The organism is Simplicispira piscis (assembly GCF_054783455.1).
Map to the genome: position 1 here is coordinate 20,439 of NZ_BAAGQN010000013.1, position 42,571 is coordinate 63,009.

A 42,571-nucleotide genomic window follows, 5' to 3' on the forward strand; every position below is an offset into this window, starting at 1 on the left:
AATGCCTACCTGTGGCTGTTGCAAAACACCTCGGCCGCCGTGGCGGGCAGCTATTCGTTCGTGAACCCGGCCGTGGCGCTGCTGGTGGGCGTGGCCTTGGGCGGCGAGCGCCTCACGGGCTGGGTGTTCGCGGCGCTGCCGCTGATCGGCGCGGCGCTGGCCTTCATCCTGTATGGCGGCGCCCTTGGCCAGTGGCTGCTGCGCACGCGGGCGGGTCTGTCGGTCGACAAGGCCCATTCCTGAGGGCTTTCGTCCCTGCCTTGCCGGAGTTGCGGGGCCGACCCATGGCACCACCTGCGCGGCTGGGTCCGGGCACGCTGGGCGTAACCCCGGTGCCAGGGCTCCCCGCCGTGTTGACGGGGGTGGCCAGCGGGACAAGAATGGCAGACCATGCCACATCTGCTGCACAACCTCGAAGAGCGGCTGCACCGTCTGCCAGTCCGCCTGGCGCTCGAACTGCCGGGCGGGCAGCGGCTGGGCAGCCAGGACGCCGATGTCCGCCTGCGCTTCGCGGACCGGCTGACGCTCGCCGCCCTGGCGGGCGGGCAGGTGGGCGATGTGGGCGCGGCCATCGTGGAAGGCCGCGTGGAGATGGAGGGCAGCATGCGCGCACTGATGGCCGCAGCCGCCGGGCTGGTGGTGCACGACCCCGCACACGACCACACCGGCTGGTGGACGCGCGCCATGGCCCGGGCCCGGTCCCTGGTGGTGCACACGGTCGTGCGCGATACGCGCTATGTGCGGTTCCACTACGACCTGTCGGACGATTTCTTCGCGCTCTGGCTTGATCCGCTGCGTGTGTACTCGTGCGCCTACTACCGCACGCCGGACCTCACGCTCGCGCAGGCGCAGGAGGCCAAGCTCGACCACATCTGCCGCAAGCTGCGGCTGCGCCCCGGGGACCGCCTGCTCGACGTGGGTGCGGGCTGGGGTGGGCTGCTGCTGTGGGCGGCCGAGCATTACGGTGCCGATGCCACCGGCATCACGCTGTCGCGCAATCAGCACGCCCATGCGCAGCGCCGCATCGCCGAGTGCGGCCTGCAATCGCGTGTGCGCATGCAGCTGTGCGACTTCCGCCAGATGGAGGACCTCGAACCGTTCGACCGGATTGCGTCCGTCGGTATGTTCGAGCATGTCGGGCGGGCGCAGATGCCGCGCTACTTCGGTACCCTGCACGGTCTGCTGCGGCCCGGCGGGCTGCTGCTGAACCATGGCATCACCGCCGCAGGAGTGGACAACACGGAGCTGGGCGCTGGCATGGGCGATTTCATCGAGGAGTACATCTTCCCGGGCGGTGAGTTGCTGCACGTGAGCACGGTGCTGCACGACCTGGCCCGCTCGGGCCTGGAGATGGTGGACACTGAAAACCTGCGTCCCCACTACGCGCGCACGCTCTGGGCCTGGTCGGATGCGCTCGAGGCAGTGCTGCCTCGAGCGCAGCAGGTGCTGGAGGCGCAAGCCGGCCCCGTGGAGGCCGCCAAGGCGCTGCGCGCCTACCGCCTGTACCTGGCGGGCAGTGCGCTGGGCTTCGAGCGCGGCTGGATCTCCCTGCACCAGATCCTCGCGGCGCGGCCCGACGGCGGAGCGCGGGCGGGCGCCTTGCCCGGTGCACAATCGGCGTACCCGTTCACCCGCGACTACATGTATTCCAAGGAAGTGCCATGCTCTACAAATTCAAATCCCGCGCCACGGCCGATCTGATCCTGCTGGAGCCGCACGGGCGGCGCTTGCTGCAGGCCATGGGCAGGGAGCCAGCACGCCAGGGCATCGTGACGGCCGCGCAGATTCCTTCGGCTATAGCGGCGCTGGAGGCCGCCGTGGCAGCCGATGAACGCCGCAGGGCCGAAGCGGCCCAGGCCGACGAGGCCAAGGAGACAGAATCCGGTGACGCGGAGCAGGATACGGTCACGCTGCGCCAGCGGGCCGCGCCCTTTATCGACATGCTGCGCCGCAGCGCTGCCGAGGGGCAGGACGTGGTTTGGGGAGCGTAGCCCGGAAAATCCGTATCAGCGGTAGCTGCGCGCGTCCTCGATCACCTTGCCGTCGTTGGGCAGGGTGCCCGGGGCGACCAGTTCCACCTCGCCCCGCAGCTTGGTCACTTCTCGGATGGCATCCTGCAGCCGGGGTGCGAGGCCCCCAGTGGTTTCGGTGGTTTCCACCTGCAGCACCATCTGGTCGTTCGCCATTTCGCCGCGCACCACCAGGCGTGCACGCAACACCTGCGGGAAGCGGCTGGTGATCAGGGCGACCTGGCCCGGATGCACGAACAGGCCGCGTACTTTGGTGGTCTGGTCGGCACGGCCCATCCAGCCCTTGATGCGCGTGTTGGTGCGACCAGTGGGGCAGGTGCCGGGCAAGATGGCCGAGAGGTCGCCTGTGCCAAAGCGGATCAGTGGGTAGTCGGTGTTCAGTGTGGTGATGACGAGTTCGCCCACCTCGCCCTCGGGCACCGGGTCGCCGGTGCCGGGACGCACGATCTCAACGATCACGTTTTCGTCCATTACCAGGCCTTCACGCGCGGCTGTTTCGTAGGCAATCAGACCCAGGTCTGCGGTGCCGTAGCACTGGTAGCCGGTGATGCCGCGCTCGGCAAACCAGTCGCGCAGCGACGGTGGGAAGGCCTCGGCCGAGAGCAATGCCTTGGTGATGCTGGGCAGCGGCACCTGCATGTCCAGTGCCTTCTCGACAATGAGCTTGAGGAAGCTGGGCGTGCCGATATAACCGGCAGGACGCAAATCGGCCATGGCTTGCACCTGCTGCTCGGTCTGGCCCGTGCCGCCGGGGAAAACGGTGCAGCCCAGGGCATGGGCGCCACTTTCCATCATTGAACCCGCGGGAACGAAGTGGTAAGAAAAGCAGTTGTGGATGAGTTCGCCCGCCTTAAAACCGGCCGCATTCAAGGCCCGCGCCATGCGCCAGTAATCGCGGCGGGTTCCCTCGGGCTCATAAATGGGGCCGGGGCTCGCGAAGACGCGCGGCATGGCAGCACCAAAGCCGACCGTGGCAAACCCCCCAAACACATTGTGCGAGCGCTCTGCCTGTTGGCGCTCGAGCAGCTCATGCTTGCGGGTGACCGGCAGGCGGGCCAGAGCGGCACGGCTGGTCACCAAGGCAGGATCCACATCGGCCAGGATCGCGGCGAAGGCCGGCGAGTGCGCGCGCGCATGGGCTACCTGCACAGGCAGCGCCGCCATGTGGGCTGCTTCGCGTTCGGCTGGTGTGCGCGTTTCCAGCGCGTCGTAGAAAGAGGTCATGGAAGTTCCAGTGCGGTGCAAATTCGTGCGGGAGCTGCGGACACGGCGATCCGATCGATGCCGGGCCGCCCTTTGGTGGTTGAAGAGCCCATGGGCCCCTATGGCTTTAGGCCAGCCAGCGCTTGCGGCGCTTGTAGCTCTTGACGTCCTTGAAACTCTTGCGCTCGCCGCCGCCGACGCCCAGGTAGAACTCCTTGACGTCTTCGTTGTTGGCCAGGTCGGAAGAGACGCCGTCCATCACGATGCGGCCCGATTCCATGATGTATCCATAGTCGGAATACTTCAGGGCCATGTTGGTGTTCTGCTCGGCCAGCAGGAAGGTGACCTTTTCCTTGGTGTTCAGATCCTTGACGATGTTGAACACCTCTTCGACGATCTGCGGCGCAAGGCCCATGGAGGGCTCATCCAGCAGCACCATGCTGGGGTTGGTCATCAGGGCGCGGCCAATGGCGCACATCTGCTGCTCGCCCCCCGAGGTGTAGGCCGCCTGAGAGGTGCGGCGTGTCTTGAGGCGCGGGAAGTAGTTGTAGACCTTCTCCAGGTTGGCAGCGATCTCCGCCTTGCTCGAGCGCGTGTAGGAGCCGGTCAGAAGGTTTTCCTCGATGGTGAGGTGGGCAAAGCAGTGGCGCCCTTCCATCACCTGCACCACGCCGCGCTTGACCAGATCGGCCGGCGAGAGGTTCTCGATGCGTTCGCCGCGCAGATCGATGTTGCCCTTGGTGACTTCTCCCCGTTCACCCTTGAGCAGGTTCGAGATGGCGCGCAGCGTGGTGGTCTTGCCGGCACCATTGCCGCCCAGGATGGCCACGATGCTGCCCTCGGGCACCTGCAGCGAGACACCCTTGAGCACAAGGATCACGTGGTTGTAGATGACCTCGATGCCGTTGACGTTCAGAACGATGTTTTTGGAGTCCATTGTGTTGCCTTCGCTTTGCCAATCGAAAGGGTTGAGTTGGCAACCCTTTCGATTGGCGGCTGTAAACACAGCCGATAAAAACTGGCGCGGCCCAGGCCAGGAACGCCGCGCAAGGGCCGCCCCGTAGCGCTGGCGTTGTCCCCCTTCCGCAGCGCGCAGTGCTGCAAGAGAAGGGGGAAGGCGCGCAGCGCCTCAGGGGGATGTCCTTAGCTCTGGCAGTCAGCCACGTCGCGGCGTGTCAGCTTCTTGTCGGACATGTACTTTTCAGAACCTGCCTTGACCATGGGCTTAAGAATCTGCTCATCGGCCTGGTACCAGTCGGCGCCGATGTCCCACTTCTTGCCGTCCCAGGTCTGCACACGGGCCCAGGTCGAGCCCATGTGGTCGGCACAGCTCGTGGACAGCGGACGCATCACACCGTTAAAGCCCATGGCATCGAGCTTTTTCTGGTCGAGGGCCAGGTTCTCCAGGCCCCAGCGCACTTGCTCACCGGTCATGACCTTGCCCTTGCCAAAGCGTTCCTGTGCACGGCGCACACCTTCCACACCCAGCATCTGGATGATCACGCCCCGGGTGTACAGCACCGAACCCACCTCATCCTTGGGCCCTGTGCCCTGTCCCTTGTCGTGCACGTTTTTGAGAATGTCCTGGATCACCTTGGGCTGCGTGCCCGAACCGTTCAGCGCCAGGGCGTGGTAGCCCTTGGCGCCTTCGCCCACGTCGCGCACGTCAGGCTCGGCACCGGCCCACCACACGCCGTACATTTTTTCGCGCGGGAAACCGGTGGCTTGCGCTTCCTTCAGGGCGGTCGAATTCATCACCCCCCAGCCCCAGAGCAGCACATAGTCGGGTCGGCTCTGGCGCACCTGCAGCCAGGTGGCCTTTTGCTCCACACCGGGGGCCGTCACGGGCAGCATCTGCAGCTCAAAACCGTGCATCTTGGAGCGCTCCTGCAGCAGCGGGATGGGCTCCTTGCCGAACGGGCTGTCGTGGTACACCAGCGCAATCTTCTTGCCCTTGAGCTTGTCCATGCCGCCCAGGCCCTTGCCGATGTGCTGGATCAGAATGTCGGCGCCGGTCCAGTAGCTGCCCATCAACGGGAAGTTCCACTTGAAGGCCATACCGTCCTGCGCCACCGACAGGCCATATCCCAGCGTCATCAGCGGAATCTTGTCCACAGGGGCCTTTTCGGTCAATGCAAAGGTGATACCGGTGGCTTGCGGGTCGAACAGGGCCACGCCGGGCTTGCTCTTGAGGCGCTCGTAGCATTCCACGCCGCGGTCCGTGGCATAGCCGGTTTCGCACTCTTCAAATGTGAGCTTGACACCGTTGATGCCGCCGTCGCGGGCATTGATCATCTTGAGGTAGTCCTGCTTGCCGTTGGCCCAGGGTGTGCCGTTGGGTGCGTAGGGACCGGTACGGTAAGACAGCAGCGGGAAGAACTGCTCCTTGGCCTGCGCCAGCGCGCTGGTGGACAGCGACGCTGCACCTGCGGCCACGACAGTAGCAGCAATCACGATTTTCGAAAGCTTCATGGATGTCTCCTTTGAATGAAAGTGTTGAAGCACGGGGGAAATACCAGTTGCGTAGTGGACGCCCCTATCAGGGCTGTCGGTATCAGGAATAGCGTGTAAGTGGTTTCCTGCAGCAGCCCTCAATGCGGGAACGGCCAGAGGCGGAGTTTTTGCTTGCCGATAGACCACAGCTTGGCCAGGCCATGGGGTTCGACGATCAGGAACCAGACGATCAGGGCGCCAAAGATCATCAGTTCGGCGTGCGAAACGGCCGCCGTGGAAATCTCGAACCCGAACAGGCCCGCCAGTGCCGGGAGAAACTGGTTGAGGAAGATGGGCAGCACCACGATGAAGGTTGCGCCAAAGAATGCGCCCATGATGGAGCCCATGCCGCCGATGATCACCATGAACAGCAGGCGGAACGAAATTTCCACCGAGAAGGCTGCTGGTTCCCACGCGCTCAGGTGCACAAAGGCCCACAGCGCGCCGGCCATGCCGATGATGAAGGAGCTCACGGCAAAGGCGCTGAGCTTTGCGTACATCGGGCGGATGCCGATCACGGCGGCGGCTACGTCCATGTCGCGGATAGCCATCCACTCGCGGCCAATGGCGCCGCGCACCAGGTTCTTGGCCAGCAGGGCCACGATGACCAGCAGTGTCAGGCAGAAGAGGTACTTGCTCACAGCGCTGTCGATGGGCATGCCCAGAACCTGCAGGTTATTCACTGACACCGAGCCCGAGTCCGAGTTGTTGGTGAACCACTTGATGCGCAGGAACATCCAGTCACTGAAAAACTGCGCGGCCAGCGTGGCCACGGCCAGGTACAGGCCTTTGACGCGCAGGCTGGGCAGCCCGAACAGAATGCCGAAGAAGGTGGCGCACAGGCCGCCCATGATCAGCGCTGGAATCAAGGGCATGCCGGGGAAACGCACGAAGAAGTTGAAGGCCCCGTAAGCGCCCACGGCCATGAAGGCGCCCGAACCCAGCGAGATCTGGCCACAGTAGCCCACAAGGATGTTCACGCCCAGCGCCGCCATCGACATGATGACCAGCGGAATCAGGATGGCGCGGTAGAAATAATCGCTGGCCAGCATGGGCACCACCAGGAAGGCCACGGCCAGCAGCAGGGCGAGGGCAATGCGGTCCTGGGCGATCGGGAAAATCTGCTGGTCGGCCCGGTAGCTGGTCTTGAACTGGCCGTTTTCGCGGTAGAACATTATTTACTCCTAAACTTTCAACCAAGGGTGATGATCTTTTGGCTGCGGGCACTGCGTGCCCTTCGCCGAAAAATCATTCTTCGCTGCGCGAAGCGCCCTTCGGGCGAATCGTGTGTTTCACACACGATCGATGATTTTTTCGCCGAACAGACCTTGCGGACGGAACAGCAGGAACACGAGCGCCAGCACATAGGCAAACCAGATTTCGATGCCGCCGCCCACGAAGGGGCCCAGGTACACCTCGGAGAGTTTTTCGCCCACGCCGATGATCAGGCCACCGATGATGGCGCCGGGCACCGAGGTCAGGCCGCCCAGGATCACCACTGGCAGGGCGCGCAACGCCACGGTGGTGAGCGAGAACTGCACGCCCAGCTTGGAGCCCCAGATCATCCCGGCCACCAGGGCCACGACGCCCGCTACGCACCAGACGATGACCCAGATGTGGTTGAGCGGGATGCCGATGGACTGGGCCGCCTGGTGGTCGTCGGCCACGGCGCGCAGGGCGCGGCCGGTTTTCGTCTTCTGGAAGAAGATGCTCAGCAGCAGCACCAGCGCGGCGGCGATGGCGGCGGCTATCACATCTTCCTTGTTCACCAGTACACCGCCCGGGAACATGGATTCGAACAGGAACACCGGATCCTTGGGCATGCCAATGTCGATCTTGTAGATGTCGCTGCCAAAAAACGTCTGGCCCAGGCCTTCAAGAAAATAGGTGATGCCCAACGTGGCCATCAGCAGGGTGGCGCCTTCCTGATTGACCAGGTGGCGCAGCACCAGGCGCTCGATGAGCCAGGCCACCGCGAACATAAAGACGCCCGCGATCACGAAGGCCAGAAGATTGGCCACGATCAGGTTGTCGATGCCAGTCCATTTTGGAATCCACTCGGCAAAACGGGCCATGGCCAGCGCTGCGAACAGCACCATGGCGCCTTGGGCGAAGTTAAAGACGCCCGAGGCCTTGTAGATCAGCACGAAGCCGAGAGCCACCAGCGAATAGAGCATGCCGGCCATCAGGCCGCCAATCAGTGTTTCAAGAAAGAATGCCATTTGCTTTTTCCGTTCAGAGTCGGTCGGCGCCGGGCCGCCCCAAGGCGACCGAGGCCCCCTTGGGGGGCAGCGCAATACACGAAGTGACAAGCGTGGGGGTCATGTTTTTAGTGGCTGGTGCCCAGATAGGCGCGAATCACGTCTTCGTTGTTGCGCACCTCTTCGGGCTCGCCATCGCCGATCTTTTTGCCGTAGTCCAGCACCACGACACGGTCGGAGATGTCCATCACTACGCCCATGTCATGCTCGATCAGCACGATGGTGGTGCCGAACTCGTCGTTCACATCGAGGATGAAGCGGCACATGTCCTGCTTCTCTTCCACGTTCATGCCGGCCATGGGCTCATCGAGCAGCAGCACCTGCGGCTCCATGGCCAGTGCACGGCCCAGGTCGACGCGCTTTTGCAGGCCGTAGGGCAATTGACCCACGGGGGTCTTGCGGAAGGCCTGGATTTCGAGGAAGTCGATGATGTGCTCGACCTTCTCGCGGTGCGCGATTTCCTCGCGCTCGGCCGGGCCGATGCGCAGCGCCTGCAGCAGGAGGTTGCTTTTGATCTTGAGGTTGCGGCCGGTCATGATGTTGTCGATCACGCTCATGCCTTTGAAAAGCGCCAGGTTCTGAAACGTGCGTGCCACGCCCATCTCGGCCACCTGGCGGCTGTTCATGTGGCCGAAGGTCTTGCCACGGAAGGTGATCGAACCCTCCGAGGGCGTGTAGACACCGTTGATGCAGTTGAGCATGGAGCTCTTGCCGGCGCCGTTGGGTCCGATGATGGAGCGGATTTCGTGCTCCTTCACGTTGAAGGAAATGTCCGTCAGGGCCTTCACGCCGCCAAAGCGCAGGCTGATGTTCTTGACGTCCAGGATGACGTCGCCAATCTTTTTCTGGGTCATGGGCTGCTTTCCGGTGTCTCAGGCAGTGGCCTTGGCAGGCGCATGGATCTTGGCGTCGAGGATTTGCAGCGTGGCGCTCACGCTGCCGGTGCGGCCGTCCTCGAACTTGACCTGGGTTTCAATGAACTGCGCGGTGCGGCCGTCATAGAGTGCATCGACCAGCACACCGTACTTCTGTGCGATGAAGTTGCGGCGTACCTTGCGGGTGCGGGTCAGCTCGTCGTCATCGGGGTCCAGCTCTTTGTGCAGCACCAGGAAGCGCGCTACCTGCGTGTCGGACATGCCAGGCTCGCTCGCCAGGTCGGCGTTGACCTGGCCGATGCATTCGGCGATGAGCTGCAGCACCTGGGGCTTGGAGGCCAGGTCCACATAGCCGCCATAGGGCAGGCCCTGGCGCTCGGCCCAGTTGCCCACGGCCTCGTAGTCGATGTTGATGAAGGCGCAGACCTGGTTTTTGTCGTGGCCGAAGCACACGGCTTCCTTGACCTGCGGGAAGAACTTGAGCTTGTTCTCGATGTAGTTGGGCGCGAACATGGCGCCGCCGGTGAGCTTGCCCACGTCCTTGGCGCGGTCGATGATGCGCAGGTGGCCGTCCTGGTCGAGCACGCCGGCATCGCCCGTGTGGAAGTAGCCATTGGCATCGATGACCTCGGCCGTGGCGTCGGGGCGCTTGTAGTACTCCTTGAGCACCGAGACGCCCTTGACCAGCACCTCGCCGTTGTCGGCGATCTTCAGCTCGATGCCGGGCGCGGCCTGGCCCACTGTGTTGAGCTTGACCTGGCCGTTCTTCTGGATGCACACATAGGCGCAGGTCTCGGTCTGGCCGTAGAGTTGCTTGAGGTTGATGCCGATGGAGCGGAAAAAGCGGAACAGGTCCGGGCCGATGGCAGCGCCCGCGGTGTAGGCCACGCGAATGCGCGACAGGCCCATGACGTTGCGCAGCGGGCCGTAGATGGTGATGTCGCCCAGGGTGTACATCAGGCGGTCCATGAAACCCACGCTCTTGCCGTCGAGGATGTCCGAGCCCACGCGCCGGGCCAGGTCCATCGCCTTGGCATACATCCAGCGCTTGAAGGGGGCGGCGTCTTCCATGCGGATGGAGACAGAGGTCAGCATGCCTTCAAACACGCGCGGAGGAGCGAAGTAATAGGTCGGGCCGATCTCGCGCAGGTCAATCGAGACGGTGGCGGCCGATTCGGGGCAGTTGATGGTGAAACCCGCCACCAGCCACTGCGCCAGCGAGAACAGGTGATCACCCACCCAGGCCGGGGGCAGGTAGGAGATCACGTTGTCTTTGGGGTTCAGGCCATCGACCTCGACGCCGCCCTGGGCGGAGCCGATGAAGCTCGCGTGGGTTTGGCACACGCCCTTGGGCTTGCCGGTGGTGCCCGAAGTGTAGAGGATCACCGACACATCGTCGGGCCTGTTCTGTGCCACCTGGGCATCCCAGGCGCCTGCGTGGGTGCGGTCCCATTCGGCACCCAGTTCCTTGAGTTTTTCGGTGCTGATCAGACCGGGCTGGTCGTATTTGCGCAGACCGCGCGGGTCGTCGTAAATGATGTGCGCCATGCCGGGCACGGTTTCGCGCACTTCCAGCAGCTTGTCGACCTGTTCCTGGTTTTCAGCAAACAGGAACTGGACTTCGGCATCCTCCATCACGAAGGCCATTTCAGAGGCCACGGCATCCTGGTAGAGCGGAATGGGTACGCCGCCAATGCTCTGTACGGCCACCATGCTCATGTAGAGGTGGGGACGGTTGTCGCCCACCAGGGCCAGATTCTGGCCACGCTGGAAGCCCAGTGCGAGCAAGCCACAAGCCAGATGCCGCACGGTTTCAGCCGTGTCTTTCCAGGTCCATGTCTGCCAGATGCCGTATTCTTTTTCGCGCAGCGCCGCGTCGGTGGGGCGCTCGGCTGCGTGTTTGAGCAGCAGTTGCGGGAACGTGGTCTTCATTCCGGTTCCTATCATGTGCAAGATGTCTGTGGGTCCGGTAGTTCCGGTGGTGGAGCCTATGCCACACCTCTGGGGCTATCGTAGGACTGACTTTGACGCTATCTTGTCTTTGTGACGACAATTTAAGGGAAACTCCTGATCGGGTATGTACCCCATCAGCGCATGAACCGACCGTCACGCGTCACCAGCGTGAGCTCCACAAAACGAGAGGCATTGCGCTCGGGTGTGCTGGCGTTCACTTCGAAACCTCCCAGATCCATTTTTTTGAGATTCCAGGTCGCATCAATAAACGCGGCACGCGTCGGGTTGCGCCCGGCACGCTGCAGCGCTTCGATGAAGACGCGGGCATTGATGTAGCCCTCCAGCGCCAAGTGTGAGGAGTCGGCCGGTGTGCCCAGGGCCTTGAGGGCTTGCTGGAATTCGCGCACGACAGGAACCACCACGTTCGATGGCAGAGGCATAACCTGTGAAATGGCCATGCCGGTGGCGTGGGGCCCCAGCGCTTTGACATTGGCCGAGGTGCCCAGCACCGAGAGCGCATAGAGCGTGACGCCCTGGCGCATGGGGCGAAAAGCCTTCACAAACTCCAGGGCGGGCTTGCCCGCAAGACCGATCAACACCGCCTCGGGATTGCCAGCGGCCAGCTTGGCTGCGGCGCTGGCCGCATCGGAAGAGTCGTTCTCTACCGTGGCCGTGAGGGCCGGGGAGAGCTTGGCTTCGGCAATGGCCTTTTGCGCGCTGTCAAACACCTCCTTGCCGAAGGCGTTGTTCTGGTACACGACCGCAATGCGGCGGATGCCGATGGTGGCCAGGTGCTGCACAGCCTTCTCAGCCTCCTCGGCGTAGCTGGCGCGGATGTTGAAGACATTGCGGGCGCCCGGAATGCGGCTGAGCTGCCCCCCCGTGAACGGGGCAAAGAACGGCACGCCCGACTCCAGCACCTTGGGCATCATTGCGCCCACCATGGGGGTGCCCATGCAGTTGAAGAGAGCGAAGCAATCGGGGTCTGCCAGAAACTTGTCGACGTTGGCCAGGGCACGCGGAATTTCATACCCATCGTCCAGGGTCGCAAGCTCAATTTTTCGCCCATGTACGCCGCCGCGTGCATTGGCGCCAGCGAAGGCAGCCTTGGCGCCCTGGTGCATGGCAGAGCCCAGATCACCCAGCGGGCCTGTCAGTGCGGTCGATTGAAAGATCTTCACCACGCCGTCTTGCGCATGTGCACGCGAGGCCCAACCCAGCACGGGCAGGGCAAGAGCGGCGGCGAGCACGCTGCGACGCCTGGGGAAATAGGGCTGTGCAGACGATGAAGCCGTGGGGGAAGGGGGAAAATGCATGGGACGTTGCTCCTCTGTGTTCTGAGCGGTGAAGCCTTGACACACCTATCATTGAGCGCAAATTGGAAATATTTTGTCTTTCCGACGACAATTTGTGTCGTGGTATTCCCGTACAAATTTTCTTGAAAAGAAAGGGCATGCTCAGGAACCAATGCGCAAGGCGCGCTGGTTTCCCAGGCGTTCCGCCCAGCAATCACCGTATGTACCAGGACTTGTCACTGCACCACCGCCGACGCCAGCCCACCACGGAAGAGTTGGGCGGGATTCCTTGGCTGTCCCTCCTGCAGGCTGCCGAGCGTGAGCGCGCAGTGGCAGCGCTGCTCGTGGGCGATGCCCTGGCCGGCGACTACGTTTGCCGAATCGGACGCCCTGTCACCTACTGGTTCGGCGTAGTCGAAGGGCTGTTGAAAATGAGCAACGACAACGCCGATGGCGGCACCATGACCTTTGCCGGTCTGCCACCTGGAGGCTGGTTTGGAGAGGGCACGGCGGTCAAGCGCGAACCCTACCGCTACAACGTCCAGGCGCTGCGCAAGAGTGTGGTCGCCGGGCTGCCCATTGATACTTTTCACTGGCTGCTAGACCACTCCATCGGGTTCAACCGGTTTGTAATGCACCAGCTCAACGAGCGCCTGGGGCAATTCATCGCGGCGCGCGAAATCGATCGATTGAACAACCCGGATGTGCGGGTCGCCCGCAGCTTGGCCGCGCTGTTCAACTCGGTGCTTTACCCCGGTGTGGGGGAAGTGCTGCGCATTACCCAGCAAGAACTGGCCTATTTGGTGGGGCTGTCGCGCCAGCGCGTCAACGAGTCCCTGGCCACGCTGGAAGCGCAAGGGGCCATTCGTGTCGAATACGGCGGTCTCAGGGTGCTGAATCTGGAAGCCATGCGTGCAGGTTGGCTCCGCGAGGGCAAATGACGTGTGCACGAGACTGTCAGAAATTTTGTGCACTTTGGCATGCGCTATAAACAAGGGACAAAGGAGCCCGCCGCGATGAAATCACTGCTATTGCCGGTAGGTTCCTGGTTGCGGGCGGTCGGGTTGGCGCTGTTGCCCCTGGCGTCGGCCTGGGCGGGCAGTGTGCAGGTGGAGGTTCGTGACGCCGCTGCAGACAAGCCCCTGGATCAGGCGGTGGTTTATCTGGAGTCCGCCGAGGCGCGCCGCCAGGTGAGGCCTATGCATGGCGTGGCCATGGCACAGCAACAAAAGCAATTTGTGCCTGCCGTGCTGGTGACCACCGTGGGCACCGAGGTGCAGTTTCCGAACATGGACGCGGTGCGCCACCATGTCTATTCTTTCTCGCCCACCAAGAAATTTGAACTCAAGCTCTACAAGGGCAAGGATGCCCAGCCGGTGCTGTTTGATCAGCCGGGAGTGGTCTTGCTGGGCTGCAATATCCACGACAACATGGTGGGTTGGATTGTTGTGCTGGATACACCCTACTACGCACAGACGGGCCTGGGTGGCTCTGTGGCAGGCCGCGTGCGCCTCGACAACGTGCCCACAGGCAGCTACCAGTTGCGCGTCTGGCACCCACGCCAGCCGGTGGGTACGCCCGCTCTGCAACAAACCCTGACGGTGCCGGCTGCGGGCGAAGCCGTGGTCACGGTGCAGATGGTGGGGTTGCAGCCTTGACGTTTCGGGCCTTGCCGCGCAGTCTCATTGCTCGCCTCGTGGGCATTTCGCTGCTGCTCTTGCTGGTCGTGCAAGCGGCAGGTTTCGCCGTCGTGCGCGCCAGCATCGACCGCAACGCAAGGAGCCAGATTGCGCGAGAGCTCGATACCGACGAACGGGTGTGGCACCGGCTACTGGAACAAAACGCTGAGCGTCTGCGCCAGGGGTCGGTCCTGCTGGCCGCCGATTTTGGTTTCCGTTCGGCAGTCAATTCGGGCGACCGGGACACCATCCAGTCGGCGCTGGAGAACCACGGCGCACGCATTGGTGCGGTTGTCACCGCCTTGTTGGACACCCAATTCGCTCTGCGCGCCACCAGTCTGGCCGAAGGGATGCCTCCCCTGCCGGAATCTCTGTCGCCAGTCATCCAGGCTCTGGCCGCACAACCCCAGTCGAGCCAGGTCGCTGTGCTGGGTGGGCAGGCCTACATGTTTGTCATGGTGCCGCTCAAGGCGCCTGTGGTGATTGGCTGGGTGTTGATGGGTTTCCCGATTGGCCAGCCCTTGGCCGAAGAAATGCGCCAGTTGCTGGCTGTGGACGTGGCAGTGCGGGTACAGCCGGAAGGCGGGGCCGTGTCGCTGCCTGTGAGCACGCTGACGGGTTCTGCGCTGGCCGCGCTGCGTGACAGTGGCGGCGCGGTGAACGAACTGGAGACCGATGCCGGAACCCTGCTGGTGCGGTCCAGCAGCATGGACGCCCTGGGGGGGCAGGTGCATGCATTGCTGCTGCGTTCCGTTGATCCGCTGGTGGCGCCGTACCGGCAGCTGCAGTTTCTGCTGGCCAGCATCACGGTGGGCGGTCTTGTGCTTTTTGCACTGGGCAGCGGGGCCATGGCGCGGCGCGTGACGACGCCGCTGCGTTCACTGCTGACTGCCACAGGGCGGCTCTCGGAGGGAGATTACAGCGTGCCCATGGAGCACATGGAGCGTGCCGATGAGATCGGGGATCTGGCCCGTTCTTTCGACCACATGCGCCTCGATATTGCCCGCCAGCAATCCAAGGTGCGCGACCTGGCCTACCGGGACCGCTTGACGGGCCTGCCCAATCGTGAGCGTTTTCGCAGTGCCTTGATGCAGTCCATCAAGGCGCAGGGTGACGAACCGCGCCCATTGGCCGTGCTGTTGCTCGATCTGGACCGCTTCAAGCATGTGAATGATGTGCTGGGCTACGCCTTTGGCGATCGGTTGTTGCAGGCCGTGGCCGGACGGCTGCGGCCCCATGTCCACATGCCCGAAGACATGGTGGCGCGCGTGGGTGGCAATGAATTTGCGCTGCTGTTGCACGATACCGATGGCATCCAGGCGCTGGAGGTGGCACGGGGAATTGCACGTTCTTTCGAAGCGCCACTGGAGTTCGATGACCAGACGGTGGATTTGAGTGCAGGTATTGGCATTGCCTGCTGGCCGGGCGATGCCGCAGATGCCGACACCTTGCTCAACCGTTCTGAAATCGCCATGTACGCGGCCAAGCGCAAACTGAGTGCCGCACTGCTGTATGACCCGGCGCTCGATTCGTCGAGTGCACAGACTTTGACGCTGTTGGGCGACCTGCGGCGCGCCGTTGACCAAAGCGAGCTGCGCCTTTTCCTGCAGCCCAAGGTGGCGCTGCACAGCGCCGAAGGCTGCGCTGCCGAGGCTTTGGTGCGCTGGCAGCACCCGCACCGCGGTCTGGTGCCGCCCATGGAGTTCATCCCCTTTGCCGAGCAGACCGGTTTCGTGCGCCAACTCACGTTGTGGGTTTTTGACGCTGTGGTGCGCCTCCTGGCCGATGAGCGTTCCCGGGCGCTGCAATTGCGTGTGTCGGTCAACCTGTCCACCCGCGATCTGCTCGACCCCGAGCTGAGCACCCGACTGGCGGCTATCTTGTCGCGCCATGGCGTACAGGCTTCAAGCCTGTGCCTTGAAATCACCGAGAGCGCCATCATGGACGACCCGCTGCGCGCCGAGGCCATGCTCAACCGCCTGTCACAGCAGGGTTTCAAGCTCTCGATCGATGACTTTGGCACGGGCTACTCGTCGCTGGCCTACCTGCGACGCCTGCCGGTGCAAGAGCTGAAGATCGACAAGTCCTTTGTGATGGGTATGCAGGAAGGCGAAGGCGACGAGCAGATCGTGCGCTCCACCATTGACCTGGCGCACAATCTGGGCCTGAGTGTGGTTGCCGAAGGCGTGGAAAATGCGGACATCCTGGAACGTCTGCGCACCCTGAACTGCGATGAAGCGCAGGGCTATCACATCAGCCGGCCATTGCCGGCGAAGGATTTTCTGGCTTGGCAAGAGCAGCAGGCCTGAAGTTCTGAATCCGTTATCGCGCGAGGCTGCCCATGGCGTCCTGCGCACCCCTTGCACCGCTTTCTGACCATGCCCTCCAGCCCTCGCCCGCCTGCAGTCCCCCCTGAGCAGCCCACCGCCTCCCGGCGCCTGAGCCTGCGCCGTCCTGCAGCGCCCGCCCAACCGCCCGATCGCCCAGTCCCGCCACCGCCCGCCGCCAGCCCCGGGCCCGGGCCCGGGCCCGGGTCCCGCAGGGATGCCGCGCCGCTACCCCGTGGGCAGCGGGTGGCGCACCCTGTGGCGGCGTCAGCATCCGCCGGCACGCGCTTGAACAAGCGCCTGGCCGAGCTGGGCTTGTGCTCGCGCCGCGAGGCCGATGACTGGATCGCCCATGGCTGGGTCTACGTGAACGGCAAGGTGGCGGAAATGGGCGTCAAGGTCACGCCGCAGGACAAGGTCACCGTCGAGCGCGCAGCGCAGCGCCAGCAAGCCAGCCAGGTCACCATCGTGCTGCACAAGCCCATGGGCTATGTGTCGGGACAGGCCGAAGACGGGCACACACCGGCAGTGGCCCTCATCAACCCGCGTACGCATTGGCGTGAAGACCCCAGCGGCCTGCGTTTTACGCCGCCGCATCTGCGTGGCTTGGCGCCTGCGGGTCGGCTCGACATCGATTCGGTGGGTCTCCTCGTGCTGACGCAGGATGGTCGCGTGGCACGCCAGCTCATCGGGGAAGACTCTCTGATCGACAAGGAATATCTGGTGCGCGTGGTGTATGAAGGGCCCGATGCCCGGCGATCGGGTGAGCGTGCTGCGCCCTTGCAGGAAATGGATGAGCGTGACCCGGTGCGCACCAACGTCCAGGCGGTGTTTCCTCCCGCGCTGTTGGAGCGCTTGCGCCACGGCCTGAGTCTGGACGGCCAGCCGCTCAAGCCTGCCAAGGTGGATTGGCAGAACCCTGAGCAGTTGCGTTTTGTGCTGACCGAGGGCAAAAAACGCCAGATCCGGCGCATGTGCGAGCAGGTCGGGCTCAAGGTGGTGGGCCTCAAACGCATCCGCATTGGCCGTGTCACGTTGGGAAACCTGCCCGTGGGGCAGTGGCGTTATCTGGGAGCGCATGAGCGCTTCTGACCGCCTTTCGATTCATTCCTTTCATTTTCTGGAGCATCCATGGCCTCTACGAGCAAACCCTCGCCGGACAATGCTGCGCGGGCCGCCATGGCGGCTTTGCGGCACTTGCGTCCTGCCGACCTGCGCGGCGTGGCTCGCCTGGCCACCCAGGCCACCACCGGTGTCACCGGCATTGCCGAAGGCGTGCACCAGTCGGTTTTAGGCACGATGGGCCTGCCCGGCGGCTCGGAGGCGGGTCGTGCACGCGGGCTCACGGGCCTGGTGTACCAGGGCATACGGGGTGTCACGCGCCTGGTCGATGCCAGCCTGCAGGCGGCACTGCTGCGGCTCGAACCGTTCCTGGAGCGTCGAGGTGTCGGCACCGCACCGTCACCCGAGCGCGAAGCCGTGCTCGCGGCCCTGAACGGCGTCATGGGCGACCGACTGGCCGAGGATGGCAACCCGCTGGCGTTGTCGATGGAACTGCGCCAGCAAGGCCGGGAAATCGATCTCGTGGCCCTGCGCGCCTCAGGCCAAGCCAGCGGCAAGGTGCTGCTGTTGTTGCATGGCCTGTGCATGAATGATTTGCAGTGGTTGCGCGCAGGCCATGACCATGGCGCGCACCTGGCGCAGGCACTGGGCTACACGCCAGTCTATGTGCGCTACAACACGGGGCTGCACACCTCCATGAACGGCCAGGAGCTGGCCGGCCGCATCGAAGCCCTGCTGGCCGACTGGCCTGTGCCGGTGCAAGAGCTGAGCGTGCTGGTCCACAGCATGGGCGGTCTGGTCGCGCGCAGCGCCTTCCAGCAGGCAGTGCAGGCCGGACTGCAGTGGCCAGGCCAGCTGCGCAAATGGGTCTTTCTGGGCACGCCGCACCACGGGGCGCCGCTGGAGCGCGCAGGCAATTGGGTCGACGTCATCCTGGGCAGCACACCCTGGAGCCGACCCTTTGCCCGGCTGGGGCATTTGCGCAGCGCTGGTATCACCGATTTGCGCTACGGCCATGTGCAGGAAGCCGATTGGCAGGGGCGCGACCGTTTTCGCAAGAGCCCGGACGCGCGTCACCACCTGCCGCTGCCCGCAGGCGTTGCGTGCTACACCGTGGCCGCTACGTTGGCGCGCCAGCGCAGCCCGCTGGCAGAGCGGCTGGTGGGCGATGGCCTGGTGCCATTGCGCAGTGCGCTGGGCCAGCACGATCAGGCCGAGCGCACGCTGGAGTTTCCCAAAACCCACCAGCACGTGGTGTATGGCGTAGGCCATATGGCGCTGTTAGAGGATGCCCAGGTAGCGCAGCAGCTGGTGCGCTGGTTCAGTTGATGCGCCGTGCGGCAGCGTTACCATGTGTGTCTGTCGAATGTGCAACAAGGAGATAGCGTGGGTAACAATAAATACCGTCTGGTGACGCGCAGCGACTTTGATGGCCTGGTGTGCGCCGTGTTGTTGAACGAACTGGACCTGATCGACGAGATCACCTTCGTGCACCCGAAGGACATGCAGGACGGCAAGATCGCCATCACCGAGCGCGACATCACCACCAACCTGCCCTACGTGCCGGGCGCGCACCTGGTGTTTGACCACCACGAATCCGAGACGGTGCGCAACGCGGGGCGCCGCGATGTGAACCACATCATTGAAGCGCATGCGCCGTCGGCGGCGCGCGTGGTCTACAACCACTACGGCGGCAAGGCGGCTTTTCCGCGCATCACTGACGAAATGATGGCGGCTGTCGACCAGGCTGATTCGGCCCAGTATTCGCGGGACGACATCCTCGACCCGCAGGGCTGGGTGCTGCTGAACTACCTGATGGATTCGCGCACCGGCCTGGGGCGTTTTAGGGAGTTCCGCATCAGCAACTACGCGCTGATGATGGACCTGATCCAATACTGCCGCGACCACACGATTGCGCAAATTTTGCAGCTACCCGACGTGCAGGAGCGCGTAGCGCTGTACCGCGACCATGCGGCCCGGGCCAAGGAGCAAATCCTGCAATGCGCCACGCAGATTGGCAACCTGGTAGTGCTGGACTTGCGGCCCGAGGAGACCATTTGGGCGACCAACCGCTTCATGATCTACGCGCTGTTCCCCACGGCCAACATCTCCATCCACGTGATGTGGGGCCTGCAAAAGCAAAATACGGTACTGGCCGTAGGCAAATCCATTCTGGACCGCAGCAGCAAGACGCACGTCGGTAACCTGATGCTCGAGTTTGGCGGCGGAGGCCATGCTGCGGCAGGCACCTGCCAGTTGGCCAACGACAGGGCCGATGGCATGCTGCAAATGCTGGTCCGGCGCATCAACATGGATGGTTAAGAATAGTAGGAAAATTGGGCGCTAACGCTTATCCAGAAAGCGCAAGCAGCTATCAAATTTGTTTTTCTATTGCGTGGTGCCCAGCGCACAGCCACCGCTTGAAACCCGGCCTGCCCGCCCATAAATACAGGCCTGCAGGCACATCTCCTTTGCGGGCGCTGTGCCTTCGTCCTCTTTTTCATCGTCGTTTCGTCAACAAATCCGTATGAGCAAACAAACCCTGTCCTTCCAGGCCGAAGTGGCCCAACTGCTGCACCTGGTCACGCATTCGTTGTATTCGAACCCCGAAATCTTCGTGCGCGAGTTGATCTCCAATGCGTCCGATGCCTGCGACAAGTTGCGCTTTGAGGCACTGGACAAGCCCGCGCTGTACGAAGACGCGCCCAATCTGGAAGTGCGCGTGTCTTTCGACAAAGATGCCAAGACACTCACCATCCAGGACAACGGCATTGGCATGAGCGCGCAGGAGGCCATTGACCACCTGGGCACTATTGCCAAGAGCGGCACCAAGGATTTCATGGGCAAGCTCACCGGCGACCAAAAAGCAGACGCGCAGCTCATCGGCCAGTTCGGCGTGGGTTTCTATTCGGGCTTCATCGTCGCCGACAAGATCACCGTGGAGTCACGCCGTGCCGGTTTGCCTGCCAATGAAGGCGTGCGCTGGGTCAGCGGCGGCAGCGGCGATTTCGAGGTCGAGTCAATGGACCGGCCCGCACGCGGCACCAGCGTCATCCTGCATTTGCGGGACGACGCCGAGGAATACCTCAACGCCTGGAAGCTCAAGAGCGTCATCGCCAAGTATTCCGACCACATCAGCCTGCCCATCCTGATGGAAAAGGAAGAGTGGAAAGACGGTGAGCTCCTCATCCCCGGTGACGAAAACGGCGGCCGCCAGCCCGGCGCCATGGTCAAGACCGGCGAGTGGGAGGCCGTCAACAAGGCCAGCGCGTTGTGGACGCGGCCCAAGAAGGACATCACGGACGAGCAGTACCAGGACTTCTACAAGGCCATCTCGCACGACTTCGAGAACCCGCTGACCTGGGCGCACAACCGCGTCGAGGGCAACACCGAATACACGCAACTGCTCTACATCCCGGCCAAGGCGCCGTTCGACCTGTGGAACCGCGACAAGAAGGCCGGTATCAAGCTCTATGTCAAGCGCGTCTTCATCATGGACGACGCCGAGGCGCTGATGCCCAGCTACCTGCGCTTCGTCAAGGGCGTGATCGATTCGAGCGACCTGCCGCTCAACGTCAGCCGCGAGCTGCTGCAGGAAAGCCGCGACGTGCGCGCCATCCGCGAAGGCAGCACCAAGCGCGTGCTCTCCATGCTGGAAGACCTGGCCAAGCACGACAAGCACGAAGCCGCAACGGGTGACGATGTCGTCACCGACGTGGTGGACGCCGACGACAAGGCCAAGGAAGGCAAGTACACGGCGTTCTACGCCGAGTTCGGCGCCGTGCTCAAGGAAGGCCTGGGCGAAGACTTCGGCAACCGCGAGCGCCTGGCCAAGCTGCTGCGCTTTGCCAGCACCACCAGCGACACCGCCACGGTGGGCTTTGCCGACTACAAGGCGCGCATGAAGGAAGGCCAGGAGGCCATCTACTACATCACCGCCGACAGCCTGGCTGCCGCCAAGAACAGCCCGCAGCTCGAAGTCTTCAAGAAGAAGGGCATCGAAGTGCTTCTGATGACCGACCGCGTGGACGAGTGGGCGCTGAACTACCTGCAGGACTTCGACGGCACACCGCTGCAAAGCGTGGCCAAGGGCGCTGTTCAACTCGGCAAGCTGCAGGACGAGGCCGAGAAGAAGGCTGCCGAAGAGGCCGCCGAAGCCTTCAAGCCGGTGCTCGCCAAGCTCAAGGAAGCCCTGAAAGACAAGGCTGAAGACGTGCGCGTGACCACCCGCCTCGTCGACTCGCCCGCCTGCCTGGTGGTGCAGGACGACGGCATGAGTACGCAGCTCGCCCGCATGCTCAAGCAGGCCGGCCAGAAGGCCCCCGAAACCAAACCGGTGCTGGAGGTGAATGCCGAGCACCCGCTGGTGAAGAAGCTCGATGGCAGTGTGCACTTCCACGACCTGGCCCACATCCTGTTCGACCAGGCCCTGCTGGCCGAAGGTGGCTTGCCGGAAGACCCCGCCGCCTACGTCAAGCGGGTGAATGCGCTGCTGGTGTGATGGTGGCGAAAATAGCTTGAAGCGATCATCAGACAAGCGCTAAGCGCTATTGAATAAATAGCAAAAAAATCCCGGTAGAGCCTTGGCTTTGCCGGGATTTTTGTTGCGGCGGTGACGCCGCTGCATCCGGGGCGACCCGTTGAGCCCTGCCTGGACCGGCATCCATGAGCGGCTTGGCGGTGTCTTCGCCTGCTGCGCGTGGGGGATGCCGGGTGTCGATACCAACGCGTTCCCGACCGGGTTGGGCGATGATGCGTACATTGCGTCACACACGGTCTTGCCTGACGGGCCAGCCCGAACCCTATGCGCCTTGTTCTCTGGATGGGTGTCGTCTACAACGCCGCCATCGCACTCATGCTCATGTTCCCATCGACGCTGGGCGCCATGGCAGCGCTTCCACCGATCGGGTCCGATTTCTATCGCTGGATGCTGACGTACTTCGTTGTGCTCTTCTGCGCAACGTACGCCTGGCTGGCGCTGTCTCCCACGATTTCTCGGTCCCTTATCGCGCTGGCCGCCATCGGAAAGACGGGCGCGTTCCTCATTGCACTGCTGTGCCTGCTTCGTGGGGATATTCCGCTCAAAGCCTTTGGTGTCTCCGTCGGAGACCTGGGCTTTGCCATCTACTTCCTCTACTGGCTTCGCTCAACTGCAAAGGTGCCGCCCAAGGCATAGGCAGCCGGGGAATCGGCGAAATGGGTCGGCTTTGCGCGGCAGCCCAAGCCGTCCGCAAGCCAGGTTTTCCATCGGTGTTCAGCGGCCTCGTCAGCGGGCCAGCGGATGTTCAGGCGCGCTGTTCGCGGGCCTGGGGCAGGATGCGGGCATGCACCATGTCGCGCTCTGTCGGGTGGGCGCTGATGAGTTCCAGCAGGGCGCCTGCGGGCAACTCCAGGGACTTGCGCCGGTCTTTCTTGACCGGAATGGTGCGCCAGCCTGAAAGCACCATCCAGTTCCACAGATCGCGCGGAATCGGCTGGTTGACCGCCATCTTCACATCTTTGCGGATGATGAACGCGCCCACGGGGGGCACAGGACCGGCCGGCGGCGCGCGGCGCTGCTGGCGGATGGAAAAGACGGTGCGCAGAAGATCTTTCATGGGCGGATGCCGACCGTTGCAGCGCCGGTGAAAAAGCGCCCCACAGTCAGTTATGTTAAACAGTGGGATTCACATACCAATCCGATGTACTGGGCGATACTACCGCCGTGGGCCATGGGTTGTCGCCCTCCATCGAATGTCAAAACCCTTCCCCATGGTCCGTTCCAAAAGCGCCTCGGTGCCCGCCAAACCCGAGCCGCAGCACAATCATCTTCTGGCGGCCTTGTCGCCGGACGTTCAAGGCCGTCTGTTTCCGCACCTGGAACTGGTTCCGCTGCCGTTGCGCGCGGTTTTGTATGAATCGCGGCGCGCGATGCGCCATGTCTACTTTCCCACCGATTCCATCGTCTCCATGCAGTATCTGATGGAGAACGGGGCGTCCACCGCGATCTCGGTGGTGGGCAACGAAGGCCTGCTCGGCATCACCCTGTTTCTGGGCGGCGAGAGCACACCGAGCCGCTCGGTGGTGCAGAGCGCCGGGTACGCCTACCGACTCCCCAGGACGCGGGTGAAGGAAGAGTTCAACCGCCACGGCCAGTTGCTCATGCTGATGCTGCGATACACGCAGGCGCTGATCACGCAAATCTCGCAGACCGCCGTGTGCAACCGGCACCATTCGATCGACCAGCAGCTCTGCCGGTGGCTCCTGCTGTCGATGGATCGCCTGTCCGACAACCACCTGACGATGACACAGGAGTTCATCGGCAACATGCTCGGCGTGCGCCGCGAAGGCGTCACCCAGGCCGCGCTGAAACTGCAGCAGCTCGGCGTGATCTCTTATTCGCGCGGATTGATCAAGGTGCTGGACCGGCCGAAACTGGAAAAGCTGAGCTGCGAGTGCTACAGCGTGGTCAAGAAAGAAACCGAACTGCTGCTGAACTACATGCCGCAGCGCCAGGTGATAAAAAATGCCGACGCCATCCCCACGGCGACGCTGGAAACCGCATAGGCGGCGTGAGGGGGTGCGCGCGCATCGGCATGCCCCAGCGCTGGCCGCCCGACAGCAGCACCGATAGGTTCTGCATGGCCGGGCCGATGCGGGCGTTATCCAGATCTACACCCTGCGGGCCGCCGCGCCCCATGCATTGAGCGGCGTCCACTGGGTTGTTGCCTGGGTGGCAGTCTCCGTGCAGGCGCAGCAGCGAGGTATTTTTAGATGGCTGCTTTCGCTTATTGTGCAAGCGTTGGTAGCTATTAAAAATATAGCTATGTATTGCTGGGCATTGGAGAGCTGCGTTTCAGGATGCCGGTGTGGTGGTGCGCAGTATGCGAGCGTGCAGCGCTTCGCGCTCGCTTGGTGCGGCGTCGAGCAGCTCCTTCATCGTGCGTGCTGGCAGCTCTATGCTCTGGCGTCGATCGTTGGCCACAGGCACGTTGCGCCAGCCCGACAGCACCATCCAATCCCACAGTTCGCGCGGCATTGGGTGGGTGATTTGCATTTTGAGGCCGCGGCACATGATGGACGACCCCACCGGCGGCAAAGGACCAACGGGTGGCGCCTGTCGCTTGGTGCGGATGGAAAACAACGTGCGCAGCTTGTCTTTCATGGGGCATCGTCCTGTTTCGGTGTCGTGGTTGCTTCGCTGTGCCGTGCTACAGCACTGTCTGCGGCCTCGCGCCTGGACACAAATGATTTGGAAACAGAATCAGGTGTTCACTGCGGGCCGATGACTGAAAACTTGCTTTTCATTGTGGACTTTTAGGGCGGCCAAGTCCATACGTGCGTGCTTCAAGAACGCTGTGATGGCGATCCGCGCACCCGCTTCATCGCGTTGCTCGGCAAGTGTGCTCAGTTGGTATGCGAGATCCCCCAATTGAGTCAGGCCGAAGCTGCCTGCGCTGCCACTCAGGTCATGGGCGTCTTGGGCGAGAGCCCCCCATTCGAGGGAATGCGCGTGCTTGGTCAGCGCTTCGATGCGTGCAAGACGCCGTTCGCAATCCTGCAAGAAATCTACCATGAGTGTGTTCGTACGAACCGGGCCCAAAGTTTCGTGCAATTCAACGAGCCTGTCGACATCAACGCGAACGAGCGGGGCTGGAGCAGGCGATTTCGGGAGCTGTACCCAGCGCCGCATGCAGCACCACAAGGTTTCCTCAAGCAAAGGCTTAGACAGATGGTCTTGCATTCCTGCAGCGCGGGTACGTGCAATGTCGTCGTCGCTGGCATTGGCGGTTAATGCAATGATGGGCAGTTGCGCAAAGCGCGGGTTCTGACGCAGCGCGGTGGTTGCCGTCAAGCCATCCATGATGGGCATTTGCATGTCCATCAACACCAGGGCATACGTGTCCTCCGATGCGGCCTCCAGCATGGCGATTGCCTGCGTACCATCGCAGGCTTCATCGACCAAAATGCCGCCCACTTCTAGCATGCCATGGGCAACGGCCCGATTGAGCTCGTTGTCGTCCACTAGAAGTACGCGGGCGCCTCGCGCGAATTGCGTGCTGCGGTAGGGGCTGTGCATCGGCCGGTCGACCACTTCAGTGCCTGCATTTGCTGGTGCGGGCGTGTGCGCTGGCATTACATCAACGCGCGCCGTGAACCAGAAAGTGCTGCCAGTGCCGACGGTGCTGCTCACGCCTGCCGCGCCGCCCATCAGCTCAGCGAGCTGTCGGGAAATGAACAGGCCCAATCCGGAGCCCCCGAAGCGGCGCGTGATCGACGAGTCGCCCTGTTCGAACGCAGTGAACAAGGACGCTTGATCGCGCTCGTCAATACCCATGCCGGTGTCAGTGACCTGGCAGCGCAGGAAGACACCTGAGGCACTGTTTTCCACCGTGTCCAGCAGAAGGGTGATGTCACCGGTCTGGGTGAACTTGATAGCGTTGTTCAAGTAATTTATCGCTATCTGGCTCATACGCTGCGGGTCGCCACGCACACGTTCAGGCGTCGTTGGTGCAAGGTGCACTTGCAGGTTCAGGCCTTTCGCCTGCGCCTCGGGGCAGAACAATTCCTCGAGATCGGTCAGCCATTCACGCGGTGCGAAAGCTTCCGCTTCCAGAGCCATCTTGCCAGCCTCGATCTTTGAGATATCGAGCACGTCGTTGACGATGCTCAGCAGATGCCGACCTGCGCGCAAGGTTTTCTTGATGCGCTCGCGCTGCGGCTCTTCGGACTCATAGCGAAGCGCAAGCTGGGTCATGCCCAGCATGGCATTGAGAGGGGTTCGGATTTCGTGGCTCATCGTCGCTAGAAAGCGCGCTTTGTCTTCTGCGGCTTTCTCTGCAATGTTTTTGGCGCGCGTCAGCGCTTGCCCATGCTCTTTTTGTTCGGTCACGTCCAGCCAGACGCCGTTGAAGAGTGCTCCGCCATTGGGCGTACGGCGCGCCGTGGCAAGCGTCTGGAGCCACCGTGTCTTGCCGTCGTGCGTGGTTTGTGTGTCGAAATTGAGCGGTACGAGCGTGTTCACGCTGTGTACAAAAGCTGCATGGGCTTTGCGCACTTCGGGGCCACTGGCGTACAAGAATTCATGCCCCGCAGGTTCCTCTGTCTGCGTTAACTCAGCGGTGGTTCTACCGTGCAGCTGCGCGGCCTTTTCGCTGGCAAAAAGAATTCGACGCAAACCATCCGGGGCCATTTGCATCTGAAACACCGCCCCCGGTATCGCACTGATTAAATCGACCAGTTGCTCCGAGAGCCGCCGCGCTTGTGCGCTGGCAGCGACCTCGATAGTCAGTCGGTCCTCTCGTTGCATTGAGCGCTGGAAAACTTGCAGCGCCTTGGCCATCTGGCCTACCTCGTCGTCTCGGTCGTGAAAGGCGATGGTGTCGTCGTAGTGGCGCTGGCTCATTCTCTCCATCGTGTGCGTTAGCTTTGAAATGGGCCGCGACATCTGTGTGATCGCCATATGCAAGGCCAAGGGGATGACCAGCACAAGAGAGCCCAAAATCGCAAGCGCGGTAACCACGATAGTGCGCGCGGTCTGTTCGCTGGATTGAGCAGCGGCCGTCTCGAAATCAGAGATGGCGCCTTCCCGTAAGTCGTCCATATTGGCGCGTATGGTGCCTAGTGCGGGTTCGAATTCACGGTGGATGATCTGCAGCGCCCGGTCGCCGCGCCAGCGGGCAGCGGCCGAGATGACCTCTGCTGCGGACTCGAAAAGTCGTTGCGATTGCGCTGCAATGCTACGGATGTCTTCAATTTTGGTAGGTAGCACCTCTTCCAGAAGGAGCAGCTGTGCATCGTATTCACTCTGGGTGGCATGCAATTGCCTCAGCGAGGCCAGCATGCGGAGTTCGTCTGGTTCGGTGAGTACCTTGTAGGCAAGGCGGCTCGCACTGTCCAGATGCCGCGCCGCTTCAGCGATGGTCAAAGCACCTTGCGCTTCGTGCGCTATCAGACTCCGATAGCGCTGGTTCACGGCCTGCATGTTGTACAGCGCATAGGCGGTAGCGAGCACTGCGATGAGTCCCATGAGGCCCATCAGTACAAGGATTTTGCTGGCGAAGTGGAGGTCGGAAAATCGAAGGCGGCGTTTCATGGAACCCCCCTTTTCGCGCTGGCCGCTGGCGTTTCATAAAGCGCCTTGCGCAGTGCGACAGCTGCAGACTCATCACTCAGTGCGCCGCGCAGGTGCTTTGTCACCACCTGGTAAATCGCAGTTTTGACGGCTGCAGGGTTGGCATTGCCCATGGCGATTGAGCCTAGCACTGTGCGTCGCATATTCGAAGCGCGCAAGCCTGCTATGGCACGCTTGCCACAGGCATTGAATGGCTCTGGCGACACGTCGACACGGGCGGGTGCTGCACCGGAGCGCACATTGACCTGTTCTTGCAGGTCAGGCGACATCAACAAGGAGGCCAGCGCTTCCACGCCATTTTTTCCAGCGGTGGGTTCACGGAAAAAAATGTATTGATCGGCGTTGAAAAGGAACATGCCTTGCGTGTCTGGAAAGCGCCAGCAAGCATATTCGCGTCCAGGCACCATTCCGCGCGCTGTGAATTCCCCATTCACCCATGTGCCCTGTGCTTGCATCAGAGCCTTGCCGGTGCGCACCATTTCGCTGGCTTCGTCCCAGCTTCTGCGTTGAGAGCCAGGGTCGACATAGCGCGAAAGCGTGCGAATCCGCGCGAAGACCAAGGTGGCTTGCTCCTGTGTCAGGGTTTCGGGGATCAGTTCCACAAATGCTTTTCGGTATGTGGATGCACCCAGAGCGCCCGCGGCCACCAGCTCAAAAAGCAGCGTGTGCTCCCACTGCTCGCGGCCAATCGCAAGCGGCACGACGCCCGCACGACGTGCTTTTTCAAGGAGCACCACCAGGTCGGAGAAGGTGTCCGGGGGCGTGGTGACGCCCAAACTTGTGGCCAATGGCTGGTTCACCCACAGCCAGTTGGTGGAATGGGTATTAAAGGGCGCAGCCACCCAGTGCCCGCCGTACTTGGAGAGGTGCTGGATTTCCATCGGCACCACAGCATCCCATTCTTCCCGGCGAGCGATGTCGTTCAGATTGGCCAGCAGGCCGCGGGCAGCCCATGCGTGGATGTCATGGCCAATCATTTGCGCGGCAGTGGGTGTTTTCCCTGAGCGAACGCGCTGATCGAGCACCTTGGTGTACCTGTCGGTGCCGCTGCCAGCGGTTGATGACTCCGTCCATCCGAGTCCCTTGGATTGCGCGGTGTCGCGGATGACATCCAGGCTGGCGCGCTCGCCGCCGGACACCCACCAGTGAAACAAGTCGACCTGGGGTCGGGCAGGTTGAGCTGATACAGCACTTCCCCAGAGGAGCAGCAAGGACATCCCGAAAAAGCGTGCCAGGGAAATCTGGATTGCAACGGTAACGCCTGCTTGCCCTGGTACACGCAGGCAAGGCAAGGTCTGCTCGACAGGGGATTTCATTCGTTTTTTTCGAGCCGGTAACCCACGCCGTAGACGGCCATTAGTTGGTAACCCGTCTCATCGCCCATTTTCAGTTTGCTGCGCAGGCGCGAGACATGCGTATCGATGGTGCGTGAAGGCACATCGTGAATCTGGCCCCAGACGAGCTCGCGCAAATGGTCGCGCGAAAGCAGACGCCCGCAGTTCTGAAACAGTACCAGTGCCAGTGCATATTCGCGATCGGTCAATTCGATCGGCGTGTCATTGAGCGAAGCGATGCGCAAGGTCTCGTTGAAACCGTAGCAGCCGAAAGCCAGTCCGGCTTGTGAAGACTCTGGGTAGGCGCGCCGCAGCAGTGCTTTGATACGGGCGGAAAATTCGCCGACACGGATCGGCTTGCTCATGAAGTCGTCCGCGCCACTGGCCAGTGCTTCCACGATGTCTTGCTCATCATTGCGCCTGGTGACGAACAGGATGGGCATCGCCGGGCCGGTGAGCAGTCGTGCAGCGCGCACGACTTCTGGTCCGTCCATGTCAGGGAGGTGCCAATCCACCACCAGCAGATCATAGGTTTCACGCCGGAGCGCTTGGAGCAATTGTTCACCGGTTTCAAACGGATGACACAAGTGCCCCATTCCGTCCGTGAGGGCCTTCATTAAGTCCCGAACGAGGAAGTCGTCGTCGACTATCGCAATGCGCATGAGAAAGGAAAGGTAAGGGAATGGGTCAGAAACGGTCTAAGCACACAATCAAAAGTTGTCGCAGCTGCGTGGACTGGATTCTGGCAGACCGCTACTGCGGTACGAGGGGGCGTCATGCTGCAAGCGGCTCCTCGCCCATCGCCTCGATCTGCTCGTGCAGCATGTCGACCTGTCCGCGCCAGTAGTCGCTGGAGCCAAACCAGGGAAAGTTGATGGGGAAGATCGGATCTTGCCAGCGCCGGGCCAGCCAGGCGCTGTAGTGGATCAGACGGAGGGTGCGCAGGGGTTCGATCAGGGCCAGCTCGCGCCGGTCGAAAGGGCGGAACTGTTCGTAGCCGTCGAGCAGAGCGCCGAGCTGGTGGGTGCGCTGGCGCCGGTCGCCTGACAGCAGCATCCACAAGTCCTGCACGGCGGGGCCCATGCGGGCGTCGTCCAGGTCGACAAAATGCGGGCCGCCACGGCCCCATTCGTCGAGCGGCGTCCACAGAATGTTGCCGGGGTGGCAGTCGCCGTGCAGGCGCAGCAGCGTGGCTTTATTTAGATCAAATTGGCCTGCAGCGCTTTCTGGTTGGGCGCTAACAGCTATTAAATCAAGAGCGGTATTGCAGGCGTCGCGCCAGGCCGACTGCACGTCCAGCGGGATCAGGTTGTGCTCCAGCAGCCAGTCGCGCGGCTCGGTGCCGAACTGTGGCAGATCGAGCGTGGGCCGTGCGGCGAAGGGACGGGCGGCGCCCACGGTGTGGATGCGCGCGAGAAAGCGGCCGATCCATTCGAGCACTTCAAAGTCGTCCAGTTCGGGCTGGCGTCCGCCGCGCCAGGGGCTGACCGAGAACTGGAAGCCGCCATGCGGGTGCAGCGTGCGGCTCTCCAGCACCAGGGGGCCCACGGCGGGCACTTCGGCGGCCATGAGTTCGGCGGCGAAGGCGTGCTCTTCCAGGATTTGCGCCTCGCTCCAGCGGCCCGGGCGGTAGAACTTGGCCACGACGCGGCTACCGTCCTCCAGCGTGACCTGGTACACACGGTTCTCGTAGGACGACAGCGCCATCAGCCGCCCGTCGCCGTACAGGCCCACGCTGGCCAGCGCGTCGAGCACCACGTCGGGGGTGAGGGTGGCAAAGGGGTGGAGAGGCGCGGCGTCGGTGGTGGGGTGCATCAGGGGATTGTCGCTGGCCCACAGCATCTCAAGCCATGCCATACTTTTGACATGTGGTTACAAGTTTTGTCCTGACACAAGGGGGCCTGTATGGCATTGAGCATCAAAACCAAAATATGGCTGCCGGCCATTGCAGTGAGTATCGGTTTGGTACTCATGGCCACCGCTTCGGCGCTGCGCACGGTGCAGTCGCAGGCCATCACGGTCAAAGAGCAGTCCGACCAGCAAAGCAAGCTGGAGCTTGCGTCGCGCTGGCGCGGTCTGGTCGAGGCGCAGGCGCTGCGCACGCTGGGGGCGGCGCTGGCGGCCGATGAAACCTCGGCCGCCCTGCTGCAGGGCGGGCAGGAGCAGGCGCAGCAGGAACTCACCCAGGTGCAGTCGGCATTGGGCGCTTTGCTCACCGACACAAACGAGCGTGCGGCACTGGAAGCCGCAAACACCCAGGCGCAGGCGCTGAAGACTTCCCTGGAGGCCGCGCAAAAGCTCAAGGCCGGGGGCGATGTGGTCGCGTTGCAGGCGCACATTCGTGACGACACCCAGGGCAAGCTCAAGGCCCTGCAGGGCGCACAACAAGACATGGTGCGCCTGACCGAGCGGGGCGCCACAGAGCTGCGCGACAAGGCGGGCAACGAGCGGCTGAAAACCGTGTGGGGCGTGGCGGGCATCATGGCCATCATCGTTCTGGCCGTGTGCATCGGCACACGGTTGGTGCAGCGCAGTGTGACCGAACCCCTGGCCGATATTGTGCAGGTGGCACGCGCCATTGGCGAGGGTGATTTGACGGCGCACATTGGCGCCGACCGCCAGGACGAAATGGGCGAGGTGCTGCGCGCGCTGGCGCAGATGTCGCATTCGCTGGCAGAGCTGGTGGGTCAGGTGCAGCGTTCGGCGGGCAGCATCGGCGCTGCCAGCGTGGAAATTGCCCATGGGAACCACGACCTGTCCGACCGCACGGAGGCCACGGCGTCCCACCTGCAGCGCGCATCGTCCACGCTGGACCACCTCAGCGGTGTGGTGGGCCAGTCAGCCGCGTCGGCCCGCGAGGCCAATGCGCTGGCGGCTTCGGCCTACTCTGTGGCGCAAAGCGGGGGGCAATCGGTGAGCGAAGTGGTGCAGACCATGCACCGCATCGACAGCTCGTCCAAGAAAATCGTGGACATCATTGCCGTCATCGACGGCATTGCGTTCCAGACCAACATCCTGGCGCTGAATGCGGCCGTGGAAGCGGCCCGCGCCGGTGAGCAGGGGCGGGGGTTTGCCGTGGTGGCCAGCGAAGTGCGCTCGCTGGCCGGGCGCTCGGCAGAGGCCGCGCGCGAGGTCAAGGCACTGATCTCCGCCTCGGTCGAAAACGTGGAAGCCGGTACGGCCCTGGTGGACCGCGCGGGGCAGACCATGCAGGAGATCGTGCAATCGGTGCAGCGCGTCAGCGGCATCATTGGGGAGATCACCGCCAGCACCGCCGAGCAAAGCAGTGACATGCAGCTGGTGAACTCCGCCGTGGGCGAACTGGAGCAGATGACCCAGCAGAACGCCGCCCTGGTGGAGCAAAGCGCCGCGGCTGCCGGTGCCATGAGCGAACAGGCGGCGGTGCTTGAACGCCTGGTGGGGCGCTTCAAGCTGGCCGATGCGCCATTGGCGTCACGGCCACGTTTAACGGCGGGCTAGGCCCTCCGTATCCGTGCCGCAGCGCAGCGGCGGCGGATCAGGGCTGCATGCTGGCGATGTGGCCCGTGCGCGGGTCGCTCTGCCCGCGCAGCAGTTCCAGGAACAGCGCCTGCGTGGCCTGCGGCCCCTGGTGCTGCTGCACGGTGATCCAGGGTTGGGGCGGTGCCTGCACGGCGCTGCTGAAGGATTGCCAGGCGGCCACCAGCCGGTCGTTCAGGCCCTGCACGCCCCATTCGCCCGTGCGCTTCTTCACCTGCGCGGGGGCGAAAAACATCACCGGGCGTGGGCCGGGCAGTTGCCCGGCGCCACCCAGGTCGCCCACATGGCTGGCGCCCACGGCGCAGCTGTAGGCGAGCTGGGTGAAGTGCTGGTGGATGCGCTGGCGCAGCGCCACGCTGCCCGCAAAGTCGATGTAGACGCAAGGAGCGTCGGCGGCGAGCTGCTCCAGGTCTTCGTAGGCCACCACGCGGTGGTAGCAGCCCAGGCTTTCACAAAACGCCTGGTTGGCTTGGGACGTGAGGCCGATCACCTGCACTCCTGCGCGCTGCGCGAGCTGGAAGGCCGTGCCGTAGGCGGTCTTGCTTGAGGCGCTGGACAGCAGCAGCGTGCCCGCGCCGTAGAAGTCCTGGTCGGCCAGGAAGTCGTCAATCAGCCAAGAGGTGATGAACAGCGGGCGCAGCAGGGCCTGAAGGTCTTCGGTGTCGGGGCGGTAAAACGGGTCGGCGCCGCAGCGCAGGTAATGGTTGTAGACGGCGTGCAGCCCGGCGCGGTGTGTGGCGCCGTCGCTGAACCCCGTGCTAGACGCCTTGTGGGGTTGAAGCACTGCCTCGGTTGCCATCGGCCAGTAGCCGTAGAGCCGCTCGCCCACGGCCACCTCGGGGTGCAAGGATTCGGCCACCGTGCCAAAGCCCCATACCGGCACGATGCCCCAGCCCGGCTCGCCGGAGGGGAAGAACTGCCAGTACTGCAGCATTTCGCCCATGGCTGCGTAGGTGATGTTGTTGGCGGTCAGTGCAAAGCGCTCGACCTGCACGCGCACCTGGCCGTCGGCCAGCGGGGCGGGTTCGGTGCTGCGCAGGGTGGTGGTGGCCAGGGCGTCCTGGCGCACGAGCAGGGTGGTGTTCATGCCGCTACGGTAGGGCAAGCGGCCTGCGGGCTCAAGCCCGGTGGGCCGCCTGCGCGACACCAGGGTCAGGCCAGGGTCAGCGTCACGTCGATGTTGCCGCGCGTGGCGTTCGAATACGGGCAGACCTTGTGGGCGGCGTCTACCAGCGCCTGGGCTGCGGCGCGTTCCATGCCCGGCAGGTTCACGGTCATGCGCACGGCGATGCCATAGCCGCCGGTGATGGGGCCCAGGTCCACTTCGGCGTCCACGGCCACGTCTTGCGGAATCGTGATTTTCTGCATGCCGCCCACCGCCTTGAGCGCGCCAATGAAGCAGGCCGAATAGCCCGCGGCAAACAACTGTTCAGGGTTGGTGCCGGTGCCCGCGGTGCCGGGCGAAGACAGCTTCACATCCAGGCGCCCGTCGTCGGTGCGCGAGGCGCCGTCGCGGCCGCCGGTGGTGTGGGCGCGGGCGGTGTATAGAACTTTGTCGAGGGTGGTCATGGTGCTTGCCTTTCGGGTGGGTGCCCCGGACTGGGGCGGGAGGAAAACTTCAGGGTTGGAGGCTGTCTCGCAGCGCCTGGATCTGGCGCGTGAGCGCCTGCACCTCGCTCAGCGGCAGATGGCTGTGCGCCAGGATGCAGGCCGGGATGGACTCGGCCTGCGCACGCAGGGCCTGCCCGGCGCTGGTGAGGGCGATGCGCACCCGGCGCTCGTCCTGCGCATCGCGCTGGCGTTGCACCAGGCCAGCGGCCTCCATGCGTTTGAGCAGCGGGGTGAGGGTGCCCGAGTCCAGGCTCAGGCGCTCGCCCAGTTCCGACACGGTGGGGCTGTCCTGCTCCCACAGCACCAGCATCGCCAGGTATTGCGGATATGTCAGGCCGATGGCGTCGAGCAGCGGCTTGTAAAGCTTGGTCATGGCCAGCGAGGCCGAATACAGCGCAAAGCACAACTGGTGGTCCAGTTGCAGGGCGGCCGGGCTGGGGCTGGCGGGGGCTGCTGGCGACATCATGGGTAGAATTATTGTGCACAATTAAATTGTGTGCATTTCAATGGCCTAATTCCCTGCCATGGCAAGGGAATTGGGCGAAAAAAAGCGCCCCGTGAGGCGCTCTGCTTGCAAGTGAGGTTATGAAACTGGGTTATCCAGTGTGCCCATGCGGCTCCCGCGACGCATCAAACTGGCGCGTTCCAGGCGAGGCCCGCAGGGCCTCAGGGGGTGTCAGTACCGATAAACGCCCTGGCCCGTCTTGCGGCCCAGGCGGCCCGCGGCGACCATTTCACGCAGCAGCGGACAAGCGCGGTACTTGCTGTCGCCAAACTCCTGCAGGTACACATCCATCACGGCCAGGCACACGTCCAGGCCCACCATGTCGGCCAGGGCCAGCGGGCCGATGGGCTGGTTGCAGCCCAGCTTCATGCCGGCGTCGATGTCCTCGGGCGTGGCCAGGCCTTCGGCGAGCACGAAGAAGGCCTCGTTGATCATGGGCACGAGGATGCGGTTGACCACGAAGCCCGGCGCGTTCTTCACGGTGATGGGGCTCTTGCCCAGCGCCAGGGCCATGGTCTTCACGGCGTCGTGCGTGGCGTCGCTGGTCTGCAGGCCGCGGATGATCTCCACCAGCGCCATCATGGGCACGGGGTTGAAGAAGTGCATGCCGATGAACTTGTCGGCGCGGCTGGTGGCGGCGGCCAGCTTGGTGATGGAGATCGACGAGGTGTTCGACGCAATGATCACGTCGGGGCCAACGATGCCGTCCACCTGCTTGAGGATCTTGAGCTTGAGTTCGTAGTTCTCGGTGGCGGCCTCGATGACAAGCTGCGCGGCCTTGAGGTCGTCGTAGCTGGTGGAGGTCTTGATGCGCGCCAGGGCCGTGTCCTTGTCGGCCTGGGTCATCTTTTCCTTCTTGATCAGGCGGTCCAGGCTGCCGGAGACGGTGGCCAGGCCCTTCTGGACTGCGGCGTCGGAAATATCGACCATGACGACGTTGATGCCCGAGACCGCGCAGGCCTGCGCAATGCCGTTGCCCATGGTGCCTGCGCCGATGATGCCTATTGTCTTGATATCCATATAGTGAAACCTCTTCAAAGTGAAACAGACCCGGGAATCGTATCGGTATTTGCCCGCGGCTTCGAGTAAGGTGGTGACAGGGCAGCCAACCAAGGCGGCCAGGGGAAGACAGGCATGTTTGATTACATCGTTGTAGGGGGGGGCTCGGCCGGCAGCGTGCTGGCAGGGCGTTTGAGCGAAGACCCGGCGGTGCGCGTCTGCCTGCTCGAAGCCGGGCCCAGCGACAAGAGCGTGCTCATCCACTGCCCCGCCGGCCTGGCCGTGATGGCCAAGTACGAACTCAACGGCTGGGGCCAAAACACCACGCCCCAGCCCGGTTTGGGTGGGCGCCGCGGCTACCAGCCCCGGGGCAAGGTGCTTGGGGGGTCCAGCTCGATCAACGCCATGATTTACGCGCGTGGGCAGAGCGCAGACTATGACTTCTGGGCCGCGCAGGGCAACCCCGGCTGGGGTTGGAGCGATGTGCTGCCGTATTTCAAGCGGGCCGAAAACAACGAGCGCGGCGCCGACGCCTGGCACGGCACGGGCGGCCCGCTGAATGTGGCCGACCTGCGTTCCCCCAACCCGTTCAGCCAGGTCTTTGTCGATGCCGGGGTGCAGGCCGGGCACGCGCACAACCCCGACTTCAACGGCGCCTCGCAAGAAGGCGTAGGGCTGTACCAGGTCACCCACCGCAATGGCGAGCGCTTCAGCGCCGCCAAGGCCTACCTCACGCCGCACCTGGCGCGTCCCAATCTGCAGGTGATCACGGGAGCGCATGCCACGCGCATCCTGGTGGAAAACCGCCGCGCCGTAGGCGTGGAATACCGCCAGGGCGGCGCCGTGCAACAGCTGCGCTGCAACCGCGAGGTGCTGCTCAGTGCCGGTGCGCTGCTCTCGCCCCAACTGCTCATGCTCTCGGGCATTGGCCCGGGCGACGAACTGCAGCGCCACGGCGTCGAAGTGCTGCACGACCTGCCCGGCGTGGGAGCGCACCTGCACGACCACCCCGACGTGGTGCAGGTGATGGATGCGCCACGCCTGACCGATCTGTTCGGTCTGTCGCTGCCGGGCCTGGGCCATCTGTGGAACGGTGTGCGCGAATGGCGCAGCCGCCGCACCGGCATGCTGACCACCAACTTTGCCGAAGCCGGGGGCTTCATCCGCAGCCAGCCGTCCGAGCCCGCGCCCGATGTGCAACTGCACTTTGTGATTGGTAAGCTGGTGGACCATGGGCGCAAGACCGTGCTGGGCCATGGCTACTCGTGCCATGTCTGCCTGCTGCAACCCGTGAGCCGGGGCCGCGTGGGCCTGGCCAGCAACAACCCGCTGGACCTGCCGTTGGTCGATCCCAACTTTCTGGGCGAGCGGGCCGACATGGATCGCATGGTGCATGGCTTTCGGCGCATGCGCGAGATCCTGGCGCAACCTGCGCTGGCGCAGTTTGGTGCGCGTGAATTGCCCTCATCGGCCGCCGCGCAGACGGATGTCGAGATCGAGCAGTTCATTCGCCGCTATGCCGACACCATCTACCACCCCGTGGGCAGTTGCCGTATGGGGCCCGGGCCCATGGATGTGGTGGATGCGTCGCTGCGTGTGCACGGCATGCAGGGGCTGCGGGTGGTCGATGCATCCATCATGCCGCGCATCGTCAGCGGCAACACCAACGCGCCGACCATCATGCTGGCCGAGAAGGCCGTGGACATGCTGCGGGCCGCCAGCGGAAGATAATGATGAAATCAGGCTGCAGCGCTTTGCTGGTAAGCGCTATAAGCTATATTTTTAATAGCGTTCCGGTCAAGCACGAAAGCGCTTGCGCGTCAAGGCCAGCGCCACCCAGTAGGCCGCCACGGTGGTGCCCAGGATCACCAGGCTGTGGCGCAGCGGCTGCTGGGGCCACTGGTCCATGAAGAGCGGGCGCACCAACTCCACGGCGTTGGTCAGCGGCAGCCAGTCGGAGATGGCGCGCACCAGCGGCGGGAGCTGCTCACGCGGGAAGAAAACGCCCGAGAGGAACATCATCGGCGTGAGAACCAGCGTGAAGTAATAGGTGAAGAAGTCGTAGCCCTTGGCCAGCGCATTGAAGATCAGCGCAATGCTGGAGAACATGATGCCCACGCACAGCAGCACGGGCCAGGCCACCAGCAGCTTGGGCGAGTGGCTGATGCCCAGCGCCAGCATCACGCCCAGGATGGCCGTGACGGTGAACAGCGCCTTGAACGCCGCCCACAGCATCTCGGCCAGCAGCACGTCGTCCAGCCCCACGGGGGTGTTCATGATGCCTTCCCAGGTTTTTTGCACATGCATGCGCGAGAAGGCCGAGTACAGCGCCTCGAAGCTGGCGGCATTCATGGCACTCATGCAAATAGAACCGCTGGCCAGGAACAGGATGTAGGGCACCTGCGTACCGTTGACCGACAGCTCTCCGACCAGCGCGCCCATGCCGTAGCCAAAGGCCACCAGCCACATCAGCGGCTCGGCAATGTTGCCCACCAGGCTGGGGATGGCCAGCTTGCGCCAGACCAGCAGGTTGCGCAGGAACACCGGCCAGCAGCGCCTGGAGAGGCTGGGCGCGCGCCATACAGAGGGTGGTGGATCGGCAGTGTGGGGCGCTTGTGGAAGTGCGATAGGCATGTGCATATTGTGCGGTGTTGGCGGGTCGCCGGGCAGCCCCCGGCGTCCTCCAGCTGCCATGGCTTACAGTCACTGTCAGCCCGTCATTTCCATTTTTCTTCCACTTTTCTGAATAGTCCTGCCATGACCACCCTTGGAACCCCCCTGTCGCCCCACGCCACCAAAGTCATGCTGCTGGGCTCGGGCGAGCTGGGCAAGGAAGTGCTGATCGCGCTGCAGCGCCTGGGCGTGGAAACCATTGCCGTGGACCGCTACGACCACGCGCCCGGCCAGCAGGTGGCGCACCACAGCCGCACCATCACCATGAGTGATCCGGCCCAGCTCAAGGCCCTGATCGAGGCCGAGCGCCCCCACCTCGTGGTGCCCGAGATCGAGGCCATCGCCACACCCATGCTCGAAGAGCTGGAGGCCGCGGGCACGGTGCGCGTGATCCCCACGGCCCGCGCCGCGCGCCTGACCATGGACCGCGAAGGCATCCGCGTGCTGGCTGGCGAAACGCTGGGCCTGCCCACCAGTCCCTACCAATTTTGTGATTCGCTGGCCGAACTGCAAGCCGCCATTGATGGTGTGGGCGGGGCCGCAGGCATCGGTTACCCCTGCATCGTCAAGCCCGTGATGAGCAGCTCGGGCAAAGGCCAGAGCAAGATCGACAGCCCGGCCGACATTCAGAAAGCTTGGGACTTCGCCATGGCCGGCGGCCGCGTAAGCCATGGCCGTGTGATCGTCGAGGGCTTCATCGACTTCGACTATGAAATCACGTTGCTCACCGTGCGTTCCCTCGGGGCCGATGGCCAGGTGGAAACGCATTTCTGCGCACCCATCGGCCACCTGCAGGTCAGCGGCGACTATGTCGAAAGCTGGCAGCCCCACCCCATGCACCCCGCCGCACTGGAGAAGTCGCGCCAGATCGCCAAGGCAGTCACCGACAACCTGGGCGGCCAGGGGTTGTTTGGCGTGGAGCTTTTTGTGCAAGGTGAGCAGGTCTGGTTCAGTGAAGTGAGCCCGCGCCCGCACGACACCGGCCTGGTCACGCTGTGCACGCAGCATCAGAGCGAATTTGAATTGCACGCCCGCGCCATTCTGGGTCTGCCGGTGGACACCGGCCTGCGTAACCCCGGCGCCAGCGCCGTCATCTACGGCGGCGTGGACGCCGTGGGCATCGTGTTCGACGGCGTGGATGAAGCCCTGCGCGTGCCCGGCACCGACCTGCGCCTGTTCGGCAAGCCCGAGAGCTTTGCCAAGCGGCGCATGGGTGTGGCGCTGGCGCGCGCGGGCGATGTGGAGACGGCACGGGCGAATGCCAAGCTGGCGGCCGGCAAGGTCAAGCCGCGCAAGGCCTGATGCTGAGTTTTTAAGTGAAATTGGCCTCTGGCGCTTATCTATCAAGCACTGGCAGCTATATTTTTAGGAGTTGCGAGGTTGCAGGTAGATGCCTACTTACTCCATGCCGCCCAACTCGCTTTCAATTTGCTCGATGCTGGGTAAGCTTGTTTGCAGCGCAGCGGGCAGGGATTCAATGAGCTGGTATTCCGCCACCCCAATAGGTTGGGCCGTGTCACGCAGCGCGTATTCGGCCACCACCTTGTTTTTGGTCTTGCACAGCAGCAGGCCGATGGTCGGGTTGTCCTGTTCGGCCTTGACCTGCATGTCCACCGCCGTCAGGTAAAAGCCCAATTGCCCCAGATGCTCGGGCTTGAACTTGCCGCCCTTGAGCTCGATCACCACATAGCAGCGCAGTTTGAGGTGGTAGAACAGCAGGTCGATAAAAAACTCTTCGCCGCCCACGTTCAGCATCACTTGCCGCCCCACGAACGCAAAGCCCGCGCCCAGCTCCAGCAGGAATTCCGTCACGTGCTTCACCAAGGCGTGTTCGACCTCGCGCTCTTGTGCCTCGTCGGTCAAGCCCAGAAAGTCGAAACGGTAAGGGTCTTTCAGCGATTCGCGCGCCAAATCGGACTGAGGCTTGGGCAAACTCGCTTCGAAGTTGGTGAGCGGTGTGGATGCGGGTTTTCAGATCAAGCAGCCAGTCGGCATAGCCTTCGGGCGTGGGCATGAGGGAAACAGGTTGATCGCTCATGGTGGGTTTCCCTTCATGCCACCGTGACCTGCAGCATGGTGTTGCCCTGGATGATGTGGGGGATGGAATGCACCAGGTTGTTCAAAATCAGGTTCAGGCGCAGCAGGCTGGATGATTTTTGCGAGATGTCCTGCGAGTAGATGCTGCAGCGCTGCTCGCCAATGGCGTGGGCAATGTTCATGAGCAGCGTGCCTGAGCCTGCCGAGGGGTCGTAGCAGCTCACGTTGCGAACCGTGCCGCGCACGGCACCCTCAATAGGTTGCGGCGAGCCATCTTCATACTCCATGTTGTTGGAGAACACCATCAACTGTGTGATGTTGATGAAGCGCCGAAAGCGCGGGTTGCGGCTGCGCGTGATGATGCGGTTGCGCTCGGCCAGCACGCCTTCCCGGTTGTTGGGTTTCTTGACCTCGATAAACGCCAGCGGCATGCCGTTGATGAGCAAGGTGATGTCGGGCCGGAACTCATCGTCACCGTTTTTGCAGGTCAGCTCTGTGACGACATGGAAGCTGTTGTTGTCGAAGTTCTCGAAATCGACCAGCCGAGCGCCTGAGCGTTCCATAAGCCGGTCAAAAAAGGCTTTGCCGAGGTCTTCGTTATCCAGGAGAAGTTTGACGTCGGTCAGCAGACGGGTGACGTCATCCGCACCCAGGTCTGGATTGATCCGGGCAATCGCATCGTTGAAAAGCTCTGGAAAGATGTTGGTTTCTTCGTCCCAAGTGGCGCCCTTCAGGGAAAGATAGCGGTAGCCAAGCCGCATCAGATGCAGGATGCAGGGGATTTTGACCCGTGAGTCTTCGCTGAAAATCATCGGAACTACTCTCCCTTTTGTTTTGCCGCACGGGATGCGCGACCTTTATCGGACGTATCTCGAAATGGTCCGCAGGCGTCATCAGTCTAGCAAGAGGGGTTGCCCAGACAGCGTCGAAAGCGTGCTTGATGGGAGGTCTGGTTTCAACCGTCTTCGCGAATCTGCCGCCCGGTCAGCTTGAGGAACAAATCCTCCAGGTTTGCCGGCCGGTGCAGCGTGCGCAGGTGCGGGTGCTGCAGCAACGCGTCGAGCAGGGGGCGCGCTTCGCGGGTGTAGAAGAACACCGTCTCGCCGCTGACTTCGGTGCGCGCCGCCAGGGCCAGCAGGGCAGGGTCCTGCGCCAGCGCCAGGGCGCCCGCGCCGTAGACCTCCACCACCTCGGGCTCCAGGTGCTCGGCGATCAGTGCGCGGGGTGCGCCTTCGGCGATCTTGCGGCCGTGGTCGAGCACCAGCAGGCGTGAGCACAGGCGCTCGGCCTCGTCCATGAAGTGCGTGGTCAGCAAGATGGAGGTGCCCGATTGCACCAGGCGCTGCAGGCGTTCCCACATCAGGTGGCGGGCCTGCGGGTCCAGCCCGGTGGTGGGCTCGTCGAGCAGCAGCAGGCGCGGTGCGTTGACCAGTGCGCGCGCCAGCGACAGGCGCCGCTTCATGCCGCCTGACAGCTCGCCGGGCTTGGCCGCCGCCTTGTGCGTGAGCGCGGCAAATTCCAGCAATTGCGGAATGCGCTCGTCCAACGTGGCACGCGGCAGGCCGAAATAGCGGCCATACACGCGCAGGTTCTCAAAGCAGGTGAAGTCGGGGTCGAGCGTGTCGAACTGTGTCACCACCCCCAGTTGCTGCTTGATGGCTAGGGCGTCGCGCGGCATCGCCAGCGCTGCGCCGCCCCCGGGCGGGTAATAGTGGATGCTGCCAGCGTCGGGTGCCGTCAGCCCCAGGCACATGCGGATCGTGGTGGTCTTGCCTGCGCCGTTCGGGCCGATCACGCCCAGGCACTCGCCCGGGTGGATCTGAAACGAGACATCGTCCACCACGGTGGCCGCGCCGTAGTGCTTGCGCAGCAGCTGCACATCGAACAGCGGGGTGGGCGGGGAGCTGGGGTTCATGGGGAAGTTGTATCAAAAATAAGATAAAAATCGGCCTCTAGCGCTTTTTGGTATTGCGCTAACAGCTATCAATTCAATAGTGTCTTGCTGCGGTGGAGTGTGCTGGGCGCATGGCGTTTTGTCGCGCCAGGCTCCGCCGCAGGCCCGGCGCAGCGGTATCGTGGGCCTTTCAGCACAGGGGATTGTGAATGGTGAGCCATCCGGCATTCTGGCTGGGCGCTGTGGCGCTGGTGTTGTGGGGCTTGCGCTACGCACTGCATCGGGGTCTGGCGCCCGAGTCGACCCAGGCAGGCGTGCAGCCCCTGGCACTGGGGTTGCCTGCCCAGGCGGTGCGTATTCCCGCAGTGCGGGGACTGACCCTGTTTGCTTGGTACGTGCCCCAACCGGGCCCGCAACCGGCCCCCGCCGTGGTGTTGCTGCATGGCTGGGGCGGCAACGCCAGCACGCTGTTGCCTGCTGCGCAAACACTGCGCCAGGCAGGCTACGCCGTGCTGCTGCCCGAGGCGCGCAACCATGGCCGCAGCGACCGGGATGGCCACAGCTCTTTGCCCCGTTTTGCCCAGGACCTGGGCAGCGCACTGGACTGGCTCGCGCTGCAGCCGGGCATTGACACGACGCGCGTGGCAGCCCTGGGGCATTCGGTGGGCGGTGCTGCGGTGTTGTTGGCGGCGTCGCAGCGCACCGAC

General features: G+C 63.3%; 36 protein-coding genes and 3 pseudogenes. 16 read left to right on the forward strand and 23 right to left on the reverse strand.

What is annotated here, in order from left to right; all coding sequences use genetic code 11:
* The 3 genes and pseudogenes from ACYVOC_RS07490 to ACYVOC_RS07500 all read left to right on the forward strand — a co-directional run.
* A pseudogene (locus tag ACYVOC_RS07490) lies at window positions 1–243 on the forward strand (EamA family transporter); the annotation flags it as partial.
* Between the two features lie 147 nt (window positions 244–390).
* Window positions 391–1,701, forward strand: a complete 1,311-nt coding sequence (locus ACYVOC_RS07495) for a class I SAM-dependent methyltransferase (RefSeq protein WP_461161353.1) — start codon at window positions 391–393, stop codon at window positions 1,699–1,701.
* Window positions 1,662–1,991, forward strand: a complete 330-nt coding sequence (locus ACYVOC_RS07500; protein WP_116005153.1) for a DUF1840 domain-containing protein — start codon at window positions 1,662–1,664, stop codon at window positions 1,989–1,991. Before ACYVOC_RS07495 ends, ACYVOC_RS07500 begins: the two co-directional genes overlap by 40 nt.
* Window positions 1,992–2,006: 15 nt before the next feature.
* Here the strand turns inward: ACYVOC_RS07500 and ACYVOC_RS07505 are convergent, their stop codons facing one another.
* The 8 genes from ACYVOC_RS07505 to ACYVOC_RS07540 form a co-directional block, all read right to left on the reverse strand.
* Entirely contained in the window at window positions 2,007–3,254 is a 1,248-nt protein-coding gene (locus ACYVOC_RS07505; RefSeq protein WP_461161354.1) for a phenylacetate--CoA ligase family protein, read from the reverse strand.
* 106 nt (window positions 3,255–3,360) lie between these two features.
* Window positions 3,361–4,170, reverse strand: a complete 810-nt coding sequence (locus ACYVOC_RS07510) for an ABC transporter ATP-binding protein (RefSeq protein WP_116005151.1) — start codon at window positions 4,168–4,170, stop codon at window positions 3,361–3,363.
* 206 nt (window positions 4,171–4,376) lie between these two features.
* On the reverse strand, window positions 4,377–5,705 hold the full coding sequence (locus ACYVOC_RS07515) for an ABC transporter substrate-binding protein (protein ID WP_461161355.1): 1,329 nt from the start codon (window positions 5,703–5,705) through the stop codon (window positions 4,377–4,379).
* A 119-nt stretch (window positions 5,706–5,824) separates the two neighbouring features.
* Window positions 5,825–6,901: a branched-chain amino acid ABC transporter permease gene (locus tag ACYVOC_RS07520; protein WP_461161356.1), complete on the reverse strand. Its 1,077-nt coding sequence runs from the start codon at window positions 6,899–6,901 to the stop codon at window positions 5,825–5,827.
* Window positions 6,902–7,018: 117 nt separating this feature from the next.
* The gene (locus ACYVOC_RS07525; RefSeq protein ID WP_116005148.1) at window positions 7,019–7,948 is read right to left on the reverse strand and encodes a branched-chain amino acid ABC transporter permease; all 930 of its coding nucleotides are present in this window, start codon (window positions 7,946–7,948) and stop codon (window positions 7,019–7,021) included.
* Between the two features lie 107 nt (window positions 7,949–8,055).
* Entirely contained in the window at window positions 8,056–8,841 is a 786-nt protein-coding gene (locus ACYVOC_RS07530) for an ABC transporter ATP-binding protein (RefSeq protein ID WP_116005147.1), read from the reverse strand.
* Between the two features lie 18 nt (window positions 8,842–8,859).
* Window positions 8,860–10,794, reverse strand: coding sequence for an AMP-dependent synthetase/ligase (locus tag ACYVOC_RS07535; RefSeq protein ID WP_461161357.1), 1,935 nt, complete (start codon window positions 10,792–10,794; stop codon window positions 8,860–8,862).
* A 155-nt stretch (window positions 10,795–10,949) separates the two neighbouring features.
* The gene (locus ACYVOC_RS07540) at window positions 10,950–12,131 is read right to left on the reverse strand and encodes an ABC transporter substrate-binding protein (RefSeq protein WP_461161358.1); all 1,182 of its coding nucleotides are present in this window, start codon (window positions 12,129–12,131) and stop codon (window positions 10,950–10,952) included.
* A 200-nt stretch (window positions 12,132–12,331) separates the two neighbouring features.
* Here ACYVOC_RS07540 and ACYVOC_RS07545 point away from each other — a divergent pair, with 200 nt between their 5' ends.
* The 8 genes from ACYVOC_RS07545 (at window position 12,332) to ACYVOC_RS07580 (ending at window position 22,354) form a co-directional block, all read left to right on the forward strand.
* Entirely contained in the window at window positions 12,332–13,051 is a 720-nt protein-coding gene (locus ACYVOC_RS07545) for a Crp/Fnr family transcriptional regulator (RefSeq protein WP_116005144.1), read from the forward strand.
* 75 nt (window positions 13,052–13,126) lie between these two features.
* The gene (locus ACYVOC_RS07550) at window positions 13,127–13,768 is read left to right on the forward strand and encodes a methylamine utilization protein (RefSeq protein WP_461161359.1); all 642 of its coding nucleotides are present in this window, start codon (window positions 13,127–13,129) and stop codon (window positions 13,766–13,768) included.
* Window positions 13,765–16,098: a bifunctional diguanylate cyclase/phosphodiesterase gene (locus tag ACYVOC_RS07555; RefSeq protein ID WP_461161360.1), complete on the forward strand. Its 2,334-nt coding sequence runs from the start codon at window positions 13,765–13,767 to the stop codon at window positions 16,096–16,098. Before ACYVOC_RS07550 ends, ACYVOC_RS07555 begins: the two co-directional genes overlap by 4 nt.
* 69 nt (window positions 16,099–16,167) lie before the next feature.
* Entirely contained in the window at window positions 16,168–17,208 is a 1,041-nt protein-coding gene (locus tag ACYVOC_RS07560) for a pseudouridine synthase (RefSeq protein ID WP_461161361.1), read from the forward strand.
* Window positions 17,209–17,247: 39 nt separating this feature from the next.
* Window positions 17,248–18,507 carry an esterase/lipase family protein gene (locus ACYVOC_RS07565; protein ID WP_461161362.1) on the forward strand — a complete coding sequence of 420 codons (1,260 nt, stop codon included), beginning with the start codon at window positions 17,248–17,250 and terminating at the stop codon, window positions 18,505–18,507.
* A gap of 57 nt (window positions 18,508–18,564) precedes the next feature.
* Window positions 18,565–19,500: an exopolyphosphatase gene (locus tag ACYVOC_RS07570; RefSeq protein WP_116005140.1), complete on the forward strand. Its 936-nt coding sequence runs from the start codon at window positions 18,565–18,567 to the stop codon at window positions 19,498–19,500.
* A 205-nt stretch (window positions 19,501–19,705) separates the two neighbouring features.
* Window positions 19,706–21,679 carry a molecular chaperone HtpG gene (gene htpG, locus ACYVOC_RS07575; protein ID WP_461161363.1) on the forward strand — a complete coding sequence of 658 codons (1,974 nt, stop codon included), beginning with the start codon at window positions 19,706–19,708 and terminating at the stop codon, window positions 21,677–21,679.
* A gap of 303 nt (window positions 21,680–21,982) precedes the next feature.
* Window positions 21,983–22,354 carry a hypothetical protein gene (locus ACYVOC_RS07580; RefSeq protein WP_461161364.1) on the forward strand — a complete coding sequence of 124 codons (372 nt, stop codon included), beginning with the start codon at window positions 21,983–21,985 and terminating at the stop codon, window positions 22,352–22,354.
* 109 nt (window positions 22,355–22,463) lie between these two features.
* Here the strand turns inward: ACYVOC_RS07580 and ACYVOC_RS07585 are convergent, their stop codons facing one another.
* The gene (locus ACYVOC_RS07585; RefSeq protein ID WP_461161365.1) at window positions 22,464–22,775 is read right to left on the reverse strand and encodes a hypothetical protein; all 312 of its coding nucleotides are present in this window, start codon (window positions 22,773–22,775) and stop codon (window positions 22,464–22,466) included.
* Window positions 22,776–22,929: 154 nt separating this feature from the next.
* On the opposite strand from ACYVOC_RS07585, the gene ACYVOC_RS07590 reads away from it, so the two are divergent.
* Window positions 22,930–23,724, forward strand: a complete 795-nt coding sequence (locus tag ACYVOC_RS07590) for a Crp/Fnr family transcriptional regulator (protein ID WP_461161366.1) — start codon at window positions 22,930–22,932, stop codon at window positions 23,722–23,724.
* A 37-nt stretch (window positions 23,725–23,761) separates the two neighbouring features.
* On the opposite strand, the pseudogene ACYVOC_RS07595 reads toward ACYVOC_RS07590, so the two are convergent.
* The 6 genes and pseudogenes from ACYVOC_RS07595 to ACYVOC_RS07620 form a co-directional block, all read right to left on the reverse strand.
* A pseudogene (locus ACYVOC_RS07595) lies at window positions 23,762–23,920 on the reverse strand (serine/threonine protein kinase); the annotation flags it as partial.
* Window positions 23,921–24,013: 93 nt separating this feature from the next.
* Window positions 24,014–24,322, reverse strand: coding sequence for a hypothetical protein (locus tag ACYVOC_RS07600; protein WP_116005134.1), 309 nt, complete (start codon window positions 24,320–24,322; stop codon window positions 24,014–24,016).
* 99 nt (window positions 24,323–24,421) lie between these two features.
* Window positions 24,422–27,253 carry a response regulator gene (locus tag ACYVOC_RS07605; RefSeq protein WP_461161367.1) on the reverse strand — a complete coding sequence of 944 codons (2,832 nt, stop codon included), beginning with the start codon at window positions 27,251–27,253 and terminating at the stop codon, window positions 24,422–24,424.
* Complete coding sequence (locus tag ACYVOC_RS07610; protein WP_461161368.1) at window positions 27,250–28,503, reverse strand: ABC transporter substrate-binding protein; 1,254 nt, start codon at window positions 28,501–28,503, stop codon at window positions 27,250–27,252. Before ACYVOC_RS07610 ends, ACYVOC_RS07605 begins: the two co-directional genes overlap by 4 nt.
* 101 nt (window positions 28,504–28,604) lie before the next feature.
* Window positions 28,605–29,288, reverse strand: coding sequence for a response regulator transcription factor (locus ACYVOC_RS07615; protein ID WP_461161369.1), 684 nt, complete (start codon window positions 29,286–29,288; stop codon window positions 28,605–28,607).
* Between the two features lie 112 nt (window positions 29,289–29,400).
* Window positions 29,401–30,441, reverse strand: coding sequence for a serine/threonine protein kinase (locus ACYVOC_RS07620; RefSeq protein WP_461161472.1), 1,041 nt, complete (start codon window positions 30,439–30,441; stop codon window positions 29,401–29,403).
* Between the two features lie 90 nt (window positions 30,442–30,531).
* Between ACYVOC_RS07620 and ACYVOC_RS07625 the strand changes: the two genes are divergently transcribed.
* Window positions 30,532–32,106 carry a methyl-accepting chemotaxis protein gene (locus tag ACYVOC_RS07625; protein WP_461161370.1) on the forward strand — a complete coding sequence of 525 codons (1,575 nt, stop codon included), beginning with the start codon at window positions 30,532–30,534 and terminating at the stop codon, window positions 32,104–32,106.
* 37 nt (window positions 32,107–32,143) lie between these two features.
* On the opposite strand, the gene ACYVOC_RS07630 is transcribed toward ACYVOC_RS07625, so the two are convergent.
* The 4 genes from ACYVOC_RS07630 to ACYVOC_RS07645 all read right to left on the reverse strand — a co-directional run bounded on the left by ACYVOC_RS07630 (window position 32,144) and on the right by ACYVOC_RS07645 (window position 35,281).
* Complete coding sequence (locus ACYVOC_RS07630) at window positions 32,144–33,232, reverse strand: DUF2855 family protein (RefSeq protein WP_461161371.1); 1,089 nt, start codon at window positions 33,230–33,232, stop codon at window positions 32,144–32,146.
* Window positions 33,233–33,297: 65 nt separating this feature from the next.
* On the reverse strand, window positions 33,298–33,714 hold the full coding sequence (locus ACYVOC_RS07635) for an organic hydroperoxide resistance protein (protein ID WP_116005128.1): 417 nt from the start codon (window positions 33,712–33,714) through the stop codon (window positions 33,298–33,300).
* A gap of 49 nt (window positions 33,715–33,763) precedes the next feature.
* Window positions 33,764–34,222 (reverse strand): MarR family winged helix-turn-helix transcriptional regulator, encoded by a 459-nt coding sequence (locus ACYVOC_RS07640; protein WP_461161372.1) that lies wholly within the window; start codon window positions 34,220–34,222, stop codon window positions 33,764–33,766.
* Window positions 34,223–34,432: 210 nt separating this feature from the next.
* Complete coding sequence (locus ACYVOC_RS07645; RefSeq protein WP_461161373.1) at window positions 34,433–35,281, reverse strand: 3-hydroxybutyryl-CoA dehydrogenase; 849 nt, start codon at window positions 35,279–35,281, stop codon at window positions 34,433–34,435.
* Window positions 35,282–35,395: 114 nt separating this feature from the next.
* Between ACYVOC_RS07645 and ACYVOC_RS07650 the strand changes: the two genes are divergently transcribed.
* The gene (locus ACYVOC_RS07650; protein ID WP_461161374.1) at window positions 35,396–36,991 is read left to right on the forward strand and encodes a GMC family oxidoreductase; all 1,596 of its coding nucleotides are present in this window, start codon (window positions 35,396–35,398) and stop codon (window positions 36,989–36,991) included.
* A 66-nt stretch (window positions 36,992–37,057) separates the two neighbouring features.
* On the opposite strand, the gene ACYVOC_RS07655 is transcribed toward ACYVOC_RS07650, so the two are convergent.
* Window positions 37,058–37,900: an ABC transporter permease gene (locus ACYVOC_RS07655; RefSeq protein WP_461161375.1), complete on the reverse strand. Its 843-nt coding sequence runs from the start codon at window positions 37,898–37,900 to the stop codon at window positions 37,058–37,060.
* A gap of 117 nt (window positions 37,901–38,017) precedes the next feature.
* On the opposite strand from ACYVOC_RS07655, the gene purT reads away from it, so the two are divergent.
* Entirely contained in the window at window positions 38,018–39,235 is a 1,218-nt protein-coding gene (purT, locus tag ACYVOC_RS07660; RefSeq protein WP_461161376.1) for a formate-dependent phosphoribosylglycinamide formyltransferase, read from the forward strand.
* A 96-nt stretch (window positions 39,236–39,331) separates the two neighbouring features.
* Here the strand turns inward: purT and ACYVOC_RS07665 are convergent.
* From ACYVOC_RS07665 to ACYVOC_RS07675, 3 genes and pseudogenes are all read right to left on the reverse strand, one after another.
* Window positions 39,332–39,886 (reverse strand): annotated as a pseudogene (locus ACYVOC_RS07665) (PDDEXK nuclease domain-containing protein); the annotation flags it as partial.
* Window positions 39,887–39,984: 98 nt separating this feature from the next.
* A complete protein-coding gene (locus ACYVOC_RS07670) occupies window positions 39,985–40,782 on the reverse strand; it encodes a type I restriction endonuclease (protein ID WP_461161377.1) in 798 nt (265 codons plus the stop codon).
* 143 nt (window positions 40,783–40,925) lie between these two features.
* The gene (locus tag ACYVOC_RS07675) at window positions 40,926–41,885 is read right to left on the reverse strand and encodes an ATP-binding cassette domain-containing protein (protein WP_461161378.1); all 960 of its coding nucleotides are present in this window, start codon (window positions 41,883–41,885) and stop codon (window positions 40,926–40,928) included.
* A gap of 191 nt (window positions 41,886–42,076) precedes the next feature.
* Here ACYVOC_RS07675 and ACYVOC_RS07680 point away from each other — a divergent pair.
* On the forward strand, window positions 42,077–42,571 hold a 495-nt coding region (locus tag ACYVOC_RS07680; protein ID WP_461161379.1), incomplete at its 3' end, for an alpha/beta hydrolase.

Excerpts from the sequence above, each read along its gene's own strand:
- ACYVOC_RS07635 (WP_116005128.1), bottom strand. The coding sequence starts at position 33,714 with ATGACCACCCTCGACAAAGTTCTATACACCGCCCGCGCCCACACCACC.
- ACYVOC_RS07605 (WP_461161367.1), bottom strand. The coding sequence starts at position 27,253 with ATGAAACGCCGCCTTCGATTTTCCGACCTCCACTTCGCCAGCAAAATC.
- ACYVOC_RS07560 (WP_461161361.1), top strand. The coding sequence starts at position 16,168 with ATGCCCTCCAGCCCTCGCCCGCCTGCAGTCCCCCCTGAGCAGCCCACC.
- ACYVOC_RS07590 (WP_461161366.1), top strand. The coding sequence starts at position 22,930 with ATGGTCCGTTCCAAAAGCGCCTCGGTGCCCGCCAAACCCGAGCCGCAG.
- ACYVOC_RS07625 (WP_461161370.1), top strand. The coding sequence starts at position 30,532 with ATGGCATTGAGCATCAAAACCAAAATATGGCTGCCGGCCATTGCAGTG.
- ACYVOC_RS07510 (WP_116005151.1), bottom strand. The coding sequence starts at position 4,170 with ATGGACTCCAAAAACATCGTTCTGAACGTCAACGGCATCGAGGTCATC.
- ACYVOC_RS07600 (WP_116005134.1), bottom strand. The coding sequence starts at position 24,322 with ATGAAAGACAAGCTGCGCACGTTGTTTTCCATCCGCACCAAGCGACAG.
- ACYVOC_RS07655 (WP_461161375.1), bottom strand. The coding sequence starts at position 37,900 with ATGCACATGCCTATCGCACTTCCACAAGCGCCCCACACTGCCGATCCA.
- ACYVOC_RS07650 (WP_461161374.1), top strand. The coding sequence starts at position 35,396 with ATGTTTGATTACATCGTTGTAGGGGGGGGCTCGGCCGGCAGCGTGCTG.
- htpG (WP_461161363.1), top strand. The coding sequence starts at position 19,706 with ATGAGCAAACAAACCCTGTCCTTCCAGGCCGAAGTGGCCCAACTGCTG.
- ACYVOC_RS07495 (WP_461161353.1), top strand. The coding sequence starts at position 391 with ATGCCACATCTGCTGCACAACCTCGAAGAGCGGCTGCACCGTCTGCCA.
- ACYVOC_RS07565 (WP_461161362.1), top strand. The coding sequence starts at position 17,248 with ATGGCCTCTACGAGCAAACCCTCGCCGGACAATGCTGCGCGGGCCGCC.
- ACYVOC_RS07630 (WP_461161371.1), bottom strand. The coding sequence starts at position 33,232 with ATGAACACCACCCTGCTCGTGCGCCAGGACGCCCTGGCCACCACCACC.
- ACYVOC_RS07580 (WP_461161364.1), top strand. The coding sequence starts at position 21,983 with ATGCGCCTTGTTCTCTGGATGGGTGTCGTCTACAACGCCGCCATCGCA.
- ACYVOC_RS07520 (WP_461161356.1), bottom strand. The coding sequence starts at position 6,901 with ATGTTCTACCGCGAAAACGGCCAGTTCAAGACCAGCTACCGGGCCGAC.
- ACYVOC_RS07550 (WP_461161359.1), top strand. The coding sequence starts at position 13,127 with ATGAAATCACTGCTATTGCCGGTAGGTTCCTGGTTGCGGGCGGTCGGG.
- ACYVOC_RS07515 (WP_461161355.1), bottom strand. The coding sequence starts at position 5,705 with ATGAAGCTTTCGAAAATCGTGATTGCTGCTACTGTCGTGGCCGCAGGT.
- ACYVOC_RS07670 (WP_461161377.1), bottom strand. The coding sequence starts at position 40,782 with ATGATTTTCAGCGAAGACTCACGGGTCAAAATCCCCTGCATCCTGCAT.
- ACYVOC_RS07640 (WP_461161372.1), bottom strand. The coding sequence starts at position 34,222 with ATGATGTCGCCAGCAGCCCCCGCCAGCCCCAGCCCGGCCGCCCTGCAA.
- ACYVOC_RS07675 (WP_461161378.1), bottom strand. The coding sequence starts at position 41,885 with ATGAACCCCAGCTCCCCGCCCACCCCGCTGTTCGATGTGCAGCTGCTG.
- ACYVOC_RS07540 (WP_461161358.1), bottom strand. The coding sequence starts at position 12,131 with ATGCATTTTCCCCCTTCCCCCACGGCTTCATCGTCTGCACAGCCCTAT.
- ACYVOC_RS07545 (WP_116005144.1), top strand. The coding sequence starts at position 12,332 with ATGTACCAGGACTTGTCACTGCACCACCGCCGACGCCAGCCCACCACG.
- ACYVOC_RS07585 (WP_461161365.1), bottom strand. The coding sequence starts at position 22,775 with ATGAAAGATCTTCTGCGCACCGTCTTTTCCATCCGCCAGCAGCGCCGC.
- ACYVOC_RS07645 (WP_461161373.1), bottom strand. The coding sequence starts at position 35,281 with ATGGATATCAAGACAATAGGCATCATCGGCGCAGGCACCATGGGCAAC.
- purT (WP_461161376.1), top strand. The coding sequence starts at position 38,018 with ATGACCACCCTTGGAACCCCCCTGTCGCCCCACGCCACCAAAGTCATG.
- ACYVOC_RS07500 (WP_116005153.1), top strand. The coding sequence starts at position 1,662 with ATGCTCTACAAATTCAAATCCCGCGCCACGGCCGATCTGATCCTGCTG.
- ACYVOC_RS07505 (WP_461161354.1), bottom strand. The coding sequence starts at position 3,254 with ATGACCTCTTTCTACGACGCGCTGGAAACGCGCACACCAGCCGAACGC.
- ACYVOC_RS07535 (WP_461161357.1), bottom strand. The coding sequence starts at position 10,794 with ATGAAGACCACGTTCCCGCAACTGCTGCTCAAACACGCAGCCGAGCGC.
- ACYVOC_RS07615 (WP_461161369.1), bottom strand. The coding sequence starts at position 29,288 with ATGCGCATTGCGATAGTCGACGACGACTTCCTCGTTCGGGACTTAATG.
- ACYVOC_RS07525 (WP_116005148.1), bottom strand. The coding sequence starts at position 7,948 with ATGGCATTCTTTCTTGAAACACTGATTGGCGGCCTGATGGCCGGCATG.
- ACYVOC_RS07620 (WP_461161472.1), bottom strand. The coding sequence starts at position 30,441 with ATGCACCCCACCACCGACGCCGCGCCTCTCCACCCCTTTGCCACCCTC.
- ACYVOC_RS07530 (WP_116005147.1), bottom strand. The coding sequence starts at position 8,841 with ATGACCCAGAAAAAGATTGGCGACGTCATCCTGGACGTCAAGAACATC.